The sequence below is a fragment of the Leucobacter insecticola genome, assembly GCF_011382965.1.
GTDB lineage: Bacteria > Actinomycetota > Actinomycetes > Actinomycetales > Microbacteriaceae > Leucobacter > Leucobacter insecticola.
The window spans coordinates 2817152-2874383 of sequence record NZ_CP049934.1 but is presented as its reverse complement, the minus strand read 5'-3'; the positions used below and the strand labels follow the sequence as shown (position 1 = coordinate 2874383).

Here is a 57232-nt window from a genome sequence, read left to right as displayed (position 1 = left end):
TGCGCGCCTCGCTCACCGACTGAGTCAGTTGGCGGCTCCTGCGCGCAACTCCTCGACGTAGCCGCGGAGAGAACGCTCGTAGCTCGGCAGGTACGGGATGAGCGCGTCGAGCGCCACAGCGAGGGCCTCCTCCGGCTGGCCCGCCGAGTGTAGCGCGAGCGCGAGAAATGCGTCGGGTGACGCACCGAGGTCGGGGTCTCTGCGGCTGGTTCGCAGGATCTCAATCGCTTCCTCGGCCCGATCCAGATTGCGCAGCGTCGACGCATACTGAATGTCGAGCGCGGCGCGAGCCCGTCCGCTCACACCGAGCTCGATCGCGCGGGCGTACTGCTCTGCAGCGGCCGCCTCCTGGCCCGCGGAATCGTAGGCCCCGCCGAGTTCGAACGGGCCGCGCGGATCATCCGCTGGCAGCGCCGCCACCAGCTCCGTGATCCGCGCGACCACCTCCTCCGCGGATGCCGCGGGGTCGTTCCACACTGCGTCGACGCGCGCCTGCCACCCGTCCATCAGTGCCTTTCCTCGCGCCCGCGTGCATGTGTCACGGATACGAATAGAAGTTCGGTTGAGCGAGCGGAGCTGGTCGCGCTCGACCCACCGCCGCCGCTTGAGCGAGTGCAACGCCTCACTCAAGCGCCGGTAGCGGGACGGGTGTTACTTCGCGACGCCCGGGTGGGTCATCGAGAGCAGGTCGAGGGCCTTGTCGAGCTCTGCCTCTGAGACCTCGCCGCGCTCAACGTAGCCGAGGTCGATGACGGCCTCGCGCACGGTGATGCCCTTCGCGACCGAGTGCTTCGCGATCTTTGCAGCTGCCTCGTAGCCGATGAGGCGGTTGAGCGGGGTCACGGTCGACGGGCTCATGCCCGCGAGCGCTGCTGCGCGGTCGAGGTTTGCCTCGAGGCCCGCAACGGTCTTGTCGGCGAGCACGCGCGATGCGTTCGACATCAGACGGATCGACTCGAGCAGCGCGGTGCCCATGACGGGGATCTGCACATTGAGTTCGAAGGATCCCGAAGCGCCGCCCCAGGCGATCGTCGCGTCGTTACCAATGACCCGCGCGCACACCATCAGCACGGCCTCGGGAACGACGGGGTTTACCTTGCCGGGCATGATGGAGGAGCCGGGCTGCAGATCGGGAATGTGCAGCTCGCCGAGACCGGTGTTCGGGCCCGAAGCCATCCAGCGCAGATCGTTGTTGATCTTGGTGAGCGACACGGCGATGGTGCGCAGCGCGCCCGAGGCCTCGACAAGGCCGTCACGGTTTGCCTGCGCCTCGAAGTGGTCCCGTGCCTCGGTGATCGGCAGTCCGCTTGATGCGGCGATCTCGGCAATGACCTTCTCGGGGAAGCCGAGCGGGGTATTGATGCCGGTGCCAACCGCGGTGCCGCCCTGGGGGACCTCGGCGACACGGGGGAGCGCAGCCTGTACCCGCTCGATGCCGTAGCGGATCTGCGCAGCGAAGCCACCGAACTCCTGGCCGAGGGTGACCGGGGTTGCGTCCATCAGGTGTGTGCGGCCGGGCTTGACGGCGGTCTTCCACAGCTCGGCTTTCGCTTCGAACGCCTCGGCGAGGTGCGAGAGCGCCGGTACGAGCTGCTCGACGAGCGCCCCCGTCACGGCGATGTGCACCGAAGTCGGGAACACGTCATTGGACGACTGGGACGCGTTGACGTGGTCGTTCGGATGAACCGGAGCCCCGAGGTGCTTCGTCGCGAGGGTCGCGAGCACCTCGTTCATGTTCATGTTCGACGAGGTGCCGGATCCGGTCTGGTAGGTGTCGACCGGGAACTGGTCGTGGTGCGAGCCGCCGATGATCTCGTCCGCTGCCGCGACAATTGCCTTGCTGATGGCCGCATCGAGGATCCCGAGCTCAGCGTTTGCGATTGCTGCCGCGCGCTTGATGCGGGCGAGAGCGACGATCTGGGCTGGCTCAAGGCCGGAACCTGAGATGGGGAAGTTCTCGACAGCGCGCTGAGTCTGAGCGGCGTAGAGCGCGTTCTTGGGAACGCGGACCTCACCCATCGTGTCGTGCTCGATGCGGTATTCGATCTCTTCAGTCACAATCATCCTTTGATTCGGTGGTGGATCCTGCGACTACGCGCAGGATGACGGGGGAGGTTGGGGTTTGGATCCTGCGATTGTCGCAGGATGACGGGGGCTACAAGTCGGTCATGGTGAGGTTGTCGGTTGCGATATCGAGGGGACCGACGGCGCTGATGGGTACTGCGCGACCCTCGGCAAGTTTGTACTGGCACCCCACGATCCCGAGCCTGCCGGCAGCCACCGCATCGCTGATGATGCGGGAACTACGCAGCAGTGCGTTTACGGTGCCTCCAAGATGCACGCGTCCGACGGCATCGGCATCGATGAGATCGCGGTCAACGTAGGGAGTGTTGCGGTTCTCGCGCAACCAGAGATCTTGCACCGCTGGCAAGATGGGTTGCAGCGTGTTCTCTACGGCGACGGGCACGGGATCCGGATCCTGAGCCATCAGATCGATCGATGCGCTGACCGCACCGCAGGAATCGTGTGCGAGCACCACGATGATTGCAACGCCCAGGTTCGCTACCGCGTATTCCATCGAAGCGGTAATCGACTCCGCCACCACATGCCCCATGTTGCGCGCGACGAACAGGTCTCCGAGACCCGCATCAAAGATGATCTCGGCGGCGAGCCGGGAGTCGGAACACCCGAAAAGTGCGGCGTCGGGCTTTTGTACTCCCGCGAGCTGATTGCGGCGCTCGACATCTTGTCGCGGATGCTGAGGGCCGCCCGCGATGAAGCGGTCATTGCCTGCGGAGAGCGCGTCCCAGGCTTCTTGCGGGGTCACCCGGGGTGCGTTCACGAGGCCTCCTTGAGAGTGTTGCTGTTGCTCGTACCCGTGGCGGATTCTAACGAATCAACGACCTGGGTCGCGAGAACCCGGAGTGTGCCGGGGGTGTCGGTGCCATAAACAAGGAGAGTGTTGTCGCCCACGAGTCCCTGCAGTCCAAAGCGGAGATTTGCCTTGTCTGGCTTACGATCCTGGTGGTCGTAGACGATCCAAGTGGTGCCGCCGAGCTGTTCCGTACCGGTCGGGGATTGCTGTTCGAGCCTTTTGGAAACCCAGGCCTCGTCAATTGACGATCCGTCGGGGGAGAAAGCCTGCACGACGGAAGCGAAGGCCTCATCCGCTGTCGTGTAATTGATCTGCCAGTAAACGATGCCGTCCGACTCGCGCAACACCGCCTGCTTCGCCTTCCAGCCCTCGGGCACCTCGGGCGCGACGAGCGGGCGTCCGGCTCCCGGAGAAGACTCGGCAGCGATCTTGGAGACGTCGAGCGCTTGCTCCTCAAACCCGCCAACTCCGCGCGGCACCGCGAGGAAGATGACGAGTACGACGCCGAGGGTGACAATGAGTGAGAAAATGAGGTTATTGACGGTCTTGCGCTGTCGGTAATTGCGACTGTCTGTAGCCTTTCGCGCGGCTGTTTCAGCCTTGGTCTCGGGTCGACCGAGCTCAGCGACGATGGCTGGCGGTTTCGGTTTCTTGGCCATTGTTAGTCTGTGGCCTCGCCGGTGGTCTGTGATGACGTGCCTTGGCGGGCCGCTTCGAGCCGCTGGCGGGCACCGAGGAGCCACTCTTCGCATCGCGCGGCGAGTGCTTCGCCCCGCTCCCATAACTGCAGCGAATCTTCGAGCGTGGTTCCGCCCTGCTCAAGGCGAGTAACGACCTGTACAAGCTCGTCACGCGCCTGCTCATAGCTGAGCCCGCTGGGGTCTTGGAATACAGGTTCTGACATAGCGATCAGTCTACCCGGCGAGCATGAAACGTATGATTCGGTTGGGGCGACTGGGCTTCGCGGAAGCTGCCTGTCAGATTTTTTCGAGCACTTTTGTGACCTCCGTGGTATATTTGCACCGGTTGGGGACCGATTATCTGTTCGGATATCGATGAAAGTTTCGTAATTGACACCTTGGGGAAGGTGTCTTTTGTCGTGCCTTTTTACGAGATTCGGGGCTGCCTCGTGCTGCGATCAGGACGAGGCTGAGTCGGTTCTCTTCATGTTGGTTACAGATCTGGGGAGACTCACCAATGTCATCAGTTGTGCCGTTTTTTGGCGAACGTTCAACGTTGCAGGCAAAGCTGCGATCGCGCAAAGGAATTGCGATCGCAGCGACGCTCGCCCTAGCGCTGTCTGGGGTAATTAGTGCTGCGCTGCTGCCGAGCGGCACCGCGCATGCTCTGGCCACCGTACCGAGCGGATGCACGACGGCGCTGTCTGGGGGTAAGCCAGTAGTGCGCTGCGTGTATGACTACACCGACAGCACCATCGCTTCAACGCGCAACTACGACGTGACCGTTCCCGAAGGCGTCACCTCAATGACTGCGTATCTCTGGGGCGCCGGCGGTGGCGGCGTCGGCAACGGCTACTGGAGCGGCCAGGCCGGTGGCGGCGCGGGTGGCTTCGTGCAGGGCAACATCGATACGACCGGGATCTCGACGCTCAAGCTTATTGTCGGTGAGGGGGGTCACGCGGGTCCCGAGGGCAGGGAATTTGTCTGGGGGCTCGGTGGCGCCGGTGGTCACTCACCCGGGGCCAAGGTCTATTCGACGGGTTCCTCCGGGGGTGGCATGTCTGCTATCTTCAGCGGTTCGACCGAGCTCAACACGTCCTCGGCCCTCATGATTGCCGGTGGCGGTGGTGGTGCGAGCCCGGGCGCCGATACCCCCGGTAGTCCGCAGGTCCTTCCCGGGAACGGTGGAGGTCTTTCAGGGACGGAGGACCTCCACCCTGCCCTGAGCGGACGCGCTGGTACGCAGACAGAGGGCGGCGCAGCGGCAACGCAGACTGTTGATTGCATCGTGCCTGAGCGTCCCCATGGCACGCAGTTTTACGGTGGCGACGGTATGGCAGCGCCGAAAAGCACATACGAAGCGCCTGAAGGTGGCGGTGGCGGCGGTGGCGGCTGGTTCGGCGGCGGTGGCGGCAGGTGCCAGGGAAGCTCCAACGCTAACGCCGGCGGTACGAAGAGCAACGGTGGCGGCGGTGGCGGTTCGAGCTACGTGAAGCCGGGCGTGGTGACGTCTCCCGCGTTTGAGAGCGGCGTGAACTCGGCGTACAAGGCAAATGGTATTCCGTTCATGGAGGGCGTCCCCTACCAGCCGGGGACCGCAATGGGTGGAGCGGTGACCGCCTCGACCTCCGCTTCGGGCGGCAACGGCGCGATCGTTCTCGAATGGGAACAGAGCATTCAGTACTCGCTTACGGCATCGGCCACGGAAGCGCTCCACGGGGACACGCTCACCTACACCGTCAAGGTGGAGAACCCTTCAGGGTTCGACTTCGCTGGTAACTCGCTCGCGGGCCTGACGGTGGATGCAGCGGAACTGCTCACCGGGGCGGACGTCGCCCTCGACAGTTTCACGTCGACCCGGAATGGTTGGAAGATGACCCGGTCAGGATCGAAGCTGAACCTTTCGGGACCCCTGCTGTCGGGTGAATCTGCAGAGTTCACCTTCACCGCAACGGTGAAGGACGTGAAGGACACATCGAACTGGACACTTGTGGCGAGTGTCGCTGGTGCTGCAGGAATGCCGAACGCGACGTGCATTCTCGACGAGGAGTGCACGGTTACAGTGAAAACGCCCCGTGAATTGGTTCTCGCCTTTGCTTCGCCCGAGGTTGAACGCGGCGAGGAGAGCGCCTACACCGGCACCCTCTACTGGGGAACGGCACGGATGAGCCGCGCAACGTCACAGACAGCATCGACGTAGAACCGGCGTCACTGTCGGCGGCGAAAGGCAACATCACCCCGACGACGAACGGTGTCTTCTCGGCGACCGCAAGCTGGACCTCCAAGGGCAAGGTGTACACCTCAGCGCCGGTGAAGCTGACGGTCGTCAAAAGCGTCAACGATGCGAAGGATCAGGCGACGTCGGATCTTGATGATGCGGCGGCTGCGGCGAAGGACGAGATTGATCTGTTGCCGAATCTGAGCGCCGAGGAGAAGACTGCGGCGAAGGACGCGATCGACAAAGCGACGACCGCAGCGAAGGACGCGGTTGCTAGTGCCTCGACCGTGGCTGATGCGGCTGCCGCGTCAACTGCTGGAAAGGCGTCTGTTGCTGAGGTGGTAACCGATGCGACGCTTGCGGATGCGAAGGTCGCTGCGGTGAAGGAGCTGGACGAGAAGGCGGCTTCGGTGAAAGACGCGATCGACGCGCTGCAGAATGTGTCTGATGCGGCGAAGGAGACGGCGAAGGCCGCGGTGGATCAGGCCTTGGCTCACGCGAAGACCGCAGTGAATGGTCTGAACGACGCCGCCAATATTGATGCGGCTGTCACCGAGGGCGCAGACGCGATGGACGACGCCTTGAGCGGCGTGCAGGCCGACGGCGACGCGAATCTGGTGACGGCGAAGGGCAAGGCGACGTCGGATCTTGAGGGTGCGGCGGCTGCGGCGAAGGACACGATTGATCTGTTGCCGAATCTGAGCGACGCAGAGAAGACCGCGGCGAAGACCGCGATTGATAAGGCTGCCGCTGACGCGAAGACCGCGGTTGAGGCTGCGGGAACGGTTGCGGAGGCGTCGGCGGCCGGTGCGGCCGGTGAATCGGCGATCCAGACGGCACTTGCAGATGCCAAGCTTGCGGATGCGAAGCTCGCTGCGGTGAAGGAGCTGGACGAGAAGGCGGCTTCGGTGAAAGACGCGATCGACGCGCTGCAGAACGTGTCTGATGCGGAAAAGGAGACGGCGAAGGCCGCGGTGGATCAGGCCTTGGCTGACGCGAAGACCGCGGTGAGTGGTGCTGCTGATGCTGCTGCTGTTGCGTCGGCGGTGACCGGTGGGAAGCAGGAGATGGATGACGTCTACACCCCTCTTGCTGGTCAGGATCAGGGCAACGTCGATCTCGCGAAGGACAAGGCGACGTCGGATCTTGATGATGCGGCTGAGAAGGCGAAGAAAGCGATTGATCTGCTGCCGAACCTGAGCGCCGAGGAGAAGACCGCGGCGAAGACCGCGATCGACACAGCGACGAACGCTGCGAAGAACGCGGTTGCTGGTGCCTCGACCGCGGCCGGTGCGGCCGCTGCCGCAGCTGCTGGCCAGTCGACGGTCGCCGAGGTGGTTGCCGATGCGACGCTGCTGGATGCGAAGCACGCGGCGGTGAAGGAACTCGACGCGAAGGCCGCCTCGGTGAAGGACGCGATCGACGCCTTACAGAACGTGTCTGCTGCGGAGAAGGAAACCGCGAAGGCTGCGGTGGATCAGGTCTTGGCTGACGCGAAGACCGCGATGAATGGTGATGCTGATGCTGTCATTGATGCTGCTGCTGTTGCGTCGGCGGTGACTGAGGGAAGCAGGAGATGGATGGCGTCTACTCTGATCTCGCCGCTCAGGATCAGGGCAACGTCGATCTCGCGAAGGACAAAGCGACGTCGGATCTTGACAAGGCGGCCGCTGTGGCGAAGGATGCGATTGATGCGCTGCAGAACCTAAGCGCGGAGGAAAAAGCCGCAGCGAAGACCGCGATTGATCAGGCGACGACCGCTGCAAAGGACGCGGTTTCTGGTGCCTCGACGGCGGCGGATGCGGCCGCCGCGTCAGCTGCTGGCCAGTCGACGGTCGCCGAGGTGGTGACCGATGCGACGCTTAGGGATGCGAAGCTGGCGGCGGTGAAGGAGCTTGACGCAAAGGCGGCTTCGGTCAAGAAAGCGATTGATGCGCTCACAACCGTGTCAGAAGCGGACAAAGCCGCGGCGAAGGCCGCGGTGGACCGGGTGCTTGCCGCGGCGAAGGAGGCAGTCAATGCCGCACCCGCTGCTGCCGATGCGAACGCCGCGTCCAAGGCCGGAAAGCTCGCGATGGATGACGTGCTCATCAAGCTCACCTCATCATCAGAAGGTTCGTCGACTTCCGCGGTGAAGCCAGCGAGCCCCGAACAGCCGAACAACGGGCTCGCCTCTACCGGTGGTGAGATCCAGGCCGCACTGGTGCTCGGAATGCTGGTGCTGTGTGTCGGAGCGTTGGTGCTGAGCACCAGGCTGCGCGCCTCGCGCCGTTAGGTACTGCTCGGCGACTCAGCCCCCGTTCTGCTCGAAGACATCTTTTCGATCAGCACGGGGGCTGTTCGTTTGCTCGGGGGCACCGGCAGAAACCCACTCGCCCCTATTCGGCGGTGCGCGCGCTCAATCGTCCGCCACTCAATGTCACGCGAATCGCGGTTCCTGGCGGTGCCTGTTCGGGATCGAGCAGGATCGCGCCGTCGCTGAGCTGCGCAATCGCGTACCCCCTGTTGAGGGTCGCTCGAGGGGACAATGCCGTGAGCCGTGCGCGAAGCTCCGTGAGCGATTGGCTGCGATCCTCGACCGCCCGGTCGGCAAGTTCGGTGCCGCGCGCGATCCACCGCACGAGGTCCTCTGCACGCTCGTCCACGAGACGTTGCGGGTGCGCCAGTACGGGGCGTCCGCGCAGCTGCGCGATGCGATCCATCTCGTGTTGCAGAAGCTGCGACACACGCGAAGTGAGACGGGAGCGGGCCTGATCCAAGCCCGCAAGCTCCTCGCCAACATCGGGTACCACCCGCTTGGCGGCATCGGTGGGAGTCGACGCCCGAAGGTCAGCCACCTCATCAAGTAGCGGGCGATCCGCCTCGTGCCCGATCGCGCTGACAATCGGCGTGGTTGCGGCGGCCGCCGCACGGACTACACCCTCGTCGCTAAAGGGCAGCAGGTTTTGGAAGTCGCCGCCGCCGCGGGCGACGATAATGACATCGACCTCCGGATCCTGATCCAGCAGCTTGATGCCGGCAACCACCTCGGTGGCCGCGCGATCGCCCTGCACCGCGGCGTAGTGCAGTTTGAAAACGACCCCGGGCCACCGCAGCGTCGCGTTGCGGATCACGTCCTTTTCTGCGTCGGAGTCTTTTCCGGTCACGAGCCCGATGCACCGCGGCAGAAACGGCAGCGCGCGCTTGCGGGAAGCGTCAAAAAGCCCCTCCTGCTGCAACTGGCGTCGAAGCCGCTCCAGACGCTCCAGCAATTCCCCGAGGCCCACGTGTGCGAGGTCGAACACCTGCACCGTCAGCGAGCCGCCTTTCACCCAGTAGTTCGGCTTGACAAGTGCAATGACACGATCCCCCTGCGCAAAATCGCTGGAGAGCTTCTGCACCACGGAGCGCCACACGGTGAAGCTCACAGTCGCGTCCTGTTCCAGATCCTTGAGCTTGCCGTAGACGTGGCCGCCGCGCAGCTGCCACTGCGTCACCTCGCCCTCGATCCACACCGTACCGAGGCGGTCGATCCACGCCGCGATTTTCTCGCTCATGGTGGCGACCGGCCACGGAGCTTCGCGGGTTGCGGGGGCGTTCGAGGATTCTGCCATGCTTCGACCCTACGCGATTCTCTGCGCCAAGCTCTCAGAGGGTGAGGCCTACAATGGACGGATGGGTGAAACGCAGCTCGATGGGCAGGATCAGCGCACGATTGGTGCACCGGTGGTGAGCCTCGCGATGCCTCGCTTGCGCCGCGAAGCTGGGCGACTGAAGGATCTCCCGGTCGACGGCGTGAAACGAGTGCTGCTGGCGGCCCCTCGCGGGTACTGTGCCGGAGTTGACCGTGCCGTCGTCGCGGTCGAGAAGGCCCTCGAACGCTACGGTGCCCCGTCTATGTGCGCAAGCAGATCGTGCACAACGTGCACGTGGTGAGCACCCTCGAAGACATGGGGGCGATCTTTGTGGAGGAAGTCGACGAGGTGCCCGCGGGCGCGAACGTCGTGTTCTCGGCACACGGGGTGTCACCGGCAGTCGTTGCCGCAGCCGAGGACCGCCACCTACACGCGATCGATGCCACCTGCCCGCTGGTGACCAAGGTGCACCGCGAGGCCGTGCGGTTCGCGAAACAAGACATGGAGATCCTGCTCATCGGACACGAGGGCCACGAAGAGGTCGAAGGCACCGCAGGCGAAGCCCCGGAACACATTACGATCGTGAATTCGCCCGATGATGTCGATGCGCTGGTGGTGCAGGATCCAGACAAACTCGTGTGGTTGTCGCAGACCACGCTCTCGGTCGATGAGACGATGGAGACGGTGCGGCGTCTGCGCGAACGCTTCCCCAACCTCCAGGATCCGCCGAGTGATGACATCTGCTACGCCACCCAGAACCGTCAGGTCGCGATCAAAAAGATCGCACCGCAGGCGGATGTGGTCATCGTCGTCGGATCCTCGAATTCTTCGAACTCGGTGCGACTCAAAGAGGTCGCGCTGGAGTATGGGGCAAAGGCTGCGTACCGTGTCGATTTCGCGAGTGAAGTGAAACAGGAATGGCTTGACGGGGTGTGCACGGTGGGGGTAACGAGCGGGGCATCGGTGCCCGAAGTTCTCGTGCAGGAACTGCTCGATGACCTTGCGGACGCCGGGTATTCCGATGTGCGGGCGACAGTCACCGCCGAAGAAGACCTGGTGTTTTCCTTGCCCAAAGAGCTTCGTAAGAATGCGAGCGGTAAACCCGACGAGCGTGCGCTCGGCGGGCGAGTTCGCTAGCGCGTCAAGCCCGATCTTCCCGCGGTGCTACAGCGCGGGAAGATAGACCCGCACGCTCGTGCCGGTTCCCGGAATTGAGCGCACCGAGACCTCCCCGCCGTGCCGCCGAGCGACCAGGCGCACGAGCGAAAGCCCGAGACCTGTTCCCTCAACCCGGCGAGCCTCACTTCCTCGCCACAGTTCGTCCCAGACGTGCTCGAGCTCTTCTGAGGTGATTCCCCAACCGGTGTCGGCAATCTCCAAGACGACATGGCCGGCATCTTCCGTGCCGCGGATCTCGATCCGGGATCCGGGGTCTGAATACTTGGCCGCGTTGACCAAGAGATTGCGCACGGCGACGGCGATGAGGTCGGCGTCGCCAGCCACCCGGGGGAGAGGCCAGGGCGCCGAAGGGAGGTGAAGATCGATCTCGCGAGACTCACCCAGCGCCTGCTGCTCCTCGATGAAGGCCGCCACTTCGTCGGCGACGACCGCGGCGGTGTCAACGGGGCCTCGCTCCAGCTCCGCGGTCTCCAGAGCAGACAGTGAACGAAGCTCGCCGATGAGTGCCGCGAGACGGTCAGCCTGTCCCGCGGCGACGCGGAGCCCGGGGGACTCGTCGACGCTCGCCTCGAGGGCGGCACGAATCGCGGTCACCGGATTCTTCAGTTCGTGATCAAGTCTGGCGATGAACCGCCGGTGCGCCTCGCTCTCGACCGCGGCGCCCGCCGCGTATCCAATCGCGTGGCGTGAGGTGAGAACGCGCCGAATGGCAAGGGTTCCGCCGATAAGCAGAGACAGGCCTGCCCCGAGGACGAGGAGCAGCGTCGTCAGCGGTGTGGTCGTGTGGATCACCCAATTGGTGTGAGTCAGAGCCACCGCCAGCGCTGCCACGGCAGCGAGCAGCAGCGGTGCCAGGATGACCGTGAGCCAGAGAACTCGCGGCCGCCAAGTCGCGCGATCCCGGCTCATGCGTTCACCACTCGGCCGCAGAATCGGTATCCAGCCCGCTGCACCGTTTCGATCCACTGCGGTTGTTGCGCTTCGTCGCCGAGGGCCCGTCGCAACTCGGCAACACGGTGATCGACGGCGCGGGTGGTGACGGCGAACTCAAAGCCCCACAGGGTCGCGAGCAGATGCTCGCGTGTGTGTACTTCTCCGGGGTGCGCCATGAGATAGTCGAGCAGTGCGATGGCTTTGGGGGTGAGTTCCGCGTTGCGGCCGTCGACGCGGACCCTGCGCGCGGCGCGGTCAAGCTCGAGCGAGCCGCTCTGCAGCACCGCTGACGCCGAGAGCGGACGACCGCCCTGCGAGCGGCGAAGCACCGCTCGAATGCGTGACACCAGTTCTGAAGGCAGGAAGGGCTTACCGAGGTAGTCATCGGCCCCCTCATCGAGGGCGGCGGCGCGCTCGGCAGCCTCGTCAACTTTGGTGAGCAGAATCACCGGTGTCCACACCTCATCTTGACGCAGGCGGCGCACCAGCTCGCGGCCGTCAACCCGGGGCATCAGCACGTCTGAAACGACGATGTCGGGGTGCAAGGCTGCGTGGCTGCGGAGCGCCGCACCGCCGTCTTCTGCGAAGATCACCTCGAACCCGGCCCGTTCGAGATACGGGCCGAGCGTCGAGAGAATGGCCTCCTCATCATCGACGAGGAGCACTCGCGTGCGAGGGGTGGTGTTCACTATTCGGGCTGGATCACGTTTCCGGTGCCGCTGTCAGAGATGGTGGGTGATCCATTCGTCCAGCTGACCACGTTGCCAATGCCCGAGGCGGTGACGGCGCCGAGCTTCTTGGTGATCACGACCGCACCGGTGCCGCTCACGGTGAGGGAATCGACGTCGTCAGCGAGCACGACTGAACCGTCGCCCGACACGGTCACGCTTGCGCAGGATCCCTGAATCTGCACCACCTCTCCGGAGCTGCCAATGCTGACGCTGCCACTTGCGCAGTCTTCGGTGCGGGTGACCGCATCGAGGTAGTCTGCCCGCAGCCCGCTTGCGGATGTATCAGAGTCGGAGCTATTGGAGTCCGAATTCTCGTCGACGGTCTCCTTCTGGGTGTTGCTGGACGGTGAGTCAGACGTCGCAGGCTTAGGGGCGGGGGTTTCAGGCTTCGCGTCGACCGAGCAGCCGACGAGGCTCACAGCGGCGGTCAGAGTTGCAAGCGCGATTAGGGCTCGGAGCGGGGTGGAAGCAGCCGAAACGGGCATGATGATCCTCTTTCGTTTGTGGTGTGCGCACCAGAACGAAACTGATGCGAATCCAGTGCGTACTGGAATACTCTCAACAGTAAGATCACCACTATCCTAATGGATTGCAGAGCTGTCTCAGAGCTGTCGCAGTCCTGAGACAGCTTTGCGGGGCTGGGCTACATCGTGGCCATATACTCGAGCAGCTTCTGCAGTGCGCCGGGCTCGTTCAAGCTGTTCGTCAGCTCGGGGAGCCCCGCGAGCACAATGGACATCAGCACAAACATCGCCACCAACGCGAGAACCCCGGCGACAAGGGGCACCCAGAAGGCCAGCTTTCGTGCCCGCATGCGCTGAATCGAGAAGATGAGCACCACCGCGAACAGCGCGATGAAGGCGATCGCGCTCACCGTGCAGAAGGTGTCCATCCAATCGGGGAGCTTGAAATTTTCAATGTCAAGTGCATCGGCGATCTGGGTGTAGCTGGAGCCCAGCAGAAGCATCGTGTTCGCCGTGATCAATGCGCCAAGCGCCCCCAATCCGAGGAGCAGGATCGTGATCACGCGGTCAGCGGTGCGGGATTTGGGAGCCTCCGCCTGGAGGAACTGGCCGGGCTGCCCCGTGTAGGCCGGCGTCACCGGCGTGGCGGGTGCCGTTGTCGTACCGGGCACCACCGTCGCCCGGTAGGGTTCGGGTTCACCGCTGGAGTTGGAGCGCTGCGGTTGTTGCAGCGGCGCGGCCGCCTGCTGGGATCCCGTGCCGTTTGAACCGACCCCCAGATTGTGCGGCACCCCCGCGACTCGGGCCGAGGTGGTGGTTGAGGACGCCGGGAAAGGAATCTGCGAGGGAATGGATCCTGCACCTCCGGCCGCGGGGCCGTCCGCCCCCTCCGGCTTCCATTCCCAGCCCTCCGGGGCGTACTCGCCAAATGCGGGCCGCGGTCGTGCCGCCGGCGCTTGCGGGACCTCAGAGGTCACCGGGGCCTTGGCTGGCTCGGTGGCCTGTGAAGCGTCGGGGGTCCCGGATGCCTCGCCGGTCTCGTCTGCCGCCGGTGAATCGTTCTGCTGATCGGACATTACGCACTCACCGATCGCCCGGCAGACCCGAGCTGCTGCGCGGCGAGCGCGATGCGGTCGGCCATGCTCTGTTCGGCGACCTTGCCGTAGGCGCGTGGGTCGTACATCTTCTTGTTGCCGACTTCGCCGTCGATCTTGAGCACGCTGTCGTAGTTCTTGAGCATGAAATCGGCGACGGGGCGGGTGAACGCATACTGGGTGTCGGTGTCGATGTTCATCTTGATGACGCCGTTACGTACTGCCTCGGCGATCTCTTCCGCCGTTGAGCCTGATCCGCCGTGGAACACCAGATCGAGCGGCTTTTCTCCGGCCCCATACTTCGCCTGCAGCCCTGCCTGGATCTCCGCGAGGAGCTCCGGCCGCAGCTTCACGTTGCCGGGCTTATAGACGCCGTGCACATTGCCGAAGGTGAGCGCGGTGAGGTAGCGACCCTGCTCGCCGAGACCCAGCGCTTCGACCGTTTTGATGGCATCTTCAAGTGTGGTGTACAGCTGGTCGTTGATCTCGTGACTGATGCCGTCTTCTTCGCCGCCGACAACTCCGATTTCGACCTCGAGGATCATCTTGGCCGCCGCCATGCGGGGGAGGAGTTCTTTCGCGATGCTCAGGTTTTCAGCAAGCGGGATCGCCGAGCCGTCCCACATGTGTGATTGGAAGTAGGGGAGACCGCCCTCCTTTACGCGATCTTCGCTTGCTGCGAGAAGCGGGAGTACGAAGTTTTCGAGGTGCTGTTTTGGGCAGTGGTCGGTGTGGAGCGCAACGGTGACGTCGTGGGCCTTTGCGACTTCCTCAGCGTACTTTGCGAACGCGATTGCGCCGCCGACCCGGTTCTTTACGGTGTGGCCCGCGAAGTAGTCGGCGCCGCCGAAGCTGACCTGGATGATCCCGTCGGATCCTGATTCGGAGAAGCCCTGCAGTGCAGCGTTGAGGGTTTGAGAGCTCGATACATTCACCGCAGGGAAAGCGAAGCTCCCGGCTTTGGCGGCATCGAGCATCGCTGCATACTGGTCCGGAGTTGCGACGGGCATGTGTTGTGCTCCTAGATGTCGTGGCGGATCGCGGCGAGAAGCCGCTTTGGCTCCAAGTCTACGCGGTAGGCTTATGCTCATGACTGAAGCGAATTCTCTTGGTGAGTGGCAGCCCGACCGTAACCTCGCGATGGAGCTGGTGCGCGCGACCGAAGCTGCCGCGATGCGTGCCACCCCCTGGGTGGGGCGCGGCGATAAGAATGCTGCCGATGGCGCCGCCGTTGACGCGATGCGCCGCTTCCTCTCGACGGTGAACATGACGGGCACCGTGGTGATCGGTGAGGGTGAGAAAGACGACGCCCCCTGGCTCTACAACGGCGAAGTTGTCGGCAACGGCCTGGGTGCAGACTGCGATGTTGCGGTTGACCCGATCGACGGTACCCGCCTCGCGGCTGAGGGACGCGCTGGCGCGCTCTCGGTGATTGCGGTCGCGGATCGCGGAAGCATGTACGATCCTTCCGCTGTTTTCTACATGGACAAGCTGGTGTGCGGGCCCGAGGGCGTCGGCGTCGTCGATATTGACCGCCCCATCGGTGACAACATTCGCGCATTGGCGAAGGCCAAGGGAGTCGACGTTTCCGATATTCGTGTTGCCGTGCTGGATCGCCCCCGTCACGACCAGCTCATCGCTGATATTCGTGAGGCGGGCGCTGGCACCAGGCTCATCATGGACGGTGATGTTGCAGGCGGCGTGAACGCTGCTCGCTGGGACTCCCGTGTCGACCTGTGCGTCGGGATCGGCGGCACCCCGGAGGGCATCATTACCGCGTGCGCTGTGAAGGCGCTTGGCGGTGTAATCCAGGGCCGCCTGTGGCCGAAGGATGACGAGGAACGTGCCCGCGCAATCGATGCCGGTCATGATCTTTCTCGAGTGCTCGAGGCGAACGACTTGGTGTCGAGTGACAATGCCTACTTCGTAGCGACCGGGATCACCTCGGCAGACTTCGTTGAGGGCGTGCAGCGCCGTGGACCGTTCCTGCGGGCTGAGAGCATTGTCATGCGTTCGTACTCTGGCACGATCCGCCACATTACGAGCGACATGGATCCTAGCCGTTGGGATTAACCGGCGTGAACCTGCAACAATTCTTTGCTTTGCGTCAGGGGCCGGCGATGCTGGCCGACGGGCAATAGACCGAACTGGTCGTGGAAGAGCTCGGGACGTTGCGCGTCCCTTCAGGTCGTCTTGCGATCAGTGATGCGATCTGGCTTGAAACGCCACTGGTGGTGTCCGTGCCGCCGGGGTCGTATGCTGTTCGCTTGACCTCGGCGATCCTGCCTGAAAGGTATGAGCTCCGCGAGAAGCGCGAGGCGTATCTCAGTGTGGTGTTCTCTGAGGAGCCCACGGTGTCGCTTGCACCGGCAGTTGTGGATCCGGAGTCTGTCGATTGGGATGAGGCGCCGGCGGACGGCTTGGGCGGTATCGCCGGCTTATTTGGCGTGCCAACCTCTAATCTTGGTACCGTCGCGATTGCCGATGAGCGCGGGGTGCAGCAAGGCATGCCTGCGGACCCTGACACCTGGTATGACACGGTGATTGCAGCGGAGGATCGCGGATGGTTTGCCCAGATGGGCGCGGAGGACAACAAGATCTCGGGGGCGCTGAACACCAAACTGCCTCGCTCGATCAACGCTGAGAACATTGTCATCGTGATTGCTCGTCTCGACCAGCGCCATCCGATTCTTGAGACGCGTGACGCTGAGGGGCGTCTCACCGGCATCCACATCGACATGCTGGTGATCGGGGAGCTGTGCCCACGTCTGGGGGCGTTCGAGGGGCGAAGTTTGGACGCCATTACAGAAGAGCAGATTGAGAAAGAATTCCTGCGCGACGCTGAACGTGACCGGAACCTGGGGTTCTTCGCACGACTGTTTGGAGCCTAAGCTCTAGGCTCTTTGCAGACTAGCCCGGGGGTTGGGGCGCTCGGTGCCGACGAGAGCGCGAACTTGACTCAGGCTGAAGCGTCTTCAGCTTCATCGGGCGCGAGGGAACTCAGCGAGTCTGACGGCTCGGGGTCGACACCGAGTGGTTCGATACCGAGGGCGGAGGCACCGGTAATCTCGGTCCCGAGGGTCTCGACCGAGCGGAGCTGCTTGGTGACGGCTCTGGTGCGCACGCCGGCCTCGTGAACCGTGTTTTGTGCGGTGGCAAGCTGCTTTTCGAGCTTCTCCCACACCTGACCGTACTTCTGGAACTCTTGCTTTGCCGCGCTCAGCACCTTCCAAACTTCGGAGCTTCGCTCCTCAATTGCGAGCGTGCGGAATCCCATCTGCAGACTGTTGAGCAGCGACCCCAGCGTTGTCGGTCCGGTCACGATGACGCGCAACTCGTTCTGCAGTTTGCTTGCGAGCCCGGGCCTGCGCACGACCTCCGCAAAGAGCCCCTCGGTGGGCAGATACATAATCGCGAAGTCGGTGCTGTGCGGGGGAACGATGTACTTTTCGGCGATGAGTTTTGCCTGGGTGAGGATCACGCGCTCGAGCACCTTCGTGGCGGCCTCGACCGCTTCTTTCTCGCCGCTCTCCTGCGCCTCAAGCAGGCGCTCGTAGTCTTCCTGGGGGAACTTCGAGTCAATCGGCAGCAGTACACGCTCGGTCTCGCCGCGGCCGGGGAGCTTCACCGCAAACTCGACGCGTTCCGCTGATCCTGGCCGGATCACCGCGTTTTGCTCATACTGTTCCGGAGTCATAATGTCTTCGAGCTGGCGCTCCAACTGCACCTCGCCCCAGCTGCCGCGGCTCTTCACATTGGTGAGCACACGCTTCAACCCGCCAACGTCTGAGGCGAGCGTCTGCATCTCCCCGAGACCCTTTTGTACCTGCTCCAAACGATCGCTGACGAGCTTGAAGGACTCGCCCAGCCGCTTCTCAAGCGTGCCCTGCAGCTTTTCATCGACTGTCTCACGCATCTTTTCAAGCTTTGCCTCGTTGCCCTGACGGAGCTTCTCGAGTTCTGAGCGGAGCGTCTCTTGCAGCTCCGCCTGCTTGGCAACGTGAGTATCCGTGAGTGTTTGCACGCGCTGTGCGTTTTCGGCCAGCGCGGTCTTGAGCGTGCCCTGCAGTTTCTCATCGACCGTGGTGCGCACCTGCTCCAGCTTCGCCTCATTCGCAAGGCGGAGCTCTTCGAAGCGCGACTCAATCGCCGCCTTCAGATCGACCTGCGACTGCAGGGACGCCTGCGAGGTGGAGTGGAAGCGATCGTTGAGCACAGTGAGCCCCTGAGTGAGTTGCTGCTGCATCACTGTGAGGCTTTGACCGAGCTCGCCGCGCTGGGTCGCAAATTCCTGGCGTAGGTCGCCGCCGAGGGTGTCTGAGGAGGAGCCTCCCCGCTTCGACCGGTTCAACACCAGCACCACGATGAGGACCGAAACAGAAACGAGCAGAGCAATGATATTGAGTGCGAGTGCGATGGGTTCCACGGCGAAAATCCTTTGGGTTGGAGACTGGGTCTTACGTTACGAGCAGCCTCGGACATTGACGGTTTGCGGGGATCCTGGACCCCGAATTACAACTTCAGCGGTATCGCCTTCAGCTGCTGCACGCGCAGCCCAGTCTTCTTGGCAAGCGATAGCAAATCTTGAACCTCATGCCTGCGGGCGGCATCGCTGATGATCGCGGCGCACGCCTCAGCATCAGCGAGCGCATCGTGGTGTGCAAACTCGCCAAAGCCCGCGGCTTCCGCAGCCAGCGGGAGGCGATGCGAGGGGATCTCATAGGTTTTTCGTGACACCTGCACGCTGCACAGATATTTGAGACGCGGCGTGGGGGTGACGGTCTCAGCGCAGGCGGCCTTGATCACGCCCATGTCGAAACTCGCATTGTGCGCGACGGCGATATCGTCACCGATGAACGACGTCAGATCGCCGAGTTGCTCCTCCCAGCTCAGCGCATCCGCGACCATCTCCGGTGTGATGCCGTGAATCTTAATATTGAACGGCAAGAACTGGGCGTGCGCGGTAGGCGGGCTGATGAGCCAATATGCGCGATCCACCACGATCCCGCCGCGAACGCGCACCAGCCCCACCGAGCAAGCAGAAGACGGGTGGCTGTTGGCGGTCTCAAAATCCAGAGCGGTGAAGTCGACGGGCACACAACGATCCTGGCACATGCATCCGACATTGGTGGGATGATAGTGAAAAGCGCACACGCGCAGTCACGAGTCAAGGAGGACACCATGATTCCTGAAATTAACTATTGGGCGGTGCTGCTCGCGACACTCTCGACGATGCTCGTCGGTACAGTCTGGTACACGCCAAAGGTGTTCGGAAAAACCTGGATGCGGCTCGCGAAGGTCGATCCGAGCGGCAAATCAGCGGTGGGGCCGATCCTGGTCACCGTTATTGTGAGCTTCATTTCGGCCTGGGTGCTTGCCGGGGCCAGCTGGATCGCGTTCGAGTTTTACGGCGGATCCTTCCTCGTCGGCACTCTGCTCACCGGAGTGATCCTGTGGGCAGGATTCACCGCGTCGCGCTTCATCACCCACGACGCCTTCGAGGGGCGCCCGGCCGCGCTGACCATCATGAATATCGCGCACGAGCTTGTGACGGTGCTGGTGATGGCGGTGATTATCGGGGTCTGGCCGCCCGCGGTGTGACGCGCGGAGTCGGATAACCGAGCGCAAGCCGCGTAGACTGGTGCCTCGTGGCTCTAACAATAGGTATCGTAGGTCTCCCCAACGTAGGTAAGTCGACGCTGTTCAACGCGTTGACCTCAAACGACGCGCTCGCGGCGAACTATCCGTTCGCGACGATTGAGCCGAACATTGGGGTGGTGAACCTTCCCGACCCGCGGCTGAACAAGCTTGCTGAGATTTTCGGATCCGAGCGGCTGTTGCCGGCGCCCGTCAGCTTCGTTGACATCGCGGGAATTGTGCGCGGTGCGAGTGAGGGGGAGGGTCTCGGTAACCAGTTCCTCGCGAACATCCGCGAGGCTGACGCGATCGCGCAGGTCGTGCGCGGCTTCACCGATCCCGACGTGATCCACGTCGACGGCGGTGTGAACCCCGCAAGCGACATGGAGACGATCAACACCGAGCTGATTCTCGCCGACCTGCAGACCGTCGAGAAGGCGCTGCCGCGGTTCGAGAAGGAACTGAAGTCGAAGAAGATCGACGCGAGCGTGGTGACGGCCGCGCAGGCCGCGCAGGCAGCACTCAACGACGGCAAGCTGCTGTCGCTTGCGGGCGTCGATATCGAGCCGATTCGCGAGCTCGGCTTGCTCACCGCAAAGCCGTTCCTGTACGTCTTCAACGTTGATGAGGGAGTGCTGCAGGATCAGGCGAAGCTCGACGAGCTCGCTGCTCTGGTTGCCCCGGCGAAGGCGATCTTCCTGGACGCAAAGCTCGAGAGCGAATTGATTGAGCTCGACGAGGCCGACGCCGCCGAGTTGCTGGCCTCCATTGGTCAAGAGGAAAGCGGCCTGGATCAGCTCGCTCGTGTCGGCTTTGACACGCTCGGCCTGCAGACGTACCTCACCGCCGGGCCGAAGGAAGCGCGCGCGTGGACGATCCCGAAGGGCGCGACTGCCCCGCAGGCCGCCGGCGCGATCCACACCGACTTTGAAAAGGGCTTCATTAAGGGCGAGATCATCTCCTTCGAGGATCTGGTCGAGTGCGGTTCGGTTGCCGAGGCGCGTGCCAAGGGCAAGGCTCGCATGGAGGGCAAAGAGTACGTCATGCAGGACGGCGACGTGTGCGAGTGGCGCTTCAACGTCTAGTGGTTTTGGCGGGGATCCCCGTCTCCGCCCCGACCCGTGTGTGCGGTGCCACGAGCGTCCCCCAAGCTGACGAGCGTCCCCCTTATCCTCGGGTAAACCTGTGCGGGTTTGGGAGACACTCGTCAGTTTTGGAGACGCTCGTCACCCCGGGGCAGCCCCCATCCCCGGGCCTAATCTGATCGCGGACGCTGACGCTGCTGCTTGACCTCGCCGCGCCGCTTTTTCGCATCGAGGCGCCGTCGCTTTGCGCCTCTGCTCGGCTTGGTGGGGCGTCGTTCGAGGTGCGGGATCACGGCCTCGCGCAACAGCTCCGCGAGGCGCTCCCGTGCCAGGATTCGGTTTTGGCGTTGACTGCGCTCTTCGGATGCGGAGATGGCCAACACGTTGCCGTTCAGTCTGCTCGCAAGTGCCGCAAGGGCGAGCGCACGCTGAGCGTCGTCGAGCGCGGAGGTCGCGGCGAGGTCGAGGCTGAGCTGCACGCGCGAGTCGGTGGTGTTGACCCCCTGCCCGCCGGGACCGGATGAACGCGAAAACTGTTCCGTGAGCTCTGCCGCGGGCACGGTGATCCCGTGCGGGGCACCGGGCCCGGGTGGCACACGCAGATCGTCCATGCCTCTAGTCTGCCCGTGTCTCGCGGATCTCGGTTGCAGGGTGTCATGCTCGGCATGCAGACCGCATCGGTCGGCCGCCGCCAAACCCCGCAAGCTACCTCCCCTGAAAGCGTGTGATCGCCTCGTTCACAATTATCCCGCCCCGGATCTCGATGGCGCGCGCAATTGACGGATTCCTTCCCCACGCAGACGCACCGTCAAGCACCACCTCGATGAAGGGGAGCAGCGCCTCACTGACCTCCCAGCTTGTGGCGTTCCAGAGGTACGAGGGACTGTGGTCCCCGCCGTAGTAACTCACGCCGTTGCGCAATTGGATCATCGGGTCATCGAAGGTGGTCGGCCGCGCAAACGAAAAACCCATGCCTTCGTCGCACGACACGTCAATGAGGAGGCTTCCCGGTCGGAACCGTTCGAGATCCCCATCGTTCAAGAACATCAGCGGTTCGTCCGGATCCTGCAGCGTGCAGTTCACCACGATGTCGTGGCCCGCGAGGTACGGGGCGAGGGCGACGGGGCCGTCGTCGGTGAGCACCTCGCGCTGCGCCAGATCCCGCGCTTGTCGGGGTCGCAGGCCAGACCCGGGTGCCACCGAAGGCTCAGGTGGTTCTATCTGCATCATGTGAGCGGAGGGGATGGGGATCCCACCGCAGCGATCTCTCGGTGGGTGAGCACAACCACATCGTGGATCCCGAGCGCGTTCAGTGCGGTCACTGCGCCGCGGGCCGTCGCCCCGAAACCGATTACGGCCGCGCTGAGACGCCGCCCGTAGTCGCCGGTCGACCCCGTGAGTTGCAGCGCGTGTAGCACGGAGCAGTAGCCGGCGAGTTCGTTATTTTTGTGAAAGACGTGCAGCCCAAAACTGCCGGAGCTTGTCCAGTGGTTCATCGCTTCAAACGCGATCAGGGTCAGACGCTTTTCGATCGCGATATCGGTCACTTCTCGGTCCTGCACGCAGTGTGGCCACCCCCACAGGGTCTGCCCGTCTCGCAGCGCCCGCACCTCCTCGTGCTGCGGTTTTGGGAGCAGGATCGTGTCCGCGCTGTCGATCACTTCCTGACGCGAGGTGACCCGCCCCACGAGCGAAGCCAGGCGCTCATCGGTGAGTCCGAAGTCTGCGCCGTAGCCGTGCTCGACAACGAACCGGGATCTGAGTGCCGGGCTGATTCGGTCGAGGTGTTCGGGGTGGATCGGGATCCGGCGCTCATTTTCCATCGAGGACGAGGCGAACATCCCCAGGAGCCCTGGCCCCGCGGATCGGGGTGGCGCGTGTGGGGCGCGGATTTCTGGTGTTGGGGCTTCCGATAGTGAGTCGCGAGCGGCGGTGCTGGGCATGAGATGATCCTCAGATCGAGGGCGGATTGGATCGCCCTGCTGCTCACCCTAGGCTAGGCGGCTGCGAGTCCGGGATCGCGCGCAACCCGAAAGCCACCGCCTCACGCTACGATCCCGGTATGAGCAAGTTGCCAGTGCAGGCGCAGGTGAGGCTGCGGTGGTCTGTTGCGATCGCCGCGGGAACCGCGGTGGGGATCACCGTGGGAACGCTGTTGGGCGGGGCAGCGGGGATGCTCGCGGGCTGGGGCACGCTCGCAATCATCAGCACCGTGTGGACCCTGATCCAGGTGTGGCCCCTCGATGCGAAAGCGACCCGCGAGCATGCGATCCTTGAGGATCCGGGCCGCCGTACCGCGCAGATCCTGGCGATTGTGGGCAGCCTCACCAGTCTGGGTGCTGTCGCCGCCGTTGTGGTGCACTCCCGGCGCCTGAGCGGGATTGACGTGTACATCGATGCGGGAATCGCCGCGCTCAGTGTGATCTCTTCGTGGGCGCTGATTCAGACCGACTACATGCTTCGCTACGCGAAGGAGTACTACCTGAACGGCGCGGGCGGGATCAACTTCAATCAAGAGGAGGATCCGCAGTATTCAGACTTCGTCTACTTTTCGGTGGTGCTTGGAGTGTCCTACGGAGTGGGGGACACCGCGGTGACGCGGGGCGGGATCCGCCGCATCGTGATATCGCAGACGATGCTCGGCTACCTGTTTGGGGCCGGGATCATTGCGACGATTATCAGCCTGATCGCTGGCCTCGGGTAGTTTCCCGTGAATCACAGCTGCCTCGTAAGCTCCCTGGCTACGCTGGCCGCATGAGCAATCCCGCCACGAACGACGAGATCACTATTTCTGCAAGCGCCCTGCGTACGCTTGGCGATCAGATGCAACGGTTTTTGCTCGAGTATCGATTCGCGATGCAAGAGATCGAAACCAAGCTTGCGATCCTGCAAGAAGAGTTCCTGCACATGCACGAGTACAACCCGATTGAGCATGTCTCGAGCCGGGTGAAATCGGTCGACAGCCTCGTCGACAAGCTCGGTCGCCGCGGCGTGAGTAGCGAGTTCGATGTGATCCGGCGTGAGATTCACGACATCGCGGGAATTCGGGTGACCTGCGCGTTTATCCGAGACGTCTATCGCCTGTTCAGTCTGCTCACGCAGCAGGACGACATTACGGTGCTTGAGGTCGAAGACTTCATTGCCGAGCCAAAAGCCAACGGCTATAAGAGCCTGCACGCGATCCTTTCGATTCCCGTGTACCTTTCAACCGGCCGGGTCGATGTGCCTGTTGAAGTGCAGTTTCGGACCATTGCGATGGACTTTTGGGCGTCGCTTGAACACAAGATCTACTACAAGTACGAACGCCAGGTGCCCGACGCTCTCATCGGTGAGTTGAAAGACGCCGCCGAGACCGCGGCCGAACTTGATACTCGCATGGAGCGACTGCATGTGGAACTGCACGGCGACCCCGGGAATTCGGCAGTGCTGCAGCAGAAGCTGCCCCACATTCATAGTGTGTGAGTCTGCTAGCGAAGGTCGTGCGGTCGCATCATAGGCTTCAAATGCGGCGGTGAGCTGACTGTGACAGACTTACCCAAAAGCAGGTACCGGGCAGCGAGGGAGCAACGGTGATGAGTGAACAGATCAAGGGTCCGAAATCGTATTTTCCGTCGATCGAAGCGAAATACGGGATGACAATCGATGAGTGGATCGCCCAGCTGCGCCCACACGCGGGGGAGGCTCATATGGAACAGGTCGCATTTCTCAAGAATCGCGGCATGGGGCACGGCCACGCCAACGCGCTCGTTCATGTGTTTCGTGCCGAACATGGCGGTGCGTTGAATGCTGCAACCGAGTCGGAACAGTAGCCGAGGGGAATACGCTGAATACTCAAATACCTGAGAAATTCGTGCCGAATGCGTGTAAAACCGCGCGAAATGGTTAGGGTGGGACGGTGACTAGAGATCCACTTGAGGAACTGTTCGGTCCGGCTCCAGAGCAATCAGATGAGCCAGCGCCGGTATCAGCGCGCGACCGTCTTGCCTACGAGCAGGCGGAGCGGGTGCGCACCAGCCAGCTGGCGACCAAGCCGCAGCCAAGTGACAGGATCGATAAGGCAAAGCCGTGGATCGTTGTCGGCATGGTTGCCGTTCTGGCGCTGGTTGGGGCGATCCTGGTATTGAACCTGGCCCGAGGCGACGACACAACCGCAAAGCCCACAGCGGATCCGGCCCCTCAAACGAACACCTCATCGAAACCGACGACCACGTCGAAGCCCGAGACGTCAAAGCCGGTGGAGACGACCCCTGCGATTCCCCAGGTTGAGGTTGGCGCTACGAACCCGCTGCCGATTGTCCCCTGGGGCGTGACTTCTGAGCTCTCGCAGAAGTTTGGCTCAACGAGCTTCAACATTCCCGATGGTGCCAACTTGGTGCTCACCTCGAGTCTGCTGGATTCTTTCCCTGATTCTTGCGCCGCGATGCGGCAGGAGTGGGGTGCGACCCGCCTTGAAGACGGCACGTTCAAGGTGCGCAAGCCCGCGGGTTCCTGCAAAGCAGCCCCTGAGCTTTTCGACGAGATCTGGGGTCTCACTGACGCCTGGGTAAAGACGATTCGGCCCGCGGCCTAGCTAGCTTTTGGGTCGTGTGCCCGTCACGCGGGACTGAACGATTGTGGCAATGGTGCAGCGATCGGGCTCCGAAGTGTCAAGAATCATAGAGAATTGGCGCAGTTTCTATTACAAAAATGTCACGAAATTGACATTTTTAGGTTGAAATGTCTCGCTTCGGTACTCTCAAGAGAGTGGCTGCGCGTTGTCGGACGGCATCGTGTAACACAAACGACTGGGAGGAACTCAATGAAGAAAATACTGCAAACAGTCGCAGTGATGGGTGCGGGAGCATTAGTGCTCTCGGGCTGCGCATCAGGCGGAAACGAGGGCGGTGGTGGTGCAACCGGTGACGCTGTCACGATTGGTACCACCGAGGTCGTCACCTCCCTGGATCCGGCCGGCGCCTACGACAACGGTTCGTATCAGGTCATGATCAACGTATACCCGTTCCTGATGAGCAACCCGGTCGGTGAATCCACCGTGGCACCAGACATTGCGGAGTCGGCAGAGTTTACTTCGCCCACGCAGTACACGGTGAAACTGAAGGAAGGGCTGACGTTTGCGAACGGCAACGATTTGACCAGCTCCGACGTGAAGTTCAGTTTCGACCGCCAGATCGCTATTGCGGATCCCAACGGACCGTCGAGCTTGCTCGCGAACCTCGAAAGCGTTGAAGCACCCGATGACTTGACCGTGGTCTTCAATCTGCTGGCTGAGAACGACCAAACCTTCCCGCAGGTGCTTTCGAGCCCGGTTGGTCCGATCGTTGACGAGGATTCGTTCCCGGCCGACAAAGTCGCGAGCGACGATGACATCGTGAAGGCAAATCCCTTCGCCGGGCCCTACTCGATCACCAAGTACGACAAGGGAAACCTCATCGCGTACTCGGCGTTCAAGGACTACCAGGGCCTCTGGGGTACCGCGAAGTCTGAGTCGGTCAACCAGAAGTACTTCGCGACCGAGTCGAACCTGAGCCAGGCAATCGAAACCAAGGCCGTCGACGTTGCATTTCGCAGCCTCTCGGCAACCGACGTCGAGAAGTTTGAGAAGACCGATGGCCTGCAGGTTATCAAGGGACCGGGCGGCGAGATCCGCTACCTCGTCTTCAACTTCAACTCGATGCCATTCGGTGCGACCACCGCTGACGCTGATCCGGCAAAGGCTCTCGCGGTTCGCCAGGCCATCGCTGATCTCATCGACCGCGAGAAGATCTCGACGCAGGTCTTCAAGGGCACCTACACCCCGCTCTACTCCTTCATCCCAGAGGGCCTGCTCGGCGCAAATACCGCGCTTGAGGGCCTCTACGGTGATGGCAAGGGTGGCCCCGATGCCAAGCGTGCGAAGGAGCGCCTCGCAGCTGCGGGGATCGCAACCCCGGTGAAGTTCCCGTTGCAGTATGCGGGTGAGCGCTACGGTGCGGCCACGGCTGAGGAGTACGCACAGATCAAGTCACAGCTTGAGACTGACGGTCTGTTCGAGGTTGACCTGCAGTCGACCGAGTGGGGTCAGTTCACGAAGGACCGCGTAGAAGACATTTACCCGGTGCACCAGCTCGGCTGGTTCCCCGACTACTCGGATCCGGACAACTACCTGACGCCGTTCTTCTCACCGGGCAACTTCCTGGAGAACCGTTATGAGAACCCTGAAATTACGGCGCTGATCGATCAGCAGCGAATCACGAGCGATGACGCCGAGCGGGCGAAGCTCCTGGAAGAAATTCAGGACAAGCTTGCGGTGGAGCTCTCCACGCTCCCGATGCTGCAGGGCGCGCAGGTCGCGGTTGCGGTCGACGGTGTAGAAGGCGTCACACTTGACGCTTCATTCAAGCTCCGTTTCGGGCTGATCACCAAGTAGTAACGTGATGAGCAGGCGGACGTGGAGACACGTTCGCCTGCTCTCCCATTTCTTCATTTCCTGACGGAGCACGTATATGGTCATCACTGACACCACGACGACGCCAGCCGCGATTGCGAGGCAGCGCGGCGGGGGCCTTGGGCGTTTCATTCTGTGGCGTGCCCTGCTCATAATCCCGACCGTGTTCATTCTGGTGACAATGGTCTTTTTGCTCATGCGCACCATGGGCAACCCGATCACGGCTGCGGTGGGGGACCGGCTCCCGGCGGCCGAACTTGCCAAGCGAGTCGCTGAAGCGGGCTATGATCGCCCGCTTATCGTGCAGTATCTCGAATATCTTGGGCAGATATTCACCGGCAACTTCGGTGTGACCTTCAGCGATCGCCGTCCTGTCAGTGAAGTGCTGCTCACCTTTGGTGCCGCAACCCTTGAACTTGCGGTCTTCACACTCATTGTGGCGCTGGTGGTCGGGATCCCGCTCGGCATGCTCGCCGCGTATTACCGGGATCGTGGGCCCGATGCCATCCTGCGCGTATTCGCGATCTTCACCTACGCCACCCCGGTGTTCTTCTCCGGCCTGATCATGAAACTGATCTTTGGGATTTGGCTCGGATGGCTGCCGGTTTCGGGGCGCGCTTCTATTTCAACCGAGTTGCAGATCCAGACGCTGCCTGACCCCTCCGGCTTTTACCTGATCGATGCGTTCCGCACCGGCAACATGGCCAATGTCGGCGATGTGCTCTTGCACGCGATCCTGCCGGCGCTCACGCTCGGCATGATGACCGCCGGTGTGTTTCTTCGGCTTGTTCGCACGAACATGATTGGCACGCTCGGCCGAGAATACATCGACTCTGGTCGCTCCCGCGGAGTGAGCGAGTTCCGGTTGACCACCAAACACGCGTATCGACCGGCGCTGATCCCGATCATTACCGTGATCGGGATGCAGATTGCGCTGCTGCTCGCGGGCGCAGTGTTGACGGAGACGACCTTTGAATGGAAAGGCCTCGGTTTCGAACTGGCCTATTACCTGAGGGCGCGAGACTTTGTCGCGGTGCAGGGCATCGTCGCCTTGCTCGCGGTGATCGTAGCGCTGAGCAACTTCATCGTCGACATTCTTGCCGCGCTGATCGACCCGCGAGTGAGGTACTGACATGACAACCGAGGCACTTCTTACTGCGCCGCGCGTGGAGCGCGGCTGGCATGCCTGGCCGCTGATCAAGCAGCTGCGGCAGAGCATCGGACTGCAACGCGGGATGTTGATCGTCGGCCTGATTCTCGTGTCAGTTTTCGTGATCACGGCGCTCTTTGCTCCGCTGCTCGCTCCCTACAGCTTTTCTGCGCTCTCCGGACCGGACGGGGATTTTGGGTCCCTACAGCAGCCGTCCCTGGCTCACCCCTTCGGCACGACTACCGCCGGATACGATGTGCTCTCGCGCGTGATTTGGGGCGCACGAACCGCGTTTCTCGTGATCGCAATTGCTGTTGCGAGCTCGATTTTTCTTGGTTCGTTCCTCGGACTGCTCTCGGGCTACGTTGGCGGCTGGCTCGATCGTGTGCTCGTCATGCTGGCCGACGCGATCTACGCCTTTCCGTCGCTGCTGCTCGCGATTGTGCTCTCAATCGTGATCTCAGGTGGGCAGTCGAGCATGTGGGGCGGGATCTGGGCGGCCTCACTGTCCATCACTGTCGTGTTCATTCCGCAGTACCTCCGTGTGGTGCGCTCGGAGGTGATCCGCGTGAAGTCTGAGGCGTTCGTCGAATCGGCGCGGGTCGTTGGTGCGAGCAATGCCCGCATCATGTTCCGGCATGTGATGCGCAACTCGACGCGGTCCCTGCCTCTCGTGTTTACGCTGAACGCTTCGGAGGCGATCCTGACGCTTGCGGGTCTTGGCTTTCTTGGCTTCGGCATCGAACCGAACTCGGCTGCCGAGTGGGGATACGACCTCAACAAGGCGATCGCCGACGTCACAAACGGCGTCTGGTGGACGAGCCTGTGGCCCGGCATTGCGATCGTGCTGGTCGTGACGGGTCTCACGCTGACAGGCGAGAGCCTGAATGATCTTTCTGACCCGCGTCTGCGCAGTCGGAGGCGGGCGAAGGCTGGTTCGGGCAAGGTTTCAGATAATGCGGTTGGGGTGGCAGCTGAGGCCATAGCGTCGGCGGCCCCCACTGCACCCGCTACACGCGAAGGGGATGCGCGATGAAGAATATCCTCGATATTCAGAATCTGCAGGTGACGTTTGCGACCGACCGTGGCCCGGTAAAGGCTGTCGATGGTGTGACGCTCGCGGTTGAACCGGGCCGTGTGCTTGCGGTGGTCGGTGAATCGGGATCGGGCAAGACTGTGACCGCTCGCACGGTACTTGGCCTGCTGCCGGAGACTGCTGTCTCCTCCGGCGCGGTGGTGCTTTCCACTCGCGACGGGAGCGGAGAGAACAACGTTTTGCGCCTCACCGGTGAGCAGATGCGCCAGGTGCGTGGGCGTGACGCCGCGATGGTGTTTCAGGAAGCCTCGACGGCGCTGAACCCGGTGTTCACTGTGGGCTGGCAGATTGCCGAGGGGCTGCGTGCCCACGGCAAGCTGTCGAAGAAAGACGCGCGCGCTCGCGCGATTGAGATGCTCGAGCGTGTGGGTATGCCGGAGCCAAGCGAGCGTGTCGACTACTACCCGCACCAGCTCTCGGGCGGGCAGAAGCAACGCGTCATGATCGCGATGGCTCTGGCGCTTGAACCCGGGTTGATCATCGCCGACGAACCGACAACGGCGCTTGACGTCACCGTACAGGCGGAGATCCTCGATCTGTTGCGCAAGCTCCGTGATGAGTTTGGCACGGCGATCCTGCTCATCACCCACAATATGGGGGTGGTGGCGGATCTCGCCGACGACGTTGCCGTCATGTATCAAGGTGAGGTTGTCGAGCGGGCCCCCGTTGACGAGCTGTTTGCGCACCCGCGCGAGGCCTACACCAAGCAACTGTTGGGCGCGGTGTTGCGACTGGGCGGCGGCAGCATGCGGGTGCGGGATCGCGGCGCGGTCGCTGCTGAAACTTCGGTTGCCGCCCCGGTGCTCGCAACTAACCTGGAGATTCAATATCCTGGGCGCCTCGGCAGACCTGGCTTCAAAGCCGTACGCGGGGTCAGCTTTGAAATTGCAGACGGCGAAGTCTATGGGCTGGTCGGTGAGTCAGGATCCGGCAAATCGACGATTGGGCGCGCAATCGCCGGGCTGACGCAGGCGACCGGCGGTTCGCTGCGGGTCCTCGGGCACGAGATGGTGGGGTTCAAGGAACGCAACTTCCGAGCTGCGAGGCGTGACATAGGTTTCGTCTTCCAGGATCCGGCGTCAAGCTTCAACCCCCTGCTCACCATCGCGGAGAACGTCGCTGAGCCGCTCATCGTACACAAGCTCGCCGGCGATGCGGCTGCGGCCCGGCCGCGGGTGGATGAACTGCTTGAGGCCGTGCAATTGCCAAAGGCGTACGGGGATCGGTTCCCGCACGAGCTCTCGGGCGGGCAGCGGCAGCGGGCCTCGCTCGCGCGTGGGCTCGCGCTTGATCCGAAGCTGTTGATTGCCGACGAGCCGACCTCAGCGCTCGATGTTTCGGTGCAGGCGAAGGTACTAGAACTCTTCGCCGAGTTGCAGTCCGAGCTGGGATTCGCATCACTGTTTATCACTCACGACCTTGCCGTGGTTGACGCGCTGGCGGATCGGATCGGGGTGCTCTACCACGGTGAGCTTGTTGAGAGTGGGTCAGCCGCTGAGGTGCTTGGTAACCCGCAGGTGCCCTACACCCAGCGTCTGCTCGCCTCGCTGCCTGTTCCCGACCCGTCGAAGCAGGCGCAGCGTCGGCAGCTTGCCCGGGCGCTGCGGGGCGAGGCGTAGCGGCGCGAATTCTCGGTGGTCAGCTGCTTGGTGGGCCGAAGAGCGCTGGCCAGAGCGCGACGGCGAGGGCGTAGCCCACGAAACTGACGATGTCGAGGATCCAGTGGGCCACGATGAGGGGAGGCTGCGCCCGTACCGGTGATAGGCCCACCCGAAAACGAGGCCCATGACGACGTTGCCGATGAAGCCGCCGAACCCCTGATAGAGGTGGTAGCTGCCGCGGAGCAGCGCGCTTGTGGCGACGGTGGCCACCGGGCCGACACCGAGGCGCTTGAGCCGGTCGAAGAGGTACGCCACCACGATGAGCTCTTCGCTGAGCGCCGCGCGGAGGGCCAGCAGGATCAGCACGGGCACCGTCCACCAGTGCGTGTCGAGCGCGGCGGGTACGACGGTCGCATTGATCCCGATCGATTTCGCAAAGAGGTAGAAACCGATGCCGGGGATGCCGATGAGGGCCGCAAGAAGAACGCCGCCGCCGCTTTCGCGCAGCCACCACAGGCGCGGGCCGTTGCGATGCGCGCCGAGGCCCAGTCTTCCGAGGTGTGGACGATGCGAATTCCAGAGCAGAAAGCCCACCAATAGCACGGGTGCGAGGCCGAAGGCGAAACCGAGCAGCTGGTTCACGAGATCGAAGGTGGGGCGTTCGGAGAGCGGTCGGTTGATCGTTGCCGTCTGCGTTGCGAGTGCAGCTTCGCGCGTGAGGCGTTCGACAATCGCGACGATGGCATAGACCGCGGAAGCGCCGAAGGAGAGCGCGAGGACGATCCCGATCTCCCAACGAAGCCTGGTGCGGATGCCAGAGCGCAGCTCGGGAGCGCCGGTGGTCGATGATGGTGGCGTCACTGTTTCAGCGTAACGCCCGAACGGTGGGAAGGGGAGCGTGCTTTCATGAATCCGTAAGCTCAATATACAGACTGTAGGTATCCAGGGAATATTGGAACAAGACAAAGAAGTGACAGAAACATCGCGCTCAACTGAGGGTTCCTCAATAGTCGGTCACGACTGCATCACGACGCATGCGGCTCGAGAGGTCGCGCCTGCGCGGAGATATAGGCTTGAGAGGCAAATCACGATCCGTTTTGTGTGCAGATCGCGTGTGAGGTGGGGGCACCTGAGTGCAATTTGTTGCGCATTCTCCCCGAACTCTCCGCAGTTTACATCTGCTGCAAGACGGAGATACCAAGGAGGAAAACCTGTGAAGCGATCACGGATAGGTCTGGGCGTTATCGCCCTGGCGGCCGCAAGCGCACTTGTGCTGTCTGGCTGCTCTTCGAGCGGTGACGATACCAAGGGAGGCGACGCCGCTGGCATCATCACGGTGAACGGCTCGGAGCCCGAAAAGGGTCTGATTCCCAGTGACATCAACGAGGTCGGCGGCGGTCGTATTCTCGACGCAATGTTCTCGGGGCTGTACTACTACGACGCCAAGGGCAACCCGGTGCTCGACGCGGCTGAGTCCGTCGAGACAACTGATTCAACGGTGTACACGATCAAGCTCAAGCCCGGCCAGAAGTTCACGAACGGTGACCCGGTCGATTCCGACTCGTTCGTGAACGCTTGGAAGGATGCCGCCAAGTTCTCAAACGGTCGCCTCAACTCCTCCTGGTTTGAAAACATCGTCGGCTTCGACGGCGAGAAGGACTCGGATCTCACCGGTCTGAAGGTGATCGACGAGACCACCTTCGAGGTGACCTTGAAGAGCGCGCAGTCGGACTTCCCGCTGCAGCTCGGCTACTCCTCGTTCTACCCGCTCCCCAAGTCGGCGTTTGACGCCGATGGCAACGTGACCGACGACTTCGGCCAGAACCCGATCGGCAACGGCCCCTACAAGGTCGCCGACGACGGCTGGACGCACAAGGTCAAGATCGAGATGCTGAAGAATGAGGATTACAAGGGAGGTCGCGAAGTACAGAACGCTGGTCTCTCGATCATCTTCTACGATTCTCTCGACGCAGCCTACGCTGACCTGCTCGGCGGCAACCTCGACGTGCTCGACATGATCCCCGATGCGGCATATGCGAAGTATAAGGAAGACCTCGGTGACCGCTGGATCAACCAGCCCGCCGCAGTTTTCCAGTCGTTCACGATCCCCGAGCGCCTTGAGCACTTCTCCGGCGAAGAGGGACAGTTGCGCCGCGAAGCGATCTCGCTGTCGATCAACCGTCCGCAGATTACCGACAAGATCTTCAGCGACACCCGCACGCCGGCCGTTGACTGGTCATCACCGGTCATCAACGGGTACGACGAAAAGCTTCCCGGCAACGATGTCGTGAAGTACGACCCGGAGCGCGCGAAGGAACTGTGGGCACAGGCCGACGCCATCTCCCCGTGGAGCGGTAAGTTCCAGATCGGCTACAACGCCGACGGTGGTCACCAGGCATGGGCTGATGCCGTCTCGAACGATATCAAGAACACGCTCGGGATCGACGCCTCCGGCGCACCGAACCCGCTCTTTGGTGACTTCCGCCAGTCGATCACCGATCGCTCCATCACCACCGCCTTCCGCTCAGGGTGGCAGGGCGATTACCCGGGCCTCAGCAACTTCCTGCTGCCGCTCTACAAGACCGGCGCATCCGCGAACGATGGCGACTACTCGAACCCCGAGGTCGATGCGCTGCTCGAGGAGGGCCTCGCGGCACCGGGCATTGATGCTGCGAACGAGAAGTTCCACGCTGCAGAGGCGATCCTGTTCAAGGATCTCCCTGCGATCCCGCTTTGGTACCAGAACGCTGTCTCCGGCTACTCTGAGAGCGTCGACAACGTAACCATCGGTTGGAACTCGGTGCCGCTCTACTACGAGATCACCAAGAAGTAACACCCCTTTGTTCAGGCCCCGGATACCTGATCCGGGGCCTGAACGTCGTTCAGCGGCAGCGCCGTCTGCGCGATCCCCAACCTCATGAGACACGAACATTGGTGTTTGAGTTTCGTATGTGTCAAGAATTGCGAGAGAATACGCTTCATGCTTATCACCACTGAGCCGAGGAGCGGCGAATGCTGAGATACATCCTCTTCCGCATCCTCCAGGTCATTCCCGTATTGCTCGGGACCACCTTCCTGATCTATTTCATGGTCTTCTCGATGCCAGGAGACCCGATCCTTGCCCTGTTCGGGGACAAGACCCCGAGCCAAGCGGTGCTCGAGGAAATTAGCCGGCAGTACAACCTCGACAAGCCATTCATCGTGCAGTATTTCCTGTACCTCGGCGGAATCTTCACCGGGGATCTCGGGATCACCTTCTCGGGGCAGCAGGTGACCGATGTACTCGCTCGAACCTTCCCGGTGACGATCCAGCTCGCGCTCATGGCGATTGTGATTGAGTTGGTCCTTGCGGTCACCATCGGCCTCATTTCCGGACTGCGGAAGGGCAAACTGTTTGACAACGTCAGCCTCATCATCGGCCTGGTCATGATGAGCGTGCCGATCTTCGTGATCGCGTTTATCGCGCAGTACTTCCTGAGCATTAAGTGGGGCTTCTTCCGGACTACCGTCGGTCCGGGCGCACCGATCCAGGACCTGATTCTGCCCGCGATCGTTCTGGGTGTTTCCCTGTATGCGACGAGTATGCGTCTGACGCGCGCCTCGGTCATCGACACCCTCAATCAGGACTTCGTGCGCACTGCATACGCGAAGGGGCTCAGCCGCAATCGGATCATCCCGGTTCACGTGCTGCGGAACTCGCTGATCCCGACCATCACCAACACGGCGACCAACTTCGGTGTGCTGATGGTGGGAGCGACCGTGACCGAGGCGATCTTTAATGTCCCCGGTGTCGGCAACACGCTCTTCAAAGCTATTCGGCTGGGTGAAAACTCGACCGTGGTCTCCTTCGTGACGGTGATGGTGCTTATTTACCTCTTCGTCAATCTCTTCATTGACCTGCTCTACGCGGTGCTCGACCCAAGGATTCGATATGCCTGAGAACATGCCTCCGCGCAACGAGCACTTTGTCGCTGCGTTTGATGAAAATACCTTTACCGCCGCCGTGGACGTGCCGCAGCTCAATGAGCGCAGGTCCGGCCTGTGGATCGATGCTTGGCGGGATATCCGCAAGCGACCGATGTTTTACATCTCCCTGACGCTGCTGCTCTTTGTGCTTGCGGCGGCACTGGTGCCGGGCATCTTCACGCAGGTGGATCCGCGTATGTGTGACCTCGCGCTGAGCAACACGGGGCCCGCAGCAGGACACCCGCTCGGATTTACGAAGCAGGGCTGCGACGTTTACTCTCGTATCGTGCACGGCACGGGAACCTCGCTGTCTGTCGGACTCATCTCGACGCTTATCGTTTTTGTTGTCGGGACCCTCATGGGTGCGATCGCGGGTTACTTTGGCAGCTGGGTCGATGCGTTGCTCTCACGCATCGGTGACATTTTCTTTTCGATCCCCTACATCCTCGCCGCGGTGATTGTCATGGGCGTGTTTAAGGAATACCGCAACATCTGGGTGATTTCGCTCGCAATCGGCATTTTCGCCTGGGCATCAAGCGCGCGCGTGCTTCGCGCGGAGGTGCTTCGCGTACGCCCAGCGGACTTCGTGACCGCTTCCACCGCGCAGGGTCTTGGGCCCTGGAAGAACCTGTGGCGACACGTTTTGCCGAACTCAATGGCGCCGATGATCGTCGTTTCTACCCTCTCGCTTGCCGCGTCGATCGTAGCCGAAGCGGTACTGTCATTCTTGGGTGTGGGACTCCCGACCCCCGAGTTCATCAGCTGGGGCAACGACATTAGTGCGGCCCAGTCGGATTTGAGAACCGCACCAGAAAATCTGATCTACCCGTCCATCGCGCTGACGCTGACGGTGCTCGCCTTCATTTTGCTTGGCGAGCTCCTGCGTGACGCACTCGATCCGAAGGCGAGGGCGCAGCGATGAGCGAGCAACAGCCAGTACTGAGCGTGCGCGACCTGAAGGTCGCATTCAAAGTTGGCAAGTCGATGAACGAGGTGCTGCAAGGGGTCAGTTTTGACGTCTACCCGGGCGAGACCGTCGCGATCGTGGGAGAGTCAGGATCCGGCAAGTCGACAACGATGCACGCGGTCATCAATCTGCTTCCCGGGACCGGTCGCATCACCGAGGGCTCGGTGAATTGGAATGGTCGCGAGCTTGTCGGGATCCACCGTCGCGACATGGAGACGATTCGCGGTCGCGAGATTGGTTTGGTGCCTCAGGACCCGATGTCGAATCTGAACCCGGTGTGGTCTATCGGGTTCCAGGTCGAAGAAGCGATCCGCGCAAACGGGCTCGCGACCGGACGCAAGGCCGTGCGTGAGCGGGCCATCGAGGTGCTGCAGCAGGCTGGCCTGCAAGACGCCGAGAAGCGGATGAAGCAGTTCCCGCACCAGTTCTCAGGCGGCATGAAACAGCGCGCACTTATCGGTATCGGATTGGCGGCTGACCCACAGCTGCTCATCGCCGACGAGCCAACCTCGGCGCTCGACGTGACGGTGCAGCGTGTGGTGCTCGATCACCTCGCGAAAATGACGAGCGAGCTTGGCACTGCCGTGGTCTTCATCACCCACGATCTCGGACTCGCCGCGGAGCGTGCCGAGAAGCTGATTGTCATGTACAAGGGCAATATTGTGGAATCGGGCCCCAGCCGGGAGATCCTGCAGCATCCGCAGCACCCGTACACCAAACGCCTTGTTGCTGCGGCTCCCAGCCTGGCTTCGCGGAGAATCGGTGCGGGCGCGGCGCTGCCCGCCGCGCCGACGGACTCCTTCGACGTCTCCGCGCTGGCGAAGACGGGCACGCGCGAGGTTGCTCAGGGTGAGCCGATGATCGAGGTTGAAGGCCTCGGCAAGGTCTACAAGATCCGCAAGGGAAGCTTCGCGTCTGAAGATTTCCACGCGGTGACGGATGCGACCTTTACCGTGAACCGCGGTGAAACGATGGCGCTGGTGGGTGAATCTGGCTCGGGGAAATCGACGATCGCGAAGATGCTCTTGCAGCTCGAGAAACCCACGAGCGGCTCGATCCGAATCGCGGGCAACGACATGAAGGGGATCTCCGGTCGTAGGCTCTTCGATCTGCGGCGTACGCTGCAGCCCGTGTTCCAAGACCCCTACGGCTCGCTCGATCCGCTGACGAACATCGGCAACACCATCATGGAGCCGCTGAATATCCACAACGTCGGCGACCGGGCAAGCCGCAAGGCGCGCGTGATGGAGTTACTGGATCAGGTCTCGCTGCCGCGGGATCTCGCAACCCGCTACCCGAACGAGCTTTCCGGCGGACAGCGGCAGCGTGTCGCGGTCGCCCGCGGTCTCGCGCTCAAGCCCGACATCCTCGTGCTGGATGAGGCGGTCTCGGCGCTCGACGTGCTCGTGCAGGCGCAGATCCTGGATCTGCTCGCCGAGTTGCAGCGTGAGCTGGGCCTCACCTACCTCTTCATCACTCACGATCTCGCGGTGGTGCGGCTGATCGCCGACCGCGTGTGTGTGATGCAGCAGGGCCGGATCGTGGAGCAGGCGACCACCAACGAGGTGTTCGAGAACCCGCAGCAGCAGTACACGAAGAACCTGCTGGCCGCGATCCCCGGCGCCAACATCGAGTTGGGCGTATAGGCAGGTCCTTGCTGGCCCGGCCGCCGATCCGCGGACCGATGTTTACCTGCGGCACCGATTTCACTGAGAACACCCCAATTACCGCAATGGGGGGTGTTCTCAGTCGAATCGGTGTTCTTAGTGAAGCGCTGAGGTCAGGATCCGCGCCGAACTGAGGGGCAACTACCTCAGCGCGTAGCGGATCGCGCCGAGTGTCGCGAGGCCCGTGGCGGTGACAACGAATACTGCCATCGGCATCGCGGTGTGCTCTCCCCACGCGCCAACGAGGGGAGACGCGAGGCCGCCGACACTGAATTGCGCGGCACCGAGAAGCGCCGATCCTGCGCCGCGAGCGCGCCCTGCAAATGACAGCGCAAGCGCACTCGCGTTCGACATCACGAGGCCGGTGCCCCCGGTGAGCGTGAATGCGCACGCGATGAACGCCGGGATCGTGAGCGTGTCGGTTGCGGCGAACACCGTGAGCGCGATCCCCGCCACGAACCCGAGGCAGGTGCCGAGCAGCAGCATGCGCTCAGGCGGTACCTTTCCGGCGAGCCTCGCGTTGATCGAGTTCGACAGGATCATCGCGAGCGCACCCGCAGCGAAGGCGAGCGAGTAGATAAGGGGCGACATGCCCAGGATCACCTGACCCACGAACGGGGACGCCGAAATGTAGGCCATCATGCTGCCAAACCCCAGGCCGAAAACGCAGATGAGTAGCACGAACTCACTGTTCCGTAACAGCAGGCCGAAATTGCCGACCGCAGCGCGCAGCCCCGCATCTCGGCGGGCCGCGGGCGGGAGCGATTCCGGTACAAAGACCGCCGCGAGCACACACATCAGCACGGCCATGCCCGCGAGGGCTGCGAGCACCGCGTGCCAATCACCAATCTGCAAGATCGCGCCGCCGATCGGGGGAGCGAGGAGTGGCCCGAGGCCCACGAACATGGCGATGAGACTGATGGCGCGGATCGCGGCCGCACCCTCGGTGAGATCCACCGCGATCGCCCGCGACACGACCACCCCGGCCGCACCCGCGATCCCCTGTACCGCGCGCAACGCAATGAAGACCCCAATGTTGGGGCTGAACACCATGAGAACGCTCGCGAGAGCGAAGACGCTGAGTGAGATCACGAGCACTGGGCGGCGGCCCACTTGATCCGAAAGTGGGCCGAGGATCAGCTGCCCGACACCCATCCCCACCAAAAACGCGGTGAGCGTGAGCTGGACCGAGGATGCAGGGGCGCCGAGTTCACGGGCGATGTCGGTAAACGCCGCGAGATACATGTCGGTCGCGAATGGACCGATCGATGCGAGGAAGGAGAGCACCGCGAGGAGGCCCGGGGTGAGGCGGCGCTGCAGAGTCATTCTCGTTATTCTACAGAGGTAGTTTTTCGTGAGTTCAGGAAGGATCCGCTAGGATGGTGCGTCGGCCTATTTTTTGGGGCTTTCGCGGTGACCCCGCGTGACGCTTGGCAAACCGCCACTGCCCCCACATCACCTCGTAAGGATCTCACAGTTATGGCTCTCGCCACCCGCGAAGACCTCCGCAACGTCGCAATCGTCGCGCACGTCGACCACGGCAAGACGACCCTGGTCGACGCCATGCTCAAGCAGACACATTCTTTTGACGCTCACGCTGAAATGGACGATCGGGTCATGGACTCGAACGACCTTGAGCGCGAGAAGGGGATCACGATCCTCGCCAAGAACACCGCCATCAGCTACGAGGGTGCGCACGCCACCAACGGCCCGATCACTATCAACGTGGTGGACACCCCGGGCCACGCCGACTTCGGCGGCGAGGTGGAGCGCGCGCTGTCAATGGTTGACGGTGTTGTGTTGCTCGTCGACTCCTCCGAGGGCCCGCTGCCGCAGACCCGCTTCGTGTTGCGCAAGGCGCTCGAGGCGAAACTGCCCGTAATCCTCGCGGTCAATAAGACCGACCGTCCCGACGGCCGCATCGAAGAAGTTGAGGGAGAAGCGCAGGATCTGCTGCTCGGCCTCGCCTCAGATCTTTCTGAGGATCACCCCGACATCGATATCGATGCGGTGCTCGATGTGCCGACCGTGTACCTCTCCGGTCGTGCCGGCGCTGCCAGCCACAACCGCCCCGCGAACGGCACGCTGCCCGACAACCCCGATCTGGAACCGCTGTTCGAGACGATCCTGAACCGTGTTCCCGCCCCCCAGTTCGATGACGAAGCGCCGCTGCAGGCCCACGTCACGAACCTCGACTCCTCGCCGTTCCTCGGCCGTATCGCACTGCTGCGCGTGCACAACGGCTGGATCCACAAGGGTGAGACCGTCGCCTGGGTGAAGCTCGACGGCAGCGTGCAGAACGTGCGGATCACCGAGCTGATGCTGACCAAGGCACTCACTCGGTTCCCGGCTGAGAAGGCCGGCCCCGGTGACATCGTTGCGATCGCTGGCATCGAAGACATTACGATCGGAGAGACGATCTCCGACGCCGAGGATGTGCGCCCGCTGCCCGGCATCACGATCGACGAACCGGCGATCTCGATGACTATCGGCGCCAATACCTCGCCGCTCGTCGGCAAGGTCAAGGGGCACAAGCTCACCGCGCGCATGATCAAGGATCGCCTCGACCGCGAGCTCGTCGGCAACGTGTCGCTGCGGGTGCTCGACACCGAGCGCCCCGACGCCTGGGAGGTGCAGGGACGCGGGGAGCTTGCGCTCGCGATCCTCGTCGAGAACATGCGCCGCGAGGGCTTCGAGCTGACCGTCGGCAAGCCCCAGGTGGTTACCAAGGTTGTGGACGGTAAGACGCAGGAGCCCTACGAGCACCTCACGATCGATACCCCCGAGGAGCACCTCGGCGCGATCACGCAGCTGCTCGCGACCCGTAAGGGCCGCATGGAGAACATGGTGAACAACGGCACCGGCTGGGTGCGCATGGAATTCATCGTTCCGTCGCGCGGCCTCATCGGCTTCCGTTCCGAGTTCATGACCACCACCCGCGGCACCGGCATCGCGAACGCGATCTCGCACGGTTACGGTGAGTGGGCCGGATCCATCGTGACCCGTCAGAATGGCTCGATCGTTGCTGACCGCTCGGGTGTCGTCACCCCGTTCTCGATGATCAATCTGCAGGAACGCATGACGTTCTTCGTGGAGCCGACCGCCGAGGTCTACGAGGGCATGGTGATCGGTGAGAACTCGCGCTCCGAAGACATGGACGTGAATATCACCAAGGAGAAGAAGCTCACCAACATGCGTGCGGCTTCCTCCGACAGCTTCGAGTCGATGACGCCGCCTCGGCAGCTCACGCTTGAGGAATGCCTCGAGTTCGCCCGCGAGGACGAGTGCGTCGAGGTGACTCCCGAGACCGTGCGTATCCGCAAAGTGGAGCTGGATGCGAACGCGCGTGCGCGTGCCGCGTCGCGTGTGAAGAACCAGAAGTAGGTTTTCTGCGCTGATCCTGTTGCTCCGCCGATTGAGCGAGCTTGGTGTTCTCCCGCCGATTGAGCGAGCTTGCGAGTCGAAATCAAGGACCGCGCCAGTAAGACACCGATTCGCCGTAGAACACCTCATTCGCTCGGGTTCGAGGTGTTCTACGGCGAATCGGTGTTTCTGGGGAAAGTCGCTGGGCTGGGATACGGGGAACCCGGCCGCGGGCGTAGGATCTGAGCATGTCTCTGATCTACGCCTCCACCACGTTGCGCCCCTCGAAGCTTGAGCTGCTCGCGGAGTGGTTGCCGACGCAGGCGTGGTTCTCTGGCGATGCTGCTCAGCTGGTGTCGCTTGGCGCGTATCGTTTCGACGATCCCGAGGGCGAGGTTGGGCTTGAGGGGCATCTGCTGCGCGCAGGGGGCGATGCGGTCTACCACGTCCCGCTCACGTATCGCGGGGCGCTGCTTGAAGATAGTGAGCCGTTTCTCGTCGGCACGATGGAGCACGGCGTGCTCGGCACCCGCTGGGTGAGTGACGCGGTGGGGGATCCGGTGTATCGCTCGGTGCTCGCGGCCGCGATCGCGCAGGGCGGGCACGAAGCTGAGCTCGTCACGGTGGATGCTTCGGGGGAGACCGGCACTCGGGATTCCGCGGTGCAGGTTCGCGGATCAGGGGTGCCGGGAGCGCCCGTGCCCGAGTTGTGGGCCGCGGAGGTGGAAAACCTCGGGGGAGTGACCCGGATCACGGCCCCGCTCGCGACGCTTGACGTGTGGCGGGTGCTTGATCCTGCCTTGCCCGATGCTGCGGTCCCCGGGGCTCGCGTGTTGCGGGCGACCTGGCCGGATCAGCTCGACCCGGTGATGCTGGCGATGCTGACGGTGTGAACTCTCGCTGCGGGTGTTTAGCTGCTGGCGTTTTCTCTTTTGCGGCGGAACCCGATAGAGTTGTCTTCGCGTGAAAACGCAATCGGGATGTGGCGCAGCTTGGTAGCGCACGTCGTTCGGGACGACGGGGTCGCAGGTTCAAATCCTGTCATCCCGACAGTAAGCCCCGGAACTACCGCAGAAACATGCGGAAGTTCCGGGGTTTTTTTGTTTTGCCACGATTGCCGAGTCGCCAATAACCCACATTTGGGGTTATCGGCAGAATGGGGCTTCGGACTGGTTTCCGTACCATTTGGAGAACCGTATGAGGATCGTCTACACCCCGAACCAACGCGAGACAGCGATTGTCACGTATCGTCAGGTGGGGTCTTTCGCTCAAACGATCCGGATCCTGGGATACCCTTCCAGGCACGTGCTCCACGACTGGGTGCGTGAGGGGCCTCCCAGTGTGAAGCCCAGAGCACAACCGCGTCCCCCACGCCACTACCCATGGGAATTCAAATCAGCGGCAGTCGGGCGGGTCCTGGCAGGCGAACCCGTGAAAGACATCGCGACTGACCTCCACATGACCACCCATGTCGTACTCAACAAATGGGTGCAACAATGGCGTGAACACGGAGACCGGGGCGTGATGACTAAACGCGAACAAGCACAATGAATTGGCCTGGGTTTAGTTCCGATCTTTCAACAAGGAAGATGGAAACACCATGGCAAGAAAATACGATCTAGAATTCCGTGAACGCGCACTCCGCATGCTCACCGAAGCGCTCCCCGAGCATGCAAGTCTCAACGCAGCGAGTAACCACGTCGGAGGCTTGCTGGGTGTCTCACCAGACACGCTCCGTATTTGGCACCGTCAATTCCTGATTGATACCGGCCATAAACATGGCGTGACGACCGACATCACTGAGGAGAACCGGCGTCTGCGCCGCGAGGTCGCTGAGTTGAAGAAAGCGAACGAGGTTTTGCGGGCTGCGAGTATATTTTTCGCCAAGGAACTCGACCACCCACGAACGAAATGATCAGATTCATCGATATGTATCGTGATCGTTTCGGGGTCGAGTTCCTCTGCCGAACACTCCGTGCGGTAGTTCGTGGTTTCCTTACGTCTCGCGAGTATCGGGCTGCGAAGCACCGCCCGCCCTCTGGGCGGCAGCTTCGCGATGAACTCCTCGTTCCTGAGATCCAGCGCCTCCACGAGAAGCATTACAGCGTGTATGGGCGTCGCAAGATGCACGCGCTCCTCAACCGTGAGGGGTGGGACGTTGGCCGTGATCAGACCGAACGTCTCATGAAAGCTGCCGGGGTGCGCGGAGTGCGCAAATCGAAGCGAGTGTTCACCACGCGCTCGGACCGGTCGGCGGTCTTGCCATCTGATTTGGTGAACCGGGAGTTCACCGCTGCAGCGCCGAAACGATTACTCGTGTGTGATGTCACCTACGTCGCGACATGGTCCGGGTTCGCGTATACCGCGTTCGTCACTGACGTATATTCACGCAGGATTGTGGGCTGGAACGTCGCTTCGACACTCAGATCAGAGGTACTCCCGATGCAGGCGCTTGATATGGCTGCCTGGCAACTCGGGGGCGACCTGAACGGAGTAATTCATCACGCTGATCACGGATCGAATTACACCGCGATGGTCTACACCGATCGCATTGTGGAACTGGGTGCGCTCCCCTCAACTGGAACTGTTGGAGACAGTTTTGACAATGCGATGACAGAAGCGGTGAACAACCTCTACAAGACCGAGCTAATCCGTCAGCAACGTCCTTGGAAGAGTGTCGAGCAGGTCGAGCTCGCGACTTTGAAGTGGGTGTGGTGGTGGAACCATGAGCGCCTCCATGGGGAGCTCGATATGCGCACCCCACTCGAGGTTGAGGAAGCGTACTACGCTGACAGTACAAAGCTTCCGCAACCAACTGGTTGACGGATACAACGGTCGGAACTAAACCCAGGCCAATTCATTCCGCGGCTTCAGCCATAGTTTCGGCGTCGACTGGAGAGGTAGAACAAGTCATTCAGATAAAGATCTCCCAGCTGACAGAGTCTTCTGTTGATGCCACTTATTGGGTAGACGGATCCAAGATAGATCAAAGCGTATTCAGCTCAGATGAAGACGCCGCGCAGTCACCCAATCTGGGTAAGAACAGTGTGATCAACTGTCTAAATACTCTTGGGATTGGCACGGCGGCGGCAATCGCGATTATTGCGACCTGCGGAGGCCTCTGTGCCGTAACGCTTGGAGCAGGATGCATCGCTTGTGTAGCAATTTTCACAGCTGTAGCCGGTGTCTCCGTCGGCAACTGTCTGGCAGGATAGCAGCACGCGCGATTATTCTATGAGCATTGTGGAAGGGGAACGAAATGAGTAGGAATTGGGTAGTTGTTCTAGTACTCCTAGGAGGGGGGCTGGTGGGCTTCGCTGGATTCCTTTTCAAAAGCCCGCCACTTGTCATTGGTTCATTTACCCTTGGACTGATCTCGTTTCTCGCTGCGCTCTCAATAGCCATCGTTGGTTTAAGGAGACGCGGCAACCAATCCCCAGGCAGGGACTAAACCTGAAGCGCTCTGGGTTTGTTGGAGATTCCGTACTTTGGAAAGAGGATGGAGTCATGGAACGAGTAAACAACAGAGGGCGCAGATACTCGGTTGAGGAGAAAGCGGCCGCGGTCCGCATGGTACGGACTCTCCAGACAGAACTCGGTAAGAGTCAAGGGACGGTGCAGCGTGTTGCTGACCAGCTTGGCTATGGACCAGAATCGGTGCGTTCCTGGGTACGTCAAGCCGACATTGATGACGGAGTGCATGCTGGAGTGACGACCGATGAGTAGACGCGTATGCGTGAGCTTGAACAAGAGAACCGTGAACTTAAACGCGCGAATGAAATTCTGAAGCGGGCCGCGTCTTTCTTCGGGGCGGAACTCGACCGCCAACATCGGAGCTAGTGGCATTCATTCACCGCAACAAGGACGATGTTGTTGCTGGGCGCAGGGTCGGGGTCGAGTTCATCTGCAGAGTGCTGCAGGTGGCCCCGTCAACCTACTACGCCGCGAACGGGAGACCAGCCTCGGTCCGGCAGCTCAGAGACGCTGAAGTCGCGCCGCAGTTGCTCGAGATCTGGGAGACGAACTACTCTGTATATGGAGTACGTAAGCTCTGGAAAGCCGCGAAGCGTGCCGGGATCGGTATTGGTCGCGACCAGGTCGCGAGACTCATGAAGATCCTCGAGATTGCGGGAGTACGCCGTGAGAAGCGGGTGAAGACCACGAAACCAGACCCGGCAGTGCCCAGACATCCAGACCTCGTGAACCGGGTATTCTCCGCGGACGGGCCGAACCAGTTGTGGGTGACGGATTTGACGTTCGTGCCCACCTGGCAGGGCGTCGCGTATGTGTGTTTCATCATTGATGCGTTCAGTCGCATGATCGTGGGGTGGCGGTGCGCCTCGAACATGAGAACTGAGACGGTACTTGATGCGATCGAAATGGCCCGCTGGTCACGGGGTAGAAAACTTCCCGAGCTTCGGTGCCATTCTGATGCGGGGTCGCAATTCACGTTTATTCGCTACGGGGAACGCCTAGCTGAGATAGGTGCGACGCCCTCGATCGGGACCGTTGGTGACAGTTATGACAATGCCCTCGCGGAGACAGTCAACGGGTATTACAAGGCTGGACTGGTGCGTGGGCCAGCGAAAGAGGGGCCGTGGAAGACGATCGATGATCTCGAGCTCGCGACGCTCGGCTGGGTGCATTGGCACAACACGCAGCGGCTGCATAGCTATCTCGGTGATGTGCCCCGGCAGAGCATGAGGAGTCGTTCTATGCTGGAGTTACCAGCGCCAAAGAACTGGTAGAAATCAAATGAGCTGAGTCTCCAACAAACCCAGAGCGCTTCACTCTAGGCGCGACGGCCTTTCAAGTGTCATCTGCAACCCATCAATCTGGCCTTCCGCGTGAGACTCGAAGACATGCAACCGCGCTGACATCAGTCCTCAATTGTCAGGACAACACAATCGACAACGCCCGTTGCTGGGAGGAATTAAGGCCCTCCATGAACGTCTCCGCTAGAAGATCCACGGCGAAGTTGGGGTGAATACCTTTAATAGAGGGCTGAAGGGTGGAGTCTTGCTTCTCATTCATCGTGAGATTTAGCACGGCTTCCAGAATAAGGTCAGCAACACGATTGATGTCTTCTTCGCTCGATGTGGGAGTCAAAGACGCGAATTGCTCGTTCAAGGTCGCGTATCCGTCAGGATGATCATCAACGAACTTGACGAGACTCTCTTGCTCGACAGCGGAAAGTGCAATACTTAGCAGAACTCCTAGTCGGAGCTGGTTAGGCTTTTCAAATCTCGCTGCGGCCAAGAATGCGCCGGGTTCAACATCTGGCGGCGCTCCTTGTTTCAACGAGTTGGCCAGCTCATCGCGCATTAGCTGAAGCCTTCGGATCTCCGCTTGCAACTCTTGATCAAGCTTGGCAACAAGCTCCGCTTCCCGCTCTTCACCTTCTTCGAGTAAGTCCGATATCTGAGCCAGAGGAAATCCAAGTTTAGACAATCGTCGAATGCGTAGGAGCACCACCAGATCAGAGACCGAGTATTGCTTGTACCCATTGGTCAAACGCACCGGCTCTGGGAGTACCCCGACATCGTGATAATGACGGACCGTCCGAAGCGACACTCCTGCCAGTTTCGCTAGTTCGCTTGTGCTAAGTTGCATGATCGTGCCCTCCGGTTGAGTTAATCCTGTCGGACGGCCTCACCTGTTTCTCGAAAACCATCACACACATGAAGGAAGACTCTTCTTCGAAGGGAGACCCTAAATAGTCGCCAAACAAATCATTAAGCACGAAACCAACTTCCTCTGCAGCGCGCTGGACCTCTTGATAGGGGTACAGTTTTAGTTCCTCAACGAATGAAACCACCTTTTGGTCGTCTACCCAATGTTGATTGACCCGAAATAACTGCTCGTTTGGCTGACTAAAGAACTGAAGATGGCCTGACGGTTGGTCTGCTTCTTGCTGAAAGTTCGAAACAACCGGTGATTCTTGGAATAAGAGGTTGAGTACGGTTGGGTTTTGAAAATCGACGATAAAAAGACCTCTATCGCGCAAATGAGTAAAAGCGGTGTCGCAGATCTCAGGCAAGGCGGATTCATCGAGGGACATCCCAAGTGTGTTTCCGAGGCATAAAATGGTCGAGAATTCGTCATTAAGCTGGACGGAGCGTATGTCGGCAACCGCGAAGCGTGCCTGCTGCAAGCTTCGCTTTGATGCCGCCGACGCAATCATCTCTGGAGAAATATCCACACCAAAGAACTCGTACTCCGAATCGCTATCTCGCTCCAAATGCTCTGCGATTCTTGAGAGTATACGACCGGACCCTACGCCAAGCTCTAGGATTCGTTTCCTGTCCGGACCCATGACCTTGAGTATCCATTCCGCGGCTTCTGGGGGGAAAGTATCCGGCGGAAGTAACTTGTCAAAAATGTGAGCGATACGAGCGGCGTTCTGTGTGATGCTGTCAACCATGATAGACTTCTCAATTTGATTCGGGTTTAGGGAAACGCCTTACAGCGCTCACACGTGCCAGCGGGGCGGTCAGAGCTTCCTGCAAAGGGGTTGGATTCGACACTTCCAGTTTCTCGATCTCGAATCCGGACAATGACACCTCATCTCGTAGTTCTTCGACGGAAAGTAGAACCAGCTGATGGCTCGCGAGAATTCGAGCAGTCGGTTGATCAGGCGCGTCTAGTTCCGCTAGGAAGTAGGTTGTCTGAAGTTGGCTCACGAGATCGCGAAAAACGCCAGACAGTACATATCCTCTCGCATTCTCAGGCAACGGGAGCGCGAGTACCTCAGAGGAATTCTGGACAGAAGCTAGGGGCATATCAAAAAGAAGCTTTCCTCCAACTTGGAGTTGTCGTCCAATATGTCGTAGCAGCTCAACTCTCTGCGAGTGATCAAGGAACATCGCAATTGACATCTGTCCAGCGATGGCAACGTCGTAGCTTTGGGAACCCTCAAGCTCGAACACGTCACCAAGTCTCATCTCTACGTTGTCATGTGGTGAGACATCGAAAGACAGCATGTCCGGAGATCTTTCAATAGCTGTGCAATGGTGTCCGAGATTCGCGAAATACGTCGCGATTCTACCTGTGCCGCAGAATAGATCCAGTACCCTCAGGCCTCGACCTGAGTCAACTTGAGCTTCGTACCATTTGAGATCATCATCGATGAAATTCGTGTAACTTCCATAGAAGCGAGCGAAATAGCCCTCATATAAGTTTGAACGTACCACTCCCGGAAGATAGGCCACGATTTCACGGAAAGGCGAATGCATCGGAGTTTCCATTTTATCCCTCTTCCTTTTCTGCGGTTGCCTTAAGTGCGGTCTCCACGAAGCGAAAAACGCTACTGATATCGGGTGGGCCGCCAGTCTCAGACCCTCTAGTCGCTGCTATGACTGCCTCATCGGGCTGATGTACCCAGTAGCCGGATTCATCAAGCAACCGAATGTTGTTGATCATAGATGGGGACCGCCAGATTCTTGCCGGCACAGAAGGTACCAAGATCACCGGTGACTCCGAGATTGCACAGGTCATAAGCGCCATGCTGTCTGTGATCGAAAGAGCTAGCTTGCTCAAGAAACTAGACGTTGCGGGAAATACCAGAATGACATCCGCCCAAGCGGAGAGGGCGCGATGAACTACAGCGGGTCCTCCAGGATCTAAATTCTCACCAATCACAGGATGTCCGGAAATAGCCGCAGCTGCCTTGGGGAAACTAGATCCATTGCTGAATGCGTCAGCATTACTCGGACTGTGAACTCTGGATACCAGGTGCGGATTACGTTGATCCAGCTAGGAATAAAGGTAGCTGCGATAGCACCCGTGCCGATCAGGAGAAAATTGCCCCTCGGTAGTTGAATGGTCGCTGGGGGTGAGGAATGTTTGAAGCTATCTGATGTCATGTCAGTTGCTCCCAAGGTAGGCCTAGCGCAGAAGGATTCTTAATAACTTGAAGAATGGATGGCATAAAAACCTCGACGGTTTCTGGTGGCGCGAGTGGAGCTGACAAACGTCTCTGCACATGAGCTACGAACGAAAGAAGAGTCGAGAGCTGTAGGGCCCTTGAATGTACTTTTCCCGTTGCGTCGGACACCGCTTTTGCCAGCCTCAGAGCATGCTCGGCTTTCGTGTCGTTCATCGGTCTTACAACTGATGCGAGCCAGACTAGTTCTTCGACCAACCTCGCCGCCGTCGACATTCTGGATGCAACCGGACCTAAAGGAGAGAGGATGACGCCCTGATCCTGTGGATCCAAAAGTATTCGCCCTAATCCAATAGGAACACCAGGACTAATCGCACGAAGAGAGATTACTCCATTGGCATCGCCTTGGGGTTCTTGAGCTCGGACCTCGTTTAGTATCGTCTTTGCCAAAGAGGCCAGCAAGTCGCCTGACTCATGCATATTGATGTATCGCTGTGTTCGCTCAATTTGGTCAAAGCTCCAAGCAGATTCATCCAAGGTTGAGAACGCCGCCAAATGGACCAGGGCTTGTTCGTAGGCATTCCAACGGCCCTCATCGACTTCCCGCTCATCTAGCAGCTCGTCCGCTAATGACCGCTGTGCTGGAACGTTCTGATAAATAACTGTTCCAGTTGGAAGTTGAGGTTCCACTGCACTAAGATGCTTAGTGCCCAGGGAAGTAACTACTGGTAGATGCTCCGCTGAAAGTTCCCACGTCCACAGGGAATTACCTTCACTGGTGATTCTTCTTGTTCCGGTCGTCGGTATCCTCATGATTTACCTTTCTCGCTCAAGCGTGGTTTCGGCGGCAGCGGCAAAACCATAAAGAGCCTCCGCAAGCCCTACGACGCTCCAATCTGGTAACTGTTCGGATAGATACTCTGCTGCCTGCTGAGCCACAGTTATTCCAAAACTGGAACCGTAGTCCTCAAGGTGTACAGCGTAATAAGTATCGAACGGACCTTTGACAGAGAATCCTGGTCCTACACATTTGCTCTTTGGAGGGTGTGTATGCCAAGTCTGCGCGATGGCATCCAAAATATGACGAGCGTCGTTGTCAGAACAATAAAGGACGACTCTGTCGGGCCGATCCGTCTCGAAGTTCGCAAACTTTGCCAACCATCGATTCGTGCATTGATCGAGATTCGATGTGAGTGTCTCAGCTTTAAGGTGGCTATCTATCCACGGAAGGTAGATTCGCATATTGGGTGATAAAGGAGTTCCTTTAGATCCGGAGAGACTATCCCAGCCGGTTAGAAATCCCTTTCGAACCCTGGGCAAAAGCAGAGTGTTTTTTCCGATGACCCAATCTGGACGTTCTTCTTTCGGCACTAGTAGTTGTGTACCAGTGGATGTGGACGTTGCGATAAGTCGTCCAATCTCGTCGAACCGAAGCTGCCAGCCTGGGCTCGCGCGTCTGCTGCTCATCAGCGCTGACGAACTTCCAACTGGACTCGCTACTTCGGCGGCTTGAAATGTTGAACTTGAATTTCCTTGGAGATGGACGTCCTCATAGAGCCATAGACTAAAGGTCTTGACAATGGAAGGTGAGTCGATTGGAAGCGACTCTTGATGGCGTTTACGACGAACTTCGACTTTCTCCAATTGAAGAGCCTCAAGGATTTGGGTTGCCCAGCGCTTTGATACGGCTTTTCCTGGTTCTAGCCTTAGGTTTTGCAGATTTGTTTTAGACATGGGGAACCAGGCTTTCGCTAATTGACTTCGCATTTGCCGTCAAATTCATCGAAAGTTGAAGAAGTAGAGTCGCCATGGCCGACTGCGAGATTGAAGCAGCAGCCATCGCCTGGGCGCGTGTTAGAAGCTTAAGCGAGACTAGTCGCATGAGAGTGTCCCCGCAGTACGCACCATCCAAGATTCTGTAGGACTGGAGCAACGTGCTGCAGAAGTCTGTCAGCTCCCTAACGATCTCGGCGGGACCAGTGGTCCAGCTTTGGTGATGTACTATCTGCGCCTTGAGTCTCAAGCTGGTGAAGGAAGCCATTAGGGAGGCCAGATCATGAAGTCCGCTCCCCATTCCCGCAAGCTCCCAATCAATAAAAACGGCCTGTTGGTCATCGGTCAGAATATTATCGATTGATAGATCGCCATGAATAAACACCTTGGGCAGCAGGTCCAATTGTTCTATCTGAAGCGCTGCTGCTTCGTGAAATGACGTCGGCAGCTTCTCTAGTGTCCAAAGTGCCCCCTCAGAAACCAAGTGAAACATAGAAATAGGAATGGGGTAGAGGACTGGCATTTCGGGATTCGCGTCGAACGGGACGTTCGCGGAGTGGAGCGCACTTAATTTTTCGCCGATCTTCCGTACGTAATTGGTCCACTCATCTGGGATCTCTTTCGAAAGTAGGCTTTTAAAGGGTGATTCGAATCGATCTGGAGTTTCCATCGTCAAGTAGCCGTTCCCAAGAGTCGCCTTTGGAAGCGCGACAGGGTTTCCCCTGTCGTCAAAGGTTTCCGAAGCGGCAACGGTGGCTTGAAACTCACGTTTGAGGAGCGTGTGGTCTTCGTCCAAGCCTCGGGCGGTCTTTGTGAACCATTTCATGCCAGGGCGATGGGAGACCGTGACTCGAGAACCTAACTGTTCTTCAGGCATCTCAATCTCCAATGATCGTAGTCACCTTGTGAAAAAGGGTTCCCTTGAAATAGAGGGAACGTCTAAGTACGGCCAGCCATTGGGTCCCACCCTGTGCGTTGAACATGTTCGGAGGGGACCCAATGGCACGGATCTTTCAGGGTCAGCACATGATCAGCGCAGTGGCAGCCGTCGCGCACCAAGGAGTAGTGACGATCATCTCTGGATCGGCGGTGAATGCTTCCTCACGTTCTGCCTGCTCCATGAGCTCGATCGTCTCCTGGAGGTCACCGAAGACCGCCTCGGCCATCATCGTCATATTGCCGTTTTGCATGTTCCTTGCCTCTCTTTCTTGTGCCCCTACCATCGAGTTACGGTAGGGTGTGTATTTGAAGTTAGTTTCTGAAGTTGCGCAAGTCAAGAGGTGTTTTCGGTGATGGTTTGGGAGCACGACGTGTTGCAACTAGAGGGAAGGCGACATGACGCTACGGCCTATTGGGTTTTCCGTCTCCAGCTCATGACAGTGAAGCGGACCATTAATTTTTGAACTTGTCCCTCCACTGCGAGTGGACGCTGCCTGCAAAGGAGAGAGAGGTTCCACTCAAGAGGAATGCAACGGAAGATACGGTTACCGCCACAAAAAGAAAACTATCCGCTTCACGGTTTTTTACCGAACAGTCTGGCGCTTCAGCCTCACCATGAGTGCGCCTCCAGCGGCTGTCGGTGGTTGTCAAGTCAAATGAGACATTCCTAGCCTAATTATTTGGTCGCGGGTTCCTTCCTCTTCGCGAGGTCATTGATCGCGACTTTCGTGGGCAGCTTCGGAGCTACCGGCGGCTTGGTAAACCGTTCCGGGTGCGCCCGATACGCGGCATCGAGGGTGCGCTGCCGACCCTCCCGAATCTCCACAGCCGTGCCGTAATGCACCGACGCTGGAGTATGCCACCCGATCCCCGAATGACGGTGCTCATGGTTGTACCAGCTCACAAACTCGTCCATCCAAGCACGCGCCTCACCGATGCTCGCGAACCGTTCGGGATAGTCGGGCTGATACTTCATCGTCTTGAACTGCGATTCAGAAAACGGGTTATCGTTACTCGTCCTGGGCCGGTTGTGCGACTTCCGCACATCAAGATCGACAAGCAGTGACGCCAACGGTTTCGACGTCATCGCAGCCCCACCATCCGCATGGAGATACCCGGTCGGCCTGCCCTGCTCAGCAACAATATCCGCGACGAGTTCCGCCGCGAGATCCCCGTCCTCGATGACCTCGATCCGCCACCCCACCACGTAGCGAGAGAAAATATCAATCACGACGTAGGCGTGATACCAGATCCCTTTCGCAGGCCCCCGCATCTTCGTAATATCCCAGCTCCACACAACCATCGGTGCGTGCGCGATCAACTCCGGGATCACACGCGGCGGATGAATCGCTTGACGGCGACGCTCACCGCCCATGTGCGCATCCTGCAAGATCCGGTACATCGTGCGCGGCGAACCCCAATACCGGCCCTCGTCAAGCTCTCGCGCCCACACCTGATGCACACTCATCTCGGCATACTCTTCGCTGGTGAGGAGCGTCAAGATCGCTGCCCGCTCCGTCTCGTTAAGCTCCGCAGGATGATGAGGGTTCAGCAACGGGCCGATAAACCGGGGTGGCGGGTTCAACACACGATGATGAGTCGCGCGGGAAAGCCCCACCAGCAGGCACGCCCGCACCACACCGATCAACACGGTGAGCTGCACCACCGTCGCTGACTGCCAGGCCACCCGCTCAGACCTTGTCATGACCTGTTCCTCGACGAGAGCGCTTCCAAGAAGCTGACACCTTTTCCCAGTACCTCGAGTGCGGCATCACGGTCAGCGATAACCCGGTCCTTCTTCAAGGCCTCACCACGGAGTTTCGCGTTCTCACGCTCCAGTTCCACGATCCGTTTCTGCTCTGCCGTACGGGCAGACCCGGCAGGGCGTCCTTTCCGGGTTCCCGTTGCGAGGAGGCCTGCAGTGTTCGCGGCACGCCACTCCTGAATATGGGAGTCGTACAAGCGTTCCCGGCGCAGGATCGAGCCTTTCTCGCCGTGGGCTGCCTGGTCGTACTCGGCGACGATCTGACGCTTATACTCGGCTGTGAACGTGCGTCGTTTCGCGTAGTCTGCTCGCGGGCCGGACGCTGTGTCGGCAGTGCTTGGTTCGCTCTCTTCGGGCAGTTCCGGGAGCATGTCTATCGTGGTCATGTTCTGGGTCCTTCAGCGTTTTTCTAGCCCCATTAATTACCAGGCTCTGTGTCTCACACCAGTCTGGCAGGTAGGGTGTGGCTGCTTGAAGCAGCGTGGAACCATGCTGGTGAAACACTGAAACTGCGCGGGGCCGGTGCCGGATGCATCGAGATCTTGTCGGTCTGCTTGACCTGGCCGTTACGTCATAGTTTTTAATCGCCATATGAGACAGAACACGCTAGCCTACTTTGCTTCCTACAGCCTCTCGCTGCTCGGTAACGGCATCGCATCGGTGCTGTTGCCGTTGTTGGTTCTAGCTCGCACCGGCGATGTGCTCGCTGCTGGTGTCGTTGCCAGTGTCACCGCGGGCATCAGTGCTCTAATCGGACCTTTTGCCGGAGTTCTGATAGATCGTGTCAACAGGCGCACCATCTCGATCGCGAGCGACATCTTGTCCGCTGGAGCCGTCATGGCGCTTCCGATCGTGGATGGACTGTGGGGGCTAACAATGCATTGGTTCGTCATTCTTGCGATTCTTGGGGCTTTCGGCGACGCGCCAGGGATGACAGCGCGAGAGGTGCTGCTGCCGAGGTTGGCTAGGGAGAACTCGAGCCGACCAGACGTGCTTGATCGTCTCGTGGGTACCCGCGAGGCGCTGTCTGGGGCACTAATGTTGGCCGCCCCGGGTTTAGGTGGGTTGCTGATAGCCATTGCTGGTGTCGGATCAACAACTCTGTTTATTACAGCTGGAACTAGCCTTGCGGCGGCAGTTCTGTCGTTCGGGATCCGGCACAGTGCTGGCGAGCCGGAGAAAAATGGCGAGATGCAAAATGTGCACGGGCATCCTATTAGGTCAGTGATTTCCGATCTTCTTGCTGCGCTTCGTTTCCTGCTAAAAAATCGTCTTGTCCTTGGCGCAACTCTATTGACCGCGTTGTTTGTCGCAGCATCCGCTGCGCTTCAAACTAGTTTGCTACCTGCTTACTTCACCGCTCAAGATCTTCCCGGCTTAACTGGGCTGGTGCTTTCGTGCATGTCCGCTGGAGGATTGATCGGGGCCGGTGTTTATGCAGTCGTTGCCGGGAAAATTTCCCGAAGGACTTGGTTCGTGGTTGGGATGGTGGGAACGACCGCAGGGTACTTTGGATTAGGCGTTTTGGCGGCTCCCTGGCTGGTTGTCGGATCAGCATTTGTAATAGGACTTACAGGCGCACCAGTGTCGGCCGCGATTGGAGTGGCGACAATCGAAGCAACTCCGGATAATGTGCGTGGTCGAATCCTTAGTGCTCAGAACGCAATTACGATGGCGGCTCCTGCTATATCGGCGGCACCAATCGCCGCTATCGCGAGCGGTTTTGGTCTATCGAATGCAGGTATCACATTGGCGGTCATAATAGCGGCAGCCTGTGCGCTTAGCATCGCTGCTCCAGCTTTTCGGAATCTCAACTCGATTAGCACTGCCCCTAGTTCGGGTCGAGGTAACGAGCGTGTGACGTGAGCGCTACTTCTGTACTGTCACTAGAAGGGATACTGAAGCACTACAGACTGAGGTGGGAGAACCGGGTTGGGGTCATTGAAGCTCGCGCAGTGCGGTGCTCACGAGCTGACGGGCAAGCCGATCATCCAAGGGAGGGGTGGCAGGAGTTAGGACTCGTGCGATCAGAGGGCCAAACATCAGGTCACAGATGTATACAGGATCGATATCAGAACGTTCTATCTCACCACGTTCGGTAGCGCGAGCAAGTATTCGAGTCATTTTTTGTTGCCGAGGTAAAATCATTCCGTCGAAATAAAGCCGCGAAGCCTCTGGATCTGCTCGAATTGCTTGGAGAAGACCAGAAAGACTCTTCTGTATGAGTGGCGTGGTCAAGAAAGCCAACTCGCTTCGTTGAAACTGAAGGAGGTCGGTCTGGAGATTCCCTGAATCAACTTCTTCTTGTGAACTATATCGATCGACCACAATCTCAAGCGACAGCATCGCCAAGTTTTTGTAACGCCGATAAAAGGTCTGTCGCGTGGTTCCTATTTCCGCGACGATGCCGTCTACGGTCAGTTTGTCAAAACCAACAGTTTCCAGCCAACGTTCCGCTGTCCAGACTAAGGCCTGGCTAATCGCTGGATCCCTAGGTCGACCCTCCTGCTTTACAGTCACGTTCCGAGACTTTACCACCGTTACTTCTCTACACTGCTCTAGCGTGATCCCTAGGGTGTGTTGATTAAGTCTTTCGGGGTGTTTCTCGGTAAGACTTAATGCATGGTGGTGCGTCAAGAGATCTCTGATGAAGTGTGGGCTGTGTTCGAGCCATTGATGCCGGTTCCTGCGGGACGTTCTCGTCCGTGGTCGGATCACCGGCTCGCGGTTGAGGGAATGGTGTGGAAGTACCGAACCGGGGCTCCTTGGCGGGACGTGCCGGAGCGGTTCGGGAAGTGGAACACGATATACAAACGCTTTACCAGGTGGGCAGAGGACGGCACCTGGGAGTTGCTACTCGCTGAGGTGCAGAAGCAGGCTGACCAGCTTGGGGCAATTGACTGGGTGGTATCGATTGATTCGACAATCGCGCGCGTGCATCAGCATGGTGCGACGCTGCCTCGCATCAAAAAGGGATCTGTCGAATTACAAGAATCCGCTCGTGGAGCCTGAGAATCATGCGATTGGTCGCTCGCGTGGCGGCCTGACAACGAAGGTGCATCTCGTTGCTGATGGGAAAGGTCGCCCGTTGGGGATGGTGGTGACTGCGGGGAACGTGAATGACACCACGATGTTTGCTGCGACGCTGGACGACATTCGGGTGCCGCGAGAACGGGGTCGTGCGCGTTCTCGTCCTGATCGAGTGCTCGCCGACAAGGGGTATCCTTCGCGGGCGGGCCGTGCCTGGCTGCGGGCGCGCGGGATCGCGGCGACGATTCCCGAGCGCAGTGATCAGATCGCGAAGCGACGTAAACGGGCGGGCCGTCCGATCGAGTTCGGGGAAGAGCAGCAGCAGAGGTATCGGGGGCGGAATGTGGTTGAGCGGTGTTTCAATCGGTTGAAGCAGTGGCGCGGGATCGCGATGCGGTCTGACAAGCTTGCACGAAACTATCGGGCCGGTGTCGCGCTGGAGTCGATTTTGATCTGGATCAAAACAGACTTAATCAACACACCCTAATGCACTCGGCATCGATTTGTAACTGCATGCAGGTTGAGCTAAAGATTGCGTTTTCAGTCCGGTGAGTCGACTTCGTCGCAGTGAGGGCCTAGTTGATGTTCCGTGCGCTCGATCACTCGGAGATCAAAGCCAATGCCCATTTCCACAACTAGGCCTGGTGATGAAACTAGAGGGCTTCAAGAAGTCGCACTGTGACTCACCAAGACTCCTAGTCCTCAGCGATCCTATGGACTGGCCGGTTCAGCCTTTTCTAATCTTGATGAGTATGAGTCGCCTACTAGTGGTCCGGCCCTTAGTGTGGATGTATGACTAAAGCTTCATCTCCCGTGCGACTTTTTATTGGTTCGTCAGCTGAAGGACGAGAAATTGCTCGGAACTTGCAGGAGGAGCTTGGAAACGCATGCCAAGTGGAACGTTGGGATCAGGGCGTGTTTGAGCCAAGCGGGTACACACTTGACTCCTTACTAGACTTGGCCAAGCGAGTTGATTTCGCCGTCTTGATAGCAACTCCTGATGACACCACCGTTAGTCGTGGAGTCGAGATGCCTGCAGCGAGAGACAACATTATTCTCGAATTTGGCTTGTTTGCAGGCGCTCTCGGTCGCGATC

The 57232-nt window shown here is 60.4% G+C and carries 52 protein-coding genes, 1 tRNA gene and 4 pseudogenes (2 of these 57 cut by a window edge); 29 read left to right on the top strand and 28 right to left on the bottom strand.

Going from position 1 to position 57232, the window contains the following annotated elements:
• Nucleotides 1-23, top strand: the end of a protein-coding gene (locus tag G7067_RS13850; RefSeq protein ID WP_205881152.1) for an acyl-CoA dehydrogenase family protein. The gene continues 262 nt to the left of window position 1, outside the view; only the last 23 of its 285 coding nucleotides appear in the window; its start codon lies off the left edge, out of view; its stop codon occupies nt 21-23.
• A 1-nt stretch (nt 24) separates the two neighbouring features.
• Here G7067_RS13850 and G7067_RS13480 read toward each other — a convergent pair whose 3' ends face one another.
• The 5 genes from G7067_RS13480 to G7067_RS13460 all read right to left on the bottom strand — a co-directional run bounded on the left by G7067_RS13480 (nt 25) and on the right by G7067_RS13460 (nt 3779).
• Nucleotides 25-507 (bottom strand): tetratricopeptide repeat protein, encoded by a 483-nt coding sequence (locus tag G7067_RS13480; RefSeq protein ID WP_166325400.1) that lies wholly within the window; start codon nt 505-507, stop codon nt 25-27.
• A gap of 144 nt (nt 508-651) precedes the next feature.
• Entirely contained in the window at nt 652-2019 is a 1368-nt protein-coding gene (locus G7067_RS13475; protein ID WP_425280716.1) for a class II fumarate hydratase, read from the bottom strand.
• A gap of 136 nt (nt 2020-2155) precedes the next feature.
• Nucleotides 2156-2842, bottom strand: a complete 687-nt coding sequence (locus tag G7067_RS13470; RefSeq protein ID WP_166325394.1) for a carbonic anhydrase — start codon at nt 2840-2842, stop codon at nt 2156-2158.
• On the bottom strand, nt 2839-3534 hold the full coding sequence (locus G7067_RS13465) for a DUF4245 domain-containing protein (RefSeq protein ID WP_166325391.1): 696 nt from the start codon (nt 3532-3534) through the stop codon (nt 2839-2841). Before G7067_RS13465 ends, G7067_RS13470 begins: the two co-directional genes overlap by 4 nt.
• A 2-nt stretch (nt 3535-3536) precedes the next feature.
• Nucleotides 3537-3779 (bottom strand): exodeoxyribonuclease VII small subunit, encoded by a 243-nt coding sequence (locus tag G7067_RS13460; protein ID WP_166325388.1) that lies wholly within the window; start codon nt 3777-3779, stop codon nt 3537-3539.
• Nucleotides 3780-4072: 293 nt separating this feature from the next.
• On the opposite strand from G7067_RS13460, the gene G7067_RS14750 reads away from it, so the two are divergent.
• The 3 genes from G7067_RS14750 (at nt 4073) to G7067_RS13440 (ending at nt 8048) form a co-directional block, all read left to right on the top strand.
• Nucleotides 4073-5755 (top strand): glycine-rich protein, encoded by a 1683-nt coding sequence (locus G7067_RS14750; protein WP_166325385.1) that lies wholly within the window; start codon nt 4073-4075, stop codon nt 5753-5755.
• Between the two features lie 92 nt (nt 5756-5847).
• Complete coding sequence (locus tag G7067_RS14530) at nt 5848-7482, top strand: DUF1542 domain-containing protein (RefSeq protein WP_244301136.1); 1635 nt, start codon at nt 5848-5850, stop codon at nt 7480-7482.
• Complete coding sequence (locus tag G7067_RS13440; RefSeq protein ID WP_244301135.1) at nt 7446-8048, top strand: hypothetical protein; 603 nt, start codon at nt 7446-7448, stop codon at nt 8046-8048. The genes G7067_RS14530 and G7067_RS13440 overlap by 37 nt, the downstream gene beginning before the upstream one ends.
• Nucleotides 8049-8151: 103 nt before the next feature.
• On the opposite strand, the gene xseA is transcribed toward G7067_RS13440, so the two are convergent.
• Nucleotides 8152-9366 (bottom strand): exodeoxyribonuclease VII large subunit, encoded by a 1215-nt coding sequence (gene xseA / locus G7067_RS13435; protein WP_166325379.1) that lies wholly within the window; start codon nt 9364-9366, stop codon nt 8152-8154.
• 127 nt (nt 9367-9493) lie between these two features.
• On the opposite strand from xseA, the pseudogene G7067_RS13430 reads away from it, so the two are divergent.
• Nucleotides 9494-10524 (top strand): annotated as a pseudogene (locus tag G7067_RS13430) (4-hydroxy-3-methylbut-2-enyl diphosphate reductase).
• A 27-nt stretch (nt 10525-10551) separates the two neighbouring features.
• On the opposite strand, the gene G7067_RS13425 reads toward G7067_RS13430, so the two are convergent.
• The 5 genes from G7067_RS13425 to fbaA all read right to left on the bottom strand — a co-directional run bounded on the left by G7067_RS13425 (nt 10552) and on the right by fbaA (nt 14798).
• Nucleotides 10552-11475, bottom strand: coding sequence for a sensor histidine kinase (locus tag G7067_RS13425; protein ID WP_166325376.1), 924 nt, complete (start codon nt 11473-11475; stop codon nt 10552-10554).
• Nucleotides 11472-12188 (bottom strand): response regulator transcription factor, encoded by a 717-nt coding sequence (locus tag G7067_RS13420; RefSeq protein WP_205881151.1) that lies wholly within the window; start codon nt 12186-12188, stop codon nt 11472-11474. The genes G7067_RS13425 and G7067_RS13420 overlap by 4 nt, the downstream gene beginning before the upstream one ends.
• Nucleotides 12188-12715, bottom strand: coding sequence for a DUF3060 domain-containing protein (locus G7067_RS13415; protein ID WP_166325373.1), 528 nt, complete (start codon nt 12713-12715; stop codon nt 12188-12190). Before G7067_RS13415 ends, G7067_RS13420 begins: the two co-directional genes overlap by 1 nt.
• A 158-nt stretch (nt 12716-12873) precedes the next feature.
• The gene (locus G7067_RS13410; RefSeq protein WP_166325370.1) at nt 12874-13770 is read right to left on the bottom strand and encodes a DUF6264 family protein; all 897 of its coding nucleotides are present in this window, start codon (nt 13768-13770) and stop codon (nt 12874-12876) included.
• Complete coding sequence (gene fbaA / locus G7067_RS13405) at nt 13770-14798, bottom strand: class II fructose-bisphosphate aldolase (protein ID WP_166325367.1); 1029 nt, start codon at nt 14796-14798, stop codon at nt 13770-13772. The genes G7067_RS13410 and fbaA overlap by 1 nt, the downstream gene beginning before the upstream one ends.
• Nucleotides 14799-14877: 79 nt before the next feature.
• On the opposite strand from fbaA, the gene glpX reads away from it, so the two are divergent.
• Both glpX and G7067_RS13395 read left to right on the top strand, forming a co-directional pair.
• On the top strand, nt 14878-15861 hold the full coding sequence (gene glpX, locus G7067_RS13400; RefSeq protein WP_166325364.1) for a class II fructose-bisphosphatase: 984 nt from the start codon (nt 14878-14880) through the stop codon (nt 15859-15861).
• Nucleotides 15862-15941: 80 nt separating this feature from the next.
• A complete protein-coding gene (locus tag G7067_RS13395; protein ID WP_166325361.1) occupies nt 15942-16679 on the top strand; it encodes a DUF4241 domain-containing protein in 738 nt (245 codons plus the stop codon).
• Nucleotides 16680-16747: 68 nt separating this feature from the next.
• Here the strand turns inward: G7067_RS13395 and G7067_RS13390 are convergent, their stop codons facing one another.
• Both G7067_RS13390 and G7067_RS13385 read right to left on the bottom strand, forming a co-directional pair.
• A complete protein-coding gene (locus tag G7067_RS13390) occupies nt 16748-18214 on the bottom strand; it encodes a DNA recombination protein RmuC (RefSeq protein WP_244301134.1) in 1467 nt (488 codons plus the stop codon).
• An 86-nt stretch (nt 18215-18300) separates the two neighbouring features.
• A complete protein-coding gene (locus G7067_RS13385; RefSeq protein ID WP_166325358.1) occupies nt 18301-18885 on the bottom strand; it encodes a 3'-5' exonuclease in 585 nt (194 codons plus the stop codon).
• Nucleotides 18886-18969: 84 nt separating this feature from the next.
• On the opposite strand from G7067_RS13385, the gene G7067_RS13380 reads away from it, so the two are divergent.
• Nucleotides 18970-19389, top strand: a complete 420-nt coding sequence (locus G7067_RS13380) for a DUF1761 domain-containing protein (protein WP_166325355.1) — start codon at nt 18970-18972, stop codon at nt 19387-19389.
• A 47-nt stretch (nt 19390-19436) separates the two neighbouring features.
• Nucleotides 19437-20510 (top strand): redox-regulated ATPase YchF, encoded by a 1074-nt coding sequence (gene ychF, locus G7067_RS13375; RefSeq protein WP_166325352.1) that lies wholly within the window; start codon nt 19437-19439, stop codon nt 20508-20510.
• Between the two features lie 170 nt (nt 20511-20680).
• Here ychF and arfB read toward each other — a convergent pair whose 3' ends face one another.
• Both arfB and G7067_RS13365 read right to left on the bottom strand, forming a co-directional pair.
• The gene (gene arfB / locus G7067_RS13370; protein ID WP_166325349.1) at nt 20681-21121 is read right to left on the bottom strand and encodes an alternative ribosome rescue aminoacyl-tRNA hydrolase ArfB; all 441 of its coding nucleotides are present in this window, start codon (nt 21119-21121) and stop codon (nt 20681-20683) included.
• A gap of 94 nt (nt 21122-21215) precedes the next feature.
• Nucleotides 21216-22351, bottom strand: a pseudogene (locus tag G7067_RS13365) (N(5)-(carboxyethyl)ornithine synthase).
• A 221-nt stretch (nt 22352-22572) separates the two neighbouring features.
• Between G7067_RS13365 and G7067_RS13360 the strand changes: the two are divergent.
• From G7067_RS13360 to G7067_RS13325, 8 genes are all read left to right on the top strand, one after another.
• Nucleotides 22573-23214, top strand: a complete 642-nt coding sequence (locus G7067_RS13360; protein WP_166325346.1) for a DUF1345 domain-containing protein — start codon at nt 22573-22575, stop codon at nt 23212-23214.
• Nucleotides 23215-23264: 50 nt separating this feature from the next.
• Nucleotides 23265-23972: a GTP pyrophosphokinase gene (locus tag G7067_RS13355; RefSeq protein WP_166325343.1), complete on the top strand. Its 708-nt coding sequence runs from the start codon at nt 23265-23267 to the stop codon at nt 23970-23972.
• A gap of 110 nt (nt 23973-24082) precedes the next feature.
• Complete coding sequence (locus G7067_RS13350) at nt 24083-24319, top strand: DUF4287 domain-containing protein (protein ID WP_166325340.1); 237 nt, start codon at nt 24083-24085, stop codon at nt 24317-24319.
• An 86-nt stretch (nt 24320-24405) separates the two neighbouring features.
• Nucleotides 24406-25080 (top strand): hypothetical protein, encoded by a 675-nt coding sequence (locus tag G7067_RS13345; RefSeq protein WP_244301133.1) that lies wholly within the window; start codon nt 24406-24408, stop codon nt 25078-25080.
• A gap of 228 nt (nt 25081-25308) precedes the next feature.
• Nucleotides 25309-26916 carry an ABC transporter substrate-binding protein gene (locus G7067_RS13340; RefSeq protein WP_166325337.1) on the top strand — a complete coding sequence of 536 codons (1608 nt, stop codon included), beginning with the start codon at nt 25309-25311 and terminating at the stop codon, nt 26914-26916.
• Between the two features lie 76 nt (nt 26917-26992).
• A complete protein-coding gene (locus G7067_RS13335; protein WP_166325334.1) occupies nt 26993-28066 on the top strand; it encodes an ABC transporter permease in 1074 nt (357 codons plus the stop codon).
• Between the two features lies 1 nt (nt 28067).
• Nucleotides 28068-29120 carry an ABC transporter permease gene (locus G7067_RS13330; protein WP_166325331.1) on the top strand — a complete coding sequence of 351 codons (1053 nt, stop codon included), beginning with the start codon at nt 28068-28070 and terminating at the stop codon, nt 29118-29120.
• On the top strand, nt 29117-30799 hold the full coding sequence (locus tag G7067_RS13325; protein ID WP_166325328.1) for a dipeptide ABC transporter ATP-binding protein: 1683 nt from the start codon (nt 29117-29119) through the stop codon (nt 30797-30799). Before G7067_RS13330 ends, G7067_RS13325 begins: the two co-directional genes overlap by 4 nt.
• Before the next feature lie 19 nt (nt 30800-30818).
• Here the strand turns inward: G7067_RS13325 and G7067_RS13320 are convergent.
• Nucleotides 30819-31642 (bottom strand): annotated as a pseudogene (locus tag G7067_RS13320) (CPBP family intramembrane glutamic endopeptidase).
• A 352-nt stretch (nt 31643-31994) separates the two neighbouring features.
• Here G7067_RS13320 and G7067_RS13315 point away from each other — a divergent pair.
• From G7067_RS13315 to G7067_RS13300, 4 genes are all read left to right on the top strand, one after another.
• A complete protein-coding gene (locus G7067_RS13315; RefSeq protein ID WP_166325325.1) occupies nt 31995-33614 on the top strand; it encodes a peptide ABC transporter substrate-binding protein in 1620 nt (539 codons plus the stop codon).
• Between the two features lie 179 nt (nt 33615-33793).
• Nucleotides 33794-34720 (top strand): ABC transporter permease, encoded by a 927-nt coding sequence (locus G7067_RS13310; protein ID WP_166325322.1) that lies wholly within the window; start codon nt 33794-33796, stop codon nt 34718-34720.
• Nucleotides 34713-35669, top strand: coding sequence for an ABC transporter permease (locus G7067_RS13305; RefSeq protein ID WP_166325319.1), 957 nt, complete (start codon nt 34713-34715; stop codon nt 35667-35669). Before G7067_RS13310 ends, G7067_RS13305 begins: the two co-directional genes overlap by 8 nt.
• Nucleotides 35666-37360: a dipeptide ABC transporter ATP-binding protein gene (locus G7067_RS13300; protein WP_166325316.1), complete on the top strand. Its 1695-nt coding sequence runs from the start codon at nt 35666-35668 to the stop codon at nt 37358-37360. Before G7067_RS13305 ends, G7067_RS13300 begins: the two co-directional genes overlap by 4 nt.
• A gap of 162 nt (nt 37361-37522) precedes the next feature.
• Here the strand turns inward: G7067_RS13300 and G7067_RS13295 are convergent, their stop codons facing one another.
• Nucleotides 37523-38707 (bottom strand): multidrug effflux MFS transporter, encoded by a 1185-nt coding sequence (locus tag G7067_RS13295; RefSeq protein WP_166325313.1) that lies wholly within the window; start codon nt 38705-38707, stop codon nt 37523-37525.
• A 153-nt stretch (nt 38708-38860) separates the two neighbouring features.
• On the opposite strand from G7067_RS13295, the gene typA reads away from it, so the two are divergent.
• The 5 genes and pseudogenes from typA to G7067_RS13270 all read left to right on the top strand — a co-directional run bounded on the left by typA (nt 38861) and on the right by G7067_RS13270 (nt 45503).
• Nucleotides 38861-40765, top strand: a complete 1905-nt coding sequence (typA, locus tag G7067_RS13290; protein ID WP_166325310.1) for a translational GTPase TypA — start codon at nt 38861-38863, stop codon at nt 40763-40765.
• 227 nt (nt 40766-40992) lie between these two features.
• On the top strand, nt 40993-41637 hold the full coding sequence (locus G7067_RS13285; RefSeq protein WP_166325307.1) for a CG0192-related protein: 645 nt from the start codon (nt 40993-40995) through the stop codon (nt 41635-41637).
• A gap of 83 nt (nt 41638-41720) precedes the next feature.
• Nucleotides 41721-41794 (top strand) — tRNA-Pro (locus tag G7067_RS13280).
• A gap of 550 nt (nt 41795-42344) precedes the next feature.
• A protein-coding gene (locus G7067_RS13275; protein ID WP_166325304.1) for an IS3 family transposase occupies nt 42345-43567 on the top strand; the annotation gives its coding sequence in 2 pieces (ribosomal slippage) (nt 42345-42630 and nt 42630-43567; 1224 coding nt in all).
• Between the two features lie 684 nt (nt 43568-44251).
• Nucleotides 44252-45503, top strand: a pseudogene (locus tag G7067_RS13270) (IS3 family transposase).
• A gap of 134 nt (nt 45504-45637) precedes the next feature.
• Here G7067_RS13270 and G7067_RS13265 read toward each other — a convergent pair.
• The 10 genes from G7067_RS13265 to G7067_RS13220 form a co-directional block, all read right to left on the bottom strand.
• Nucleotides 45638-46318, bottom strand: a complete 681-nt coding sequence (locus G7067_RS13265; RefSeq protein WP_166325301.1) for a helix-turn-helix domain-containing protein — start codon at nt 46316-46318, stop codon at nt 45638-45640.
• A gap of 28 nt (nt 46319-46346) precedes the next feature.
• The gene (locus G7067_RS13260) at nt 46347-47168 is read right to left on the bottom strand and encodes a class I SAM-dependent methyltransferase (RefSeq protein WP_166325298.1); all 822 of its coding nucleotides are present in this window, start codon (nt 47166-47168) and stop codon (nt 46347-46349) included.
• 10 nt (nt 47169-47178) lie between these two features.
• Nucleotides 47179-47991: a class I SAM-dependent methyltransferase gene (locus tag G7067_RS13255; protein ID WP_166325295.1), complete on the bottom strand. Its 813-nt coding sequence runs from the start codon at nt 47989-47991 to the stop codon at nt 47179-47181.
• Nucleotide 47992: 1 nt separating this feature from the next.
• A complete protein-coding gene (locus tag G7067_RS15320) occupies nt 47993-48385 on the bottom strand; it encodes a flavoprotein (protein ID WP_166325292.1) in 393 nt (130 codons plus the stop codon).
• A gap of 220 nt (nt 48386-48605) precedes the next feature.
• On the bottom strand, nt 48606-49319 hold the full coding sequence (locus G7067_RS13245; RefSeq protein WP_166325289.1) for a hypothetical protein: 714 nt from the start codon (nt 49317-49319) through the stop codon (nt 48606-48608).
• A 126-nt stretch (nt 49320-49445) separates the two neighbouring features.
• Nucleotides 49446-50363 (bottom strand): hypothetical protein, encoded by a 918-nt coding sequence (locus tag G7067_RS13240; RefSeq protein ID WP_166325286.1) that lies wholly within the window; start codon nt 50361-50363, stop codon nt 49446-49448.
• Nucleotides 50356-51279 carry an aminoglycoside phosphotransferase family protein gene (locus G7067_RS13235; RefSeq protein WP_166325283.1) on the bottom strand — a complete coding sequence of 308 codons (924 nt, stop codon included), beginning with the start codon at nt 51277-51279 and terminating at the stop codon, nt 50356-50358. Before G7067_RS13235 ends, G7067_RS13240 begins: the two co-directional genes overlap by 8 nt.
• A gap of 142 nt (nt 51280-51421) precedes the next feature.
• Nucleotides 51422-51592, bottom strand: coding sequence for a hypothetical protein (locus tag G7067_RS13230; RefSeq protein WP_166325280.1), 171 nt, complete (start codon nt 51590-51592; stop codon nt 51422-51424).
• Between the two features lie 425 nt (nt 51593-52017).
• Nucleotides 52018-53046: a DDE-type integrase/transposase/recombinase gene (locus tag G7067_RS13225; protein WP_166324624.1), complete on the bottom strand. Its 1029-nt coding sequence runs from the start codon at nt 53044-53046 to the stop codon at nt 52018-52020.
• Nucleotides 53043-53492, bottom strand: a complete 450-nt coding sequence (locus G7067_RS13220) for a transposase (RefSeq protein ID WP_166324621.1) — start codon at nt 53490-53492, stop codon at nt 53043-53045. Before G7067_RS13220 ends, G7067_RS13225 begins: the two co-directional genes overlap by 4 nt.
• 205 nt (nt 53493-53697) lie before the next feature.
• Here G7067_RS13220 and G7067_RS13215 point away from each other — a divergent pair, with 205 nt between their 5' ends.
• A complete protein-coding gene (locus G7067_RS13215; protein WP_166325277.1) occupies nt 53698-54972 on the top strand; it encodes an MFS transporter in 1275 nt (424 codons plus the stop codon).
• Nucleotides 54973-55044: 72 nt separating this feature from the next.
• Here G7067_RS13215 and G7067_RS13210 read toward each other — a convergent pair whose 3' ends face one another.
• A complete protein-coding gene (locus tag G7067_RS13210) occupies nt 55045-55626 on the bottom strand; it encodes a TetR/AcrR family transcriptional regulator (protein ID WP_166325274.1) in 582 nt (193 codons plus the stop codon).
• Between the two features lie 102 nt (nt 55627-55728).
• Between G7067_RS13210 and G7067_RS13205 the strand changes: the two genes are divergently transcribed.
• Nucleotides 55729-56623, top strand: a protein-coding gene (locus G7067_RS13205; RefSeq protein ID WP_244301132.1) for an IS5 family transposase whose coding sequence is annotated in 2 segments (ribosomal slippage) — nt 55729-56087 and nt 56086-56623 — 897 coding nt in all. Because the reading frame shifts where the segments join, the coding sequence is not laid out codon by codon here.
• 305 nt (nt 56624-56928) lie between these two features.
• A protein-coding gene (locus G7067_RS15315) for a nucleotide-binding protein (protein ID WP_166325271.1) crosses the window boundary here: on the top strand, nt 56929-57232 show its 5' end (the start). 449 nt of this gene lie beyond the right edge of the window; 304 of the gene's 753 nt are visible here — the first part of the coding sequence; it begins with the start codon at nt 56929-56931; the stop codon falls past the right edge of the window.

Bases quoted from the DNA above. Each gene is read 5' to 3' on its own strand.
- G7067_RS13480 (WP_166325400.1), bottom strand. From the start codon at position 507: ATGGACGGGTGGCAGGCGCGCGTCGACGCAGTGTGGAACGACCCCGCG.
- G7067_RS13475 (WP_425280716.1), bottom strand. From the start codon at position 2,019: ATGGGTGAGGTCCGCGTTCCCAAGAACGCGCTCTACGCCGCTCAGACT.
- G7067_RS13465 (WP_166325391.1), bottom strand. From the start codon at position 3,534: ATGGCCAAGAAACCGAAACCGCCAGCCATCGTCGCTGAGCTCGGTCGA.
- G7067_RS13460 (WP_166325388.1), bottom strand. From the start codon at position 3,779: ATGTCAGAACCTGTATTCCAAGACCCCAGCGGGCTCAGCTATGAGCAG.
- G7067_RS14750 (WP_166325385.1), top strand. From the start codon at position 4,073: ATGTCATCAGTTGTGCCGTTTTTTGGCGAACGTTCAACGTTGCAGGCA.
- xseA (WP_166325379.1), bottom strand. From the start codon at position 9,366: ATGGCAGAATCCTCGAACGCCCCCGCAACCCGCGAAGCTCCGTGGCCG.
- G7067_RS13425 (WP_166325376.1), bottom strand. From the start codon at position 11,475: ATGAGCCGGGATCGCGCGACTTGGCGGCCGCGAGTTCTCTGGCTCACG.
- G7067_RS13415 (WP_166325373.1), bottom strand. From the start codon at position 12,715: ATGCCCGTTTCGGCTGCTTCCACCCCGCTCCGAGCCCTAATCGCGCTT.
- G7067_RS13410 (WP_166325370.1), bottom strand. From the start codon at position 13,770: ATGTCCGATCAGCAGAACGATTCACCGGCGGCAGACGAGACCGGCGAG.
- fbaA (WP_166325367.1), bottom strand. From the start codon at position 14,798: ATGCCCGTCGCAACTCCGGACCAGTATGCAGCGATGCTCGATGCCGCC.
- glpX (WP_166325364.1), top strand. From the start codon at position 14,878: ATGACTGAAGCGAATTCTCTTGGTGAGTGGCAGCCCGACCGTAACCTC.
- G7067_RS13380 (WP_166325355.1), top strand. From the start codon at position 18,970: ATGATTCCTGAAATTAACTATTGGGCGGTGCTGCTCGCGACACTCTCG.
- arfB (WP_166325349.1), bottom strand. From the start codon at position 21,121: ATGGACGATCTGCGTGTGCCACCCGGGCCCGGTGCCCCGCACGGGATC.
- G7067_RS13360 (WP_166325346.1), top strand. From the start codon at position 22,573: ATGAGCAAGTTGCCAGTGCAGGCGCAGGTGAGGCTGCGGTGGTCTGTT.
- G7067_RS13355 (WP_166325343.1), top strand. From the start codon at position 23,265: ATGAGCAATCCCGCCACGAACGACGAGATCACTATTTCTGCAAGCGCC.
- G7067_RS13350 (WP_166325340.1), top strand. From the start codon at position 24,083: ATGAGTGAACAGATCAAGGGTCCGAAATCGTATTTTCCGTCGATCGAA.
- G7067_RS13340 (WP_166325337.1), top strand. From the start codon at position 25,309: ATGAAGAAAATACTGCAAACAGTCGCAGTGATGGGTGCGGGAGCATTA.
- G7067_RS13335 (WP_166325334.1), top strand. From the start codon at position 26,993: ATGGTCATCACTGACACCACGACGACGCCAGCCGCGATTGCGAGGCAG.
- G7067_RS13330 (WP_166325331.1), top strand. From the start codon at position 28,068: ATGACAACCGAGGCACTTCTTACTGCGCCGCGCGTGGAGCGCGGCTGG.
- G7067_RS13325 (WP_166325328.1), top strand. From the start codon at position 29,117: ATGAAGAATATCCTCGATATTCAGAATCTGCAGGTGACGTTTGCGACC.
- G7067_RS13310 (WP_166325322.1), top strand. From the start codon at position 33,794: ATGCTGAGATACATCCTCTTCCGCATCCTCCAGGTCATTCCCGTATTG.
- G7067_RS13305 (WP_166325319.1), top strand. From the start codon at position 34,713: ATGCCTGAGAACATGCCTCCGCGCAACGAGCACTTTGTCGCTGCGTTT.
- G7067_RS13300 (WP_166325316.1), top strand. From the start codon at position 35,666: ATGAGCGAGCAACAGCCAGTACTGAGCGTGCGCGACCTGAAGGTCGCA.
- G7067_RS13295 (WP_166325313.1), bottom strand. From the start codon at position 38,707: ATGACTCTGCAGCGCCGCCTCACCCCGGGCCTCCTCGCGGTGCTCTCC.
- typA (WP_166325310.1), top strand. From the start codon at position 38,861: ATGGCTCTCGCCACCCGCGAAGACCTCCGCAACGTCGCAATCGTCGCG.
- G7067_RS13285 (WP_166325307.1), top strand. From the start codon at position 40,993: ATGTCTCTGATCTACGCCTCCACCACGTTGCGCCCCTCGAAGCTTGAG.
- G7067_RS13260 (WP_166325298.1), bottom strand. From the start codon at position 47,168: ATGGTTGACAGCATCACACAGAACGCCGCTCGTATCGCTCACATTTTT.
- G7067_RS13255 (WP_166325295.1), bottom strand. From the start codon at position 47,991: ATGGAAACTCCGATGCATTCGCCTTTCCGTGAAATCGTGGCCTATCTT.
- G7067_RS13240 (WP_166325286.1), bottom strand. From the start codon at position 50,363: ATGTCTAAAACAAATCTGCAAAACCTAAGGCTAGAACCAGGAAAAGCC.
- G7067_RS13235 (WP_166325283.1), bottom strand. From the start codon at position 51,279: ATGCCTGAAGAACAGTTAGGTTCTCGAGTCACGGTCTCCCATCGCCCT.
- G7067_RS13230 (WP_166325280.1), bottom strand. From the start codon at position 51,592: ATGCAAAACGGCAATATGACGATGATGGCCGAGGCGGTCTTCGGTGAC.
- G7067_RS13225 (WP_166324624.1), bottom strand. From the start codon at position 53,046: ATGACAAGGTCTGAGCGGGTGGCCTGGCAGTCAGCGACGGTGGTGCAG.
- G7067_RS13220 (WP_166324621.1), bottom strand. From the start codon at position 53,492: ATGACCACGATAGACATGCTCCCGGAACTGCCCGAAGAGAGCGAACCA.
- G7067_RS13215 (WP_166325277.1), top strand. From the start codon at position 53,698: ATGAGACAGAACACGCTAGCCTACTTTGCTTCCTACAGCCTCTCGCTG.